Here is a 57,671-nt window from a genome sequence, read left to right as displayed (position 1 = left end):
CGCCAAGGTGCTGCTCGACGGCGTGCTGACGATGTTGCACGAATCGGCCGCCAAGCCGCGCCTGCGCGGCGTGGGCCCGTCGATCGCGCGCCTGCTGCGGCGTGACGACTGTTTCGGGCTCGACCGCCTCGGTAATGACTCGCTGGCGGCCGACGTCATGCGCCATCCGCTGATCGTCGGCATGGCGCAGCGCGGTCGCATGCCGTCCTATATCCCGGCGCCGATTTTTGCGCGCGCGTTCGTGTCCACGCTGATCGCCCGCTATGGCAAGGCCCACACCGCGCAACTGCTGCTGGCCAGCACCGGCAACGACGGCCTGGCGCGCACCCTGCTGGCGATCATGGGCGAAGGGCCTAACGACGCGACCGCGCTGGAAAACGCCGTGCGCATCTGGTACGAGACGGTGATGGAGCGCATCACCGGCTGGTACAAGCGGCGCTCGCAACTGGTGCTGTTCTGCGTGGGTTTGTTTTACGCGGGCGCGATGAATATCGACGCGCTGGTGCTGAGCCAGCGCCTGTGGCAGGACGACAGCGTGGCGGCCGAACTGGCCAAAACCAGCGCCGAGACCATCGCCGCCGGCCGCGTGAAAGCAGACCCCGCCGCCACCCCGGCACAGGCGCTGGGCCAGGCCGTCGCGGCGCAAAAGGCGATCGACAAGGTGGCAGGTTTGCCGGTCGGCTGGCCGTCGTCGCGCTTCGAAAATTCTAGCGGGCAGGGCGCAGCGGCGTGGATGCTGGCGCTGGGGTTTGCGCTGCTGGGCTGGATAGCGACCGCGTTTGCCTCGTCGCTGGGGGCGCCGTTCTGGTTCGACGGCGTAGGCTGGCTGCTGGCGCTGCGCGGCACCGGCGTCAAGCCGCCGGTGGAGTCGTTTCCGGCGACGGCGGTGACGGTGTTGCCGAGTTTGACGACAGCGGTGCGCGAAAACTAGCGCCGCCCCGATTTTCAGTCGCCGCTGCGACGCAGCGGTGTCTGGCGTGGCAGCCGCACGGTAAAAGTCACGCCGGCATCCTCGTGCGAGCTGACCGAAATTTCACCATCGTGCGCACTGACGATCTCTTTGACGACGTAGAGCCCCAAACCCAGGTTTTGCATGTGTGCTCCCACCCGTTCGCTGGCCGGGCGGATGGCGAAGCGCTTGATTGGATCGAACAGGGTGCGTAATTTGGTCTGGGAGAAAATTTCGGCCTGGTTGTTGACCTCATACACGACTTCGCCCGCAAGTCCCATGATCGATACGCTGATCGGGCTATCGGGGGTACTGTGTTGAATGGCATTGGAAATCAGGTTGGAAAATGCCTGGGCCATGCGTTGTCCATCCCATGTCCCCACCAGGTCACCGTCTGCGCTCAGTTCGAATTTGCGGTCGGGATTGAAGGTCTTTGCTTCATCGATCGTGTTCTGGCAGATTTCCAGCAAATTGACCGTGCGCGGATCGATCGGGATGCCTTCCCCCAGGTGCGTGGTCGAGAAGTCCAGCAGGTCGCGCACGATGGCGTCCATGCGTTTGGAACTGTTGAGGATGCGGAGCCCCACCTTCAATGCCTTCGATGGCAGTGTCTGGTCCATCAGCAGCACTTGCGCGCCCATGCTGACCGCGCCGAGCGGTGTGCGCACGTCATGCCCGAGGATCGCCAAAAACAGGTTTTGCGCTTCCCGCAGCATTTTTGCGTAACGCTCCATCGACTCGGTCTGCGCCTGGTCGATTGCCTCGTTAAAACGGATCATGTCCTCGATGTCGCCAGGCGATGTGATTTGCTTGTGCTGTGCCCACAGACGTAAGACGCTGGAGCGCAGCGCCCTGAATTCCGCCATGACATGTTCGCCGGAGAATCCTGCCGCAACCCGTTCTTCGGCGTGCAGCTGGGCGGCTGTATCGCCCGCGAGAGCGACCGCCAGGCCTTTGGACTTGGCAATGCCCTGGTGCTCCGACTGCGGCGTATCGAGGTCTGTTGCAATCACCCGCAACACTGCGCTTGCATGGTCGCGCAGTTCGACCCTGGTGGCGTCTTCCAGTGGCGCCAGCGATGCGGCAAACTCTTCCCATTCCTTAAGGATGGGTTCCATCTTTTCCAGGATGAAGGCAGACAGTTTCATGGCTTGCCTCCGGCTGCCTGGGTGGTTGTCGCTGGCGTTACCAGCTTGCCGACCTGCTCCATCAGGGCCTCTGCCAGGAACGGCTTGTTGATGAAGCCATCGTAGCTGTCCCCGTACGCCACGGTCCTGCGCAGGGAGCCGCTCATGAGCAGAATAGGCAGGTCATTGCGGCTATGTCCGGCTCGCACCAGCGCGCTGAGTTCCAGGCCGGAGCGGCCAGGCAGCACGCAGTCGGAGATCAACAGGTCGGGCTTGCGCTCGGCTATTTTGAGCAAGGCCTCTTCGGCGCTATGAGCTATCTCCACTTGGTGGTGATATGTTTCCAGCACCATGGAGCAGGTTTCCGCCAGGTCCACGTCGTCTTCGACCACTAAAATCATCATGTCATTCTCCGGTGATTGCCTTGTACACCGAAGAAATGATCGGACGGGGAAGCAAACCCACACGCAGTGTCGGCTTATTGAGCGGCACTCTCTGTACGCTTGCGTACATTGCCTTGGGTAGTGACTTTTCCGGTAGCTGACGTCACTGATCAGCCAGTGCGCCACTGCAGCGTCCCTTCTTTTGCACGCAGCGTTGCGGGCAGGGCAAACAGCACGATCGCCGCGCCGGCGACACAAAGGCAGCCAATCGCATATAAAGCTGGCGTGGTACTGCCCGTCGCATCCTTGATACGGCCCACGAGTACCGGGCTGACCATGCCGCCCAGTTGGCCCAGGGTATTGATCAATGCGAAACCGCCTGCCGCACCCACACCAGTGACGATTTTCGGGGGCAGTGCCCAGAAGGCGGGGACCGATGCGATCACACCTGCTCCCATGATGGCCAGGGCAGCAATCAATACCGCCGTGTTGTGTGCGAAGATGCCGGCGCTGAAAAAACCGGCGGCGGCGAGCAGCATCAGGACCATGACATATTTGCGTCGTTCGCCGGAGCGGTCGGACAGGCGGCCAACCACCACCATGGAGATTGCACCGCACAGGTACGGGACCGCCGTCAGCAGGCCGATGGTTGCCGCATTGGTCATGCCCGACGCGCGTATCAGGTGCGGCGCCCAAAAATTGAGGCCGTAGGAGCCCATCTGGATCAGGAAGTACACCAGGCACAGGGTCAGAAACCCCGGCGTCTTGAGGGCGCCGAGCAAGGAGTGGCCCTGGCCGCCGATCGAATGGTTCTGCTCGTCGATGCGGCGCGACAGCAGTGCCTGCTCGTCCCGGGTCAGCCAGGTGGCGTCCACCATGCGGTCCTTCAACACCTTCAGGACCAGGAAGCCAAGAAATACGCACGGAATGCCGCCGACCAGGAACAGCCAGTGCCAACCGCGCAAGGTCAGCAAGCCGTCCAACTGCGACAGGATCAGTCCGGCGCCCGGCGCTCCCAGCACACCGGCAAACGCCGACGCCAGGCACAGGGTCGACGTGATGCGGCCCCGGTAGGCAGAGGGAAACCAGAGCGTCAGGTAGTACAGCACGCCGGGCGCAAAGCCGGCCTCCAGGGCGCCGATCACGAAGCGTAAACCATAAAACTGCCACTCGACCTGGACGCACGCCATCAGGGCGGTGGCAATTCCCCAGGACACCATGATGCGGGCAATCCAGCGCCGGGCCCCCACCTTGTAGAGCATCAGGTTGCTCGGCACTTCGAACAGGACGTAGCCGACCACGAACAGGCTGGCGCCCAGACCATAGGCCGTATCGCTCAGGCCGAGATCGGTTTGCAGGGCAAATTTGGCGAAGCTGACGTTGATGCGATCGAAAAAGGCAAACAGGTAGCAGACCATGATGAGCGGCATGATGTGCCACGCCACCTTGCGCACGATGCGCGCTTCCTCGATTGCCGAGGCAAGAGCCGTTGTTTCGGTGTGAACAGATGATGACGTCGACATGGAGCCTCCTGATGGAATGCTTGAAAGCATTCTGCCGCTCAGAGTGTCGACGTCTTCCCGTGTTTGCTCCGTACGCTAGCGTACATTGCAACTTGCAATTAACTTCGGCGATTGACCACTTCTGCAGGTCAGACGGCGCTAGCGGCGAAATGCAGAGCCAACGCCACCACCGCGGGCAAGGTCTGGATCAGCAGGATGCTGCGCTTGACCGTCAGGCCGCCCCACACGCCGGCCACCGCCACGCAGCACAGGCCGAACACGGTGAAGGCCGAGCCCACCACGCTGTTCGGATGGGCAAAGCCGACCACCAGCGCTGCGACCAGGAAACCGTTGTAGCAACCCTGGTTGGACATGCCGGCGCGGACGATCTCCGCCTTTTCCTGCGACAGGCCGAACACCTTGCGCCCGCGCGTATCGAACAACACGGTTTCCAGCAGGACGATATAAATGTGGATCAGCGCGACAAAGCCGGTGACGATCTGGGCCAGTAACTGCATGGTTGCTCCTGTTATTGTTAAGCAATGATTATCTCCGAGATTGTTGCTGATGGTATAGTTTTATGTTGCGCGCTGATTGGCAGGGACCGCCTTGCTGCGTACTGGAGACTTTATGACCTGGATTATCCTCATCATCGCCGGCCTGCTGGAAGTGACCTGGGCCATCGGCCTGAAATACACGGCCGGCTTCACCAAGCTGATGCCCACGCTGTGGACGCTGACCGCCATGCTCGGCAGTATCGGCATGTTGGGCCTGGCGCTGCGCACGCTGCCACTGGGCACCGCCTACGCCATCTGGACCGGCATCGGTACCGTCGGCACCGTCATCTATGGCATCGTCGCGCTCGACGAACCGGCCAGCGCCATGCGCCTGGCCTGCATCGCCATGATCATAGGCGGCATCATCGGTTTGAAATTGACCAATGCTTAAAACGCGGGATTGGCGCGGGTGAGGTAATACCACTCGGCGCCGGCCGCTGCTGCGCTGTCGGGGAACAGGATGCGGCCGTCGAACCCGGCCACCACCGGCGTGCCGTCGGCCCGCGTGCCGATCTGCTCGCCCCTGGCCACAGCGTCGAAGCTGCGCCAGGGCTTTGAGAACACATCGTCGGCCGAAATTTTATCGACCACGCCCACCATGGTCAGCGCCTCCATGGCCTGGGCAGCGACTGGCGCCGGTGGCGTGCCATCGGTCATGCCCAGGAAGGCCAGCGTGTTCAGAATGGCGCGATAGGCTACTGTCCGCGCTTGGGGGGCCTGGTGCTGGCCGCATTCGAGCGTGAGCGCATAGCCGCCGGTGCTGCGCATGTATTCGGAGGTGCCCATGCCGTAGCGCAGCACGGTTTCAAGCTGCGATTCATCGCCGAGGCGGCGCCGCACGCCATCGCCATACGTTCGCAACCACCCATCGACAAACCGCCGCACGCCCAGGTGGCGCGCCAGCGCGCGCTCGGCCTGTTCGTGCTGGAACGGTTCGAGCGCGCCGGTGTTGTTACGGGGGCCGACCATCACGAACGGCTCGCCGGGCGCGTTGAAGGAATGCAGGTCGAGCAGCACATCATGCTGCGCCAACAGCGGGCACAGCCAGTTGGCGACATGGTCTTCGAAGTCCTGCGGATGCGCGGTCGGTAACAGCTTGCGGTTGAGATTGCGGTCGCCGTTGCGGGTGCGCCTGGCGTAGGCGAGGGGATTGGCGATGGGGACGAAAGTGACGCGGCCGCTGCGCAAAGCCAGCGTGCCGCTGTCGAGGTCGGCCATCACGCGGGCGATGGCCTCGGTGCCGCAGGTTTCGTTGCCGTGGATGGCGCCGGTGATGATGAGGCTGGGGCCGGGGTTGGCGCCAGTGTGCTCTGCCATTCCGAAGTTATATAGCTGAGTCACTTCAACCTCACTTCAGTTTGGATTAGATTGACGGACGCGCGATTGAAAATTTATTCGTTGGTATCGTTTTGAACCTGTGGATCATGAACGAATCGATGGCCTTCGGTTCTATTGGTGAATTCAAGATTGAGATTAAGCCAGCAGTTGCACGTATTGGCATCGCTTACTGTCAGCAATTTTCCGCTCTTCGATATGGCAGGAGAGCTGATTTGATTCATATCTTTTGGCGTTACGTCGAGGCCACTGAAGACGATATCCTGGCCATACGTATCAACAATTTGAAAATTGATAATTGTGTCGCGTTGTACAACCTTCGGTATAGCAGGTTCGCAACGAACTTCATATTTTTCTTCGGCTTCTTTTTTCTTTACCCAGACTAAGATGTTGATAAAAGATGTTGGGGAAATTGCTGTCGTCATGGTGTGGCGCTCCTTGAGGGGTGGGTTGAAATGTAGGTCAGGTAAAATGGATCGCGATAAGACATTGCAGCGAGTTTTTCTTTTTCGTTGCTGGTCGGGTTCGTTTGGCCTGCACACAGGCCGATTTTTACCCATCGAGTTAATACTTTGAAATCGGAGCTACGGTCTATGCCGGGGTGCAAAATTTGACGTGCGCGGTCACAATCGTTAGGAAAGTCACCTGGCAGGGTGGCAAGTTCCGATTTGAGCACCATCGCGTCCACTAATGCATGATTTACCAATTTGTCGGAGGTGAAATTTCTATGTTGATTTTCAAGAATTTGCATTGCATTCGCTAAATCATTAGTTGCCTCTTGAAACTTCCCCATCTTTATATATGAGCTTGCCTTACTGATTTGTACATTTGCTAAAGCAACCTGGACTCCGACTTTATTGGGTTCTTTTTTTGCCAGATTGGTTAGGTTTGAGTGCAAGCGGGTCAGTCGGGCAACGGACTGCTCTGATGTCTCTTTGAGCGCATCTATATCAATAAGCCAAAGCTCAGCGACGTACATTAGTTGTTGCCAATATCGATTGCTAGGATCTTTCTCGGCAGCAGTTCTCAGAAGCGAGTACGATTCGGACGCACTTTCACGGCTCGCTTGCATCTCTCCCTGAGCTCGCTTTAAATCCGATCTTCGACCAAGCGCCGAACCAAGTTCCTTTGTCCAAACTGTTTCATTTGGAAAATCTCGGCAGAGCTGGCGCAGTAATGAGATCTGGATTGTTTGTAAAGAATCAACTTTGGAAAATAGCCCTAATTGAAGCTGAACGCTTGCCTGCCAAGAAAGACTATCGGCGAGTGCAGATGCAATTTTTTTGTCCCCTGGTTTTTTAGCATAGGCCTGCGTCTTTAAACTGACAGAATGTGCAAAAGAAATTGCAGCTTCCTCAAGATTGCCCTCTCTCAAAGCAACGCTGCCTAAACTGTTATGAGCGAATGACTGTTCAAGCCAGCTGTCGATGTCTTTTGGCGCTAAGGCAGCTCTCCGATCGCTGATCAAACGATACTCATCAAAGTATTTTTTAGCTTCAGGCCAATTTCTATCATTAAAATATATTTGTCCGAGCCAGAAAGCATTTTCGCCAGTGCTTTTCAGAAGCTGAGCATTTTCCGGATGATTCTCTAGAAGCTCACTCAGAATATTTCTCCCAGCCAACAGTGCCGTGATTCCACCAGCGGAATCTCCCCTGGAGTTAAGAACCTCGCCCACTACTAATAAAGATCTCGCGCGTTGAGTCAGGGCAACTTCGTTGTCATTTGAATGTCGGGGCGAAGATAAATACGACAGCGCCCTGGTACTCACCGTATCGAGCAAATCGAGCTTCCCCAACGGCCGTAACTTCTCGACAAACTCCCCCAGCATAAACCCCATCAACCCCTCGGCCTCGGTCCGGTGCGCCTCGGCCTCCACCTGCGCCGAGCGCGCCTTCAGTCCCATCCCTGCGGCCAACAACGCCAGGCAGGCCATCACGATCATCACGCCCAGGCGCAGGCGCTCGGCGCGCCTGGCGCCGGCCAACGACAGGTCGATGAAGCCGCGTTCTTCGGGCGTAAAACTGAGCGCCGTGGTCGTGACCAGCTCCCGCGCCTGGTTCGCCTGCGTACCTGACGGCAGCAACATATCGCGCTTGCGGCCGCTGTCTTGCCAGCGCCGTGCCTGCGCGCTGATGCGGCTGCGGGTTTGCAGCCACTGGCGGTGTTCTTCCACCCATGCCACCACTCGCGGCCAGCGCCGCAGCAGTGCTTCGTGGGCGATGCCGAAGGCCGGGGCGCCGCCGTGCAGGTCGCTCACGAACAGGTGGGCGTCCACCAGCGCCTGCACCAGTTTTAGCTCGTCGTCGTTGGTGACATCAGACCACGGCACGCGGCGCGAGGTGACCGTGGTGTCGTCTTCGGCCACCAGCACCAGGCGCGACAGCAGTTGCGGCAGGGCGGCGATCTGCGCCGGGCCCAGGCTCGAGATGACTTGCTCGGCGCGGGCGCCGATGGCGCCTTCCAGGCCGCCCATGGCGTGGAAGGCGGCGTGGGTCAGCTCGCCGCTGTCGGTGCGCTGGCGGTAGAGTTCTTGCAGGCAGTATTGCAACAGGGGCAGGGTGTCGGGGCCGGACCGGGCGGCGCTGCACAACACGTCGTCGAGCGCTTCGCCGTGTTCGTCCACCGTGTAGCGCAGCTGGGCGGCCTGGGCCGGGTGGCGCACGATCTGGGCGATGTCGGCGCTGCCGGGCGGCGCCAGGTCGAAGTGGCCGCCGCGCAGTTTGACGTTCATCAGGACCGGATAAGCGGTCAACTGCGGGTAAAAGTCGTTGCGGCAGGCCAGGATCAGCAACAGGCAGCCCGAGCGCGCCAACTGGTCCAGCACGTCGATGAAGACTTCGCGTTCCCCGGCAGTCACGTGCGGCAGGCGGAAGATCGCTTCGAAGCGGTCGATGAACAGCGCCAGCCGCAGGCTCGGCAGCGCGGCTTGCAAGTGGGCCACCAGGCCCGGCATATCCTGCGCCATGTAGCTTGCCAGCGCGGCCGCGCTGGTGTTTTCGAATAACTGGCGGCCGTCGATTTCGGCGTCGAGCAGGGTGCTGCCCAGGGTTTCAAGCAGGCCGGACTGCCCCATGTCGGCGCAATCGATCTGCACATGGTCGGTGATCGTGATGCCTGCTTCGGCCGGGGCCGCGCCCGCTTTCAGGGCGGGAATCAGTCCGGCCTGGATCAGCGAAGTCTTGCCGGCGCCGGACGGCCCCAGCACCACGACCAGCGCGCACGCGGCCTGGACTTGCTGAACCACCACCTGCACCAGGCGGTCCACGCTGACCTTGCGGCCGTAGAAAATCGCCGCGTGTTGTTCCTCGAAAGCTTCCAGGCCACGGAACGGCGAGGCGTGGATCCAGCTGCCCTGGCTGACGTCATCCTCGTAGCTGAGCTCGGCCACCAGGCGGTAGCCGCGCTTGCGGATGGTCTCGATATAGCGCGGATCGGAGGCCGAATCGTCGAGCGCGCGGCGCAACTGGGTGATGATTTTATGCACCGCGTTGTCGCTGGCCGGAGTCTCGCCCCAGCAGGCGTCAAGCAGGGCGTCGGCCGCAATGACGGTATGCGGATGCCGCGCCAAATGTAACAAAACATCCATCGCGCGCGGCTCGATCTGCCTGCTGAGTTCACCCGAGTTGAGCGTATTGGTGGCGGGATCGACGCGCCATTGGCCAAAGCGGAAGCTCTTATGGTTCAAACTGACCTTCTACGCAAAAATTAAATCGATATTAATCAAAGACTTATGGCCAAGAAGGTTTCCAGAAGGCCGGTTTCATGCTGCGCGGGTAAAGTTCTTTCATCCCTGCATGATTTTTGAGAATATAACATTAAGCTGGAGAAACTATTAAACATTCTGCTTACCCTGTTGCATTAAGTGTGACATCAGCACGCAGCGCGCCGCTGGGCGCCAGCGATCCGCATCCCAACGATGTGCGCGCCGAACTGCATCGGATCGCGGTCAGTCGCGCCTTCGCCCACGCCGGCGCCAGCTGCCAGCTGCTCGATTACCTGGTCAGTCACCGCCACGCGCAGCTCTACAGTGCTTACTCGATCGGGGTCGAGGTATTCGGCCGTTCGCCTGCTGCCTTCGATCCCGCCGACGACCCGGTGGTCGGGCTGCAACTGGTGCGCTTGCGGAGCAAGCTCGGCCAGTACTACGCCGGCGAGGGGCGTGGCAATCCGCTGCGCATCCGCATACCGGTGCACGGCTACCGGGTGCGCATCGAGCGCGCCGAGCCGGAGCCTTTGGCTGGTCCGATGCCAAGCCTGCGGTCGGTTCCCGCGCCTTCATCCACCATTCCTGCAGGAGTACCCATGGTTGTCATGACCGGCGTCAAAGCCGCTTTCGAACTGACGCAGCACGCAATAGCAATCAAGCAACAGGGTGTCGATTTTGCCATCCGCTACTACAGCCACAGCGCGGGCAAGAATTTGTCGATGGCCGAAGCGCGGGCGCTGACCGATGCCGGCATCCACATCGGCGTGGTGTGGGAGACCATCGGCGCCCACCTGCATTCGTTCAGCCGGGCCCAGGGCATGGCCGATGGCGCCGCCGCTTATTTGATGGCGCAGTCGGGCATTACCCAGCCTTCCGGCTCGGCGATTTATTTCGAGGTCGATTGCAATCCCAACGCCGACGATATTGCCGGTCCGATCACGCGCTATTTCGAGGGCGTCAACCAGGCGTTCAAGGCGGCCCGGCCGGGCGAGCCGGTGTACCAGGTGGGGGTGTACGGTTCGGCTGCGTGTTGCGAGGCGATGGTCAGTGTTGGCCTGGCCACGCTGAGCTGGCTGGCGCCGGCGCCGGACAACACACCGTCGGCGCCGGAAGCGCCGAAGTTCGAGTCGTTCAACCTCAAGCAGCTGGCGCCGGCGGTGCTGCCGGTCGATGATGGCCGCCGCATCCATGTCGAACTGGCGCGCAGCAATGAGGGCTGGCCTACCGGCTTCTTCCAGATCCTATAAATCAGGCGCTTCAGGCTTTCATGTCGATGACGTCGAAAGGCGAGTGGGTGGAGGAGAGGAATGCCATCACGCTGCGGGCGCGTTCGGCGATGTCGTCGTGGCGGGTGCCGGCCACTTGGGCGCGCAGGCCGGGGATGACTTCGGTGATGTGGGCGCTGTCGTAGGCGTGCACCAGTTGCACGGCCAGCTCGGTGGCGCGGCCGCGGTTGTGGCGCATGCGTTCTTCCAGCACAGCCAGCAGCGCGCGCTGCATGCGCGGCGTGGGATTGTCGATCTGCCCGAACACCAGCGGCGTGTTGGCAATCGCCTCGCACAGGCGCTGTTCGATCTGGTCGGGTTTGACGTAGGACGCAATGTCGAAGTAGGCGCCGTTCCAGCGCGTGCGTTCGTACGGATGGCCGGGCGGGAAGGACGATACCGTTTCAAAGCCGAGCATGTAGCTCAGCTTGCGCAGCCATTTCAGGAATAAGGGGTTCATCGGCGTATTTTATCCGAGATTAACCCGGCAAACGGTCACGGTCATGCTTGCGCCGCCGCATGGGGTCGGACCCTGGACAGGGTCCGACCCCGGTTGGCTGCGGTTGGTCATGTAGGGTTCATGCGTGCGTTTCTTCGCCCAGCTTGCCGCTGCGGAAATCCTCCACCGCCTGGAACACCTCGGCCTGGGTGTTCATCACGAACGGGCCGTATTGCGCGATCGGTTCGTTGAGCGGCTTGCCGGCCACCAGGATGAAACGGCTGGCATCCAGCGCGTGGACGTTGATGCCGTCCGCGCCCTCGGTGTTGGCCAGGATCGCCATGCGCCCGGCCGCCACGTCCTTGTCGCCCACCCGCACCAGGCCGCGATACACGAACACGAAGGCATTGTGCCCTGGAGGCAGCACCTGGCTGAACGACGCGCCGGCCGGCACCTCGACGTCGAGGTAAATCGGTTCGGTCACCTCCCGCTGCACCGCCCCCGCCACGCCGTGGCTGCTGCCGGCGATGACCTTGACCTGGACACCGGCGGCGGTGACGAAGCGCGGCAGCTCGTCGCCGTTGAAGTCGCGGTACCACGGTTCGCGCAGCTTGTTCCTGGCCGGCAGGTTGAGCCACAATTGAAAACCTTCCATCCGGCCTTCCTGCTGCTCGGGCATCTCCGAGTGGATCACGCCGCGACCGGCGGTCATCCATTGCACGCCGCCGTTGGTCAGCAAGCCCTCGTTGCCGGCGCTGTCGCGGTGGCGCATGCGGCCCTCGAGCATATAGGTCACGGTCTCGAAGCCCCGGTGCGGATGGCTGGGGAAGCCGGCGATGTAGTCGTTGGCTTCGCCGCTGGCGAAATTGTCGAGCATCAGGAACGGGTCGAGCCGGCGTTGCAGCGGCTGGGTGACCACGCGGTTGATTTTCACGCCCGCGCCATCCATCACGGCCTGGCCGGCCAGCACGCGTTCCACGCCGCGTTCGCGGGTGACGGTATCGCTTGCTACGTTGTTCATGGCGCTGCTCCTTTTAAATTCAAACCAGTACTGCGTTGATGTCGGCGTCGGCCTGCGCTTGCGCCTTGGCCACCGCCTCCGGACCCATGCCCATGCCTTCCGCGTACACGAACTGCACATCGGTCATGCCCAGGAACGCCAGGAACATCTTCAGGTGCGGCAGCTGGGTGTCGCTCGGACCATCGCGGTGAAAACCGCCACGGGCGATTGCGACATACACTTTTTTACCGGTGACCAGGCCGACCGGCCCGGTGGCGCCGTATTTGAAGGTGACGCCGGCGCGGGCAATCGCGTCGAACCAGGCTTTCAGTTGCACCGTGATGCCGAAGTTGTACATCGGCGCGCCGATCACGATGGCGTCGGCCGCCTGCACCTGGGCGATCAGGGCGTCGTCGAGCGCCACGCGGGCCGCCTGTTCGGCGCTGCGCTGGTCGGCCGGGGTGAACAGCGCTTGCAGTGCGGCTTCGTCCAGCACCGGGTGCGGGTTGGCGGCCAGGTCGCGGCGGGTAACGACGGCGCCGGCGTTGGCGGCCTGCAGTTTGGCGACGATGGCGTCGGCCAGGCGGGTCGATTCGGAACCGGTGCTGCGGGCGCTGGAGTTGATTTGCAAGATATTCATGGTGGGGCTCCTGGTGTTGGTTAGGTGCTGCGATGGAGTGACTTTAATCGTTTCAAAACCAATGCGGAATCCCTTAAAATGGATAACATTAACTCACCAGTGGAACAATCATCATGGATATCGATCCCGCCGACCTGCTGCTGTTCGCCCGCATCGTCGAATGCGGCAGTTTCAGCCTGGCGGCCGAGCGCGTGCAGCTGCCCAAGTCCACCGTCTCGCGCCGCATCTCGCTGCTCGAGGGCCACCTGGGCGAGCGCCTGCTCCAGCGCACCACGCGCAAGCTGGTGCTGACCGAATTCGGTTCGATCCTGCTCGAGCACGCGCGCCGCGTGGCCGACGAAACCGAGGCGGCCGGCGCGCTGGCGCAGCACCGCCAGGGGGCGCCGAGCGGCTTGCTGCGGGTGTCGATGCCAGCCGATTTCTTCGACCTGGGGCTAAGTGAAATAGTGGCGGGGTTTTTAGCCAGATACCCGGCCATCTCGCTGGAGCTCGACCTGTCGCCGCGTCGGGTGGACCTGGTGGCGGAAAACTTCGACCTGGCGATCCGCATGGGCGACCTGCCTGACGACGCCACGCTGGCTGCGCGCCGCATCCTGCGCAGCGGGCTGGGACTGTACGCTGCGCCCGGCTACGCCAGCATGCGCGGCCTGCCCGAGCATCCCGATGACCTGTTCCGCCATGATTTACTGAGTCTGCCGCCGCGTATCAACGGCCTGGTGCGCTGGCCGCTCACGCGTGGCAAGGTGCTGTGGGAGCGCGAGCTGCCGGTGCGGGTGCTGGCCAATTCGCCGGAGCTGCTGATGCGCATGGCCAGCACCGGCATCGGCATCGGCGCATCCACCGAACCGATCGCGCGGCCTTACCTGGAGCAGGGCAAGCTGGTGCGGGTGCTGCCCGAGTGGTCGTTCCCGCAGGTGACGGCGTGGGCGGTGTTCCCGGGGCGGCGGCTGATGCCGGCCAAAACCCGGGTTTTCCTCGATGCGCTGGAGGAAGCGATGAAGGACTATTAGTCGGCTTCCGCAGCAAACGCCATCCGCGAGAAGCTGGCGATGCATGCCACGCCGGCAAACGCCGCGCCCAGCATCAGCGCGTAGCGGGTGCCGTTGGCAGCCGAAATGGTAAAGCACCAGGCCACCAGCGCGGCGCCGGTGGCCTGGCCGGTCAGGCGGGAGGTGGCGACGATGCCGCTGGCGCTGCCGGCGCGCGACTTGGGTGCGCTGCCCATGATGGCCTTCAAATTGGGCGCCTGGAAAAAGCCGAAGCCGATGCCGCACCACGCCATGCGCCAGCCGATGTCGAACGCGGTGGGCGCTGCCGGCAGCATCAGCATGGCCACCAGGCCGGAAGATAGCAGCGCCAGGCCGATACCGCCGAGGACACCGGGCGAATATTTATCGCTGAGGCGCCCGGCAATCGGCGCCATCACCGCCACCAGCACCGCCCACGGCGTCATCAGGAATCCCGTCTCGATCGGCGAGCGGCCCAGGGTGTGTTCGAAGAAGAACGGCAGCGACACGAACGCCAGGCCCTGCGCGGCAAAGGTGCACATGGCGGTGAGCGACGACAGCGCGAACAGCGGCCGGCGGAACAGGTCCACCGGCAGCATCGGCGCCGAGTGGCCGGCCTGGCGCCGCAGCAGCAGCACGAAAAACAGCACGGTCAGCGCAATTTCCGGCGCCAGGGTATGCCAGCTCTGCAGGTGGGCGCCTTCGCCGAAGGCCAGTATCAACAGGCCAAACGCGAGCATGTTGTACACCACGGTGAGCACGTCGATCTTGTGGCCGGCCAGCGCGGTGGCGGGCAGCGCGCGGCGCGCCATGACAATCGCCAGCAGGCCCAGCGGCACGTTGATGGCGAACAGCCAGGGCCACGAGGCCACCGACAGGATCAGCGAGGCGGCAGTGGGCCCGATGGCGAACGACGTGGCCACCACCAGCGAATTGAAACCGAAGCCACGCCCGGCCAGCTTGGCCGGATAGATCGCCCGCAGCAGCGCGGTGTTCACGCCCATCAGCGCCGCGCCCCCCACGCCCTGGAACAGCCGCGCCACCACCAGCGACGGCAGCGACCACGCCAGCGCGCACGCCAGCGACGCCAGCGTAAACATCGCCATGCCGAAGATGGCCACCTTGCGGTAGCCGATCACTTCGCCCAGTGCAGCGAAGGGGAGCAGGGTGGCGACCATCGCCAGCTGGTAGACATTGATGATCCAGACCGAGGCGGCCGGGGTGGCATTCAACTGCTCGGCAATGGCCGGCAGCGCGGTGTTGGCGATCGCCGTGTCGAGCGAGGCCATGCCCACGCCGATGGCGACCGAGAGCATGGCCCAGCGCCGGGCATCGGGCGGCAGGCCGTCGCGGTCGGCCAGCGAGGCCGGGTTGGTGGTAACACTCATGCGCATCCGATGCTTGCTGTGACTGAGGCCGTCATTGTCGCGCAAAACCGCCGCGCTTGCAGGCGACGTTTCAGTCGGCCGCAGCGACCGTGGACGACGCCTGCAAGTCGCTACAGGCCTGCTCCAGCGCCGCCTCCAGCTCCACCAGCATGGGCGCCACTTGGTCGAGGCGCCCGGCGTTCGCTGCCGCTTCGAGCTCGGTGCACAGCGCGTGCAGGTGGTTGGAGCTCAGGTAACCGGCGCTGCCCTTCAGGGCGTGGATGGCGGCGGCTGCCGCTTGCGCGTTACCGGCGCGGACGGCAGCGCGCGCGGTGCGCAGGCGGCGCGGCGCTTCGTCGAGGAAGGCGTCGGTAATGCGCTGCAAATGCTTGTGCGACAGGCCGGCCAGCGGCATGATCTGCACTCCCTTGCCTGATTCGGTGCATTCGTTCGCGCCCGCAGGCGCCACGCCGAACTGGGCGTCCAGGTCGGCCTGGCGCGCGCCCGGCAGCAGCGCCGGATCGACCGCGCGCAGCGTGCGGCCGCGCGCCAGGTGCAGCGCGATGATCTTTTCGATCTGGTCGTACAGCAGCCTTTCATCGACCGGTTTGCTGAGGAAACCGTCCATGCCCACGCCAAGATAGCGGGCGCGGTCATGGTCGCTGGCGTTGGCGGTGAGGGCGATGATGGGAATGCCGGCATCGCGCATGCGGTAGTCCTCGTTGCCGCCGGCGCGGATCAGGCGCGTGGCCTGTTCGCCGTCCATCATCGGCATGCGCCCGTCCATCAGCACCAGGTCGTAGTCCGATTCGGCCAGCGCATGCAACGCCTGCAGGCCGTTTTCCACGATATGGATGTCGTGGCCCATGTTTTCCAGCAGCGTGCCGACGATGATCTGGTTGGTGCGCACGTCTTCGGCGCACAGGATGCGCAGGCGATAGGCGTGGTATTCGCGGTGCGGTCCCGTGTCGGGCCCGGCCAGCGGCGCCGCGCCCAGCGCCAGTGGCAGGGTGAACCCGAAGGTCGAGCCCACGCCCACGCGGCTCTCGGCGGCAATGGTGCCGCCCATCAGCTCGACGAGCTCCTTGCAGATGGCCAGGCCCAGGCCGGTGCCGCCGTAGCGGCGCGTGGTGGAGTGGTCGGCCTGCTCGAACTTCTGGAACAGGCGCGGCATGGTATCGGGCGGGATGCCGGGGCCCGTGTCGATGATGTCGAAGCTGACGCTGGCAAGGGGACGGCCGGCGACGGGGGCGAGCGCGGTGGCGTGCAGCCGCACCTCGCCGCGGTCGGTGAACTTGATGGCGTTACCGAGCAAATTGAGCAGGATCTGGCGCAGGCGGGTGGGGTCGCCGCGCACGAAGCGCGGCAGATCCGGCGCCAGCTCGCAGCGCAGCAGCAGGCTCTTGGCGTCGGCCTGGCCTTGCAGGATGCCGATGGCGTCGTCGATCAGCGCGATCAGGTCGAAGTCCACGGTTTCGATCGACAGCCGGCCGGCGTCGATCTTGGAAAAGTCGAGGATGTCGTTGAGGATGGCCAGCAGCGATTCGCTGTTTTGCAGGCCGATACGCAGGTATTCCTCGGTACGGCCGCGCACCGACTGGTCGCGCATGGCGAACTTGATCATGCCGATCACGCCGGCCAGCGGGGTGCGGATATCGTGGCTCATGGCCGAGAGAAAATCGATGCGATGGCGGCTCACCACCTCGGCGTGTTCCTTGGCCTCGGTCAGTTCGGCGGTGCGTTCCTGTACCCGCTGTTCGAGCGTGTTGCGCAGCAGGCGGATCTGGTCGGCCAGCGCGAAGGCCAGCAGCACGCCGTCGAGGGTGCCCCCCAATAGTGTGAACAACTGGGCGTTGGTTACCAGCGCCGGGATCAGGCCCACGTTGGCCGGCAGGATCACCAGGCTCGGTAGCAGCAGCGCCAGGAAACCGAGCACGAAGAAGCGCGCCGGCTGGTAGCCGCGCCGCCACACCACGATGCCGGTCACCAGCGCCATCGACACCCAGATCGCGATGACGATGGTGGCGATGGTATGGGCATAGCTGAGCGCGAAAAAGCACGAGGGCAGCGTCAGCAACGGCAGCACGATATTCACGCGGCTGAGCAGGAACAGGCGCGGCGCGTTCTCGCGCAGGCGCAGAAAATTGGTGTAGAACAGGGTGCTGATCACCGGCAGCAGGAAGAACGGCACGTAGTGCCAGTGCAGGTTATGCCAACCGAACATGTCGGCCGACAGGTGGAAGGTCATGCCCCACGCCACCGCGTAGCACAGCACGTACAGCGAGTAGTACAGCGACGAGCGGTCGCGCGTGATCGAATAGATGAAGAAATTGAACACCGCCAGCGCCATCAGCGCGCCGATGGCGCCGATGATCAACACGTTCTCGCGCGCCACCAGGCGCTGATAGTCGGTGCGCGGCAGCGCGGTAAACATCGGCGTGCGCGCGTAGTAGGGGCTGGAGAAGCGGATCAGCACCGGGTAGCTCTTGCCCGGTTCGAGCTGCACGCCCTTGCCGTAGTGGAGCAGGTAGTCGTGCGGCTGGCGGTAGCCGGTTTTCAGCAGCCGCACCTTGCCGTCCGGCTGGTACAGGTAGATGTCGACCACGTCGATCAGGGTGTCGTTGGGATCGAGCACCCAGTCGGTCAGCACGCCGTCGTTGTGCAACTCCGCCACCAGCCAGTAACCGCCACCGAGCAAATCCACCTTGGCGGCCGGGCGCAGGCCGGCGACCATGGCCGGCAGCGCAGCGGCGCTGGCTGGCGCCAGTTCGCCTTCGTCCAGGTACAGCTTGCCGTCGCGGGCGATGTCGATGGCGACCTGGGTGAGCGCGATGCGCGGGAGCTGGGCAGGCGCCTGGGCGCGAACCTGGCCGGCCAGGCATAGCGCCGCGAGCAGCAGCAACATCAGCGGCAGCGAGGGCGACAGGTGGCGGAGGACTCGGCCCGCGAAGGCGCTAAGCGCGTGGTACATCGTGCAAGCTTTGGTTATTGATATGGATGGATGCCGAGCCGCCGTCGCGGAGGCAGGAATCCGGTCATTTTATACGAGAACATATTGGTTTCAGAAAATATGATGTGGTTGTAACATAACAATGCGACAGTTATCATCACCGCTTCCAGTCCTTGCCTAGCCCCTCATGTTAATTTCGCCAGAACAGTTCATCGGCTTTCTCAGCGCCGCCTTGCTCATCACGATTTCGCCGGGACCGGACAACCTGATGGTGCTCAGCGTGGGTGTCTCGCGCGGGCGCCGCCAGGGCATGGTGTTCGGTATCGGCTGCGCGCTGGGCTGTTTGAGCCACACCGTGCTGGCCGCGCTGGGCGTGAGCGCGCTGATCGCCGCTTCTCCCACCGCGTTCGGCGCACTGAAGATCATCGGCGGCGCTTACCTGGTGTGGCTCGGCATCGGTGCGCTGCGCAGCCGGGGCGGGGCGCGGGTAGCGCACACCAGCCTGCCCGACGAAAGCCTGGGACGGCTGTTCGCCAAGGGCCTGCTCGCCAATGCCATCAATCCGAAGGTCGTGCTGTTCTTCCTGTCGTTCCTGCCGCAGTTCGTGGTGGCCGAACGCGGCGATGTGAGCTGGCAGACCGCACAACTGGGCCTGCTGTTCACGGCACAGGCGGCGGTGCTGTTTTCGCTGCTCGGCTATTTTTCCGGTGCGGTGGGCGCGTGGATCAACCGCCATCCCGGCGCCGGCACGTGGATGGACCGGGTGGCGGGGGCGGTATTCGTGGGCCTGGGGCTGAAGCTGATTATTTCGCGCTGATGTTTTTTGATGCGTGCATGTCATCACGCGGTCATGTTGGGGGGAGATACTGATCTCGCTCTTTCAAGTCTCTCCCGATTTGAAATCCTTCAGCCCGCGCCGTTCGTGTCGCGGGCTTTTTTTTATCTGGCAACCAGGGTAAAACGCAGTTCCATCCGGTCTTCCACGGCCATCGCGCCGCCCATCACCGAAAACGGCACCAGCCCGAAATCGGTCTGCTTCAGATCGACCGTGCCGCTCACCGTCATGGCGCTGCCGTCGCGGCTGAATACCACGGGGATGCGATAGTCGCGGGTGACGCCGTGCAGGGTGATGGCCACGCGCAGCGGCTGGTCGTCGGTGATGCGCTCGGCGCGTACGCTGACGACAGGGTAGCGGTCGGCATCGAGCACCTTGGTCAGCATATTGGTGCGGGTGCCGGCCACCGCTTCCGGCGATGGCTGCTTTTCCAGCCCGGCGACCTGGCGCAGCGCCGGCTCGTCCACCGTCATCTGGTCGAGGCGGAACTGGAACTCGGCTCGGTTGTCCTGCGGCGCGACGCTGCCGGTGATGGTGCGCGCGGCCACCACGTGATCGTGGCCCAGGCGCGCCAGCACGCCGCCGCGCCGCACGGTCACGGCGATCAGCGAGCTGGCGCTGTCGATGGCCAGTGCGCCTGTTGCGGGCGTGGCTGGCGGCGCCGCCGTTGCCGAGGCGGCAGGGGCTGCGGCAGCTGGGACGGTAGCGGGCGGTGGCAGCGGCGCGCAGGCTGCCAGCACTAGCGTCAGCGCCAGCGTGCAAGCTGGCTGGCGCTGGCGAAATCGGCTGCGCAAGAAAATCGATAACATGGTTACTCGCTTTAGTGTGAACGTCATGGGCTCGTCATATTGCCCGATTATGATGCCAAGCGCTGGTCCCAGCATCTTCCAGTTGGTCGCCGTGTCCAGGTTGGCACGGGAATTCACGGAACATCGCTCAGCGGGCTTGCCGGTGGCCTGAAACACCGGCACCATCCTTTCTTCAATTCGCCCTTCCCATGGCAGGCTTCATGCAGTTTAATGAAGTCCTAAGCCTGTCCTTGCGATTAACTGGCAAAGTAATACCTGTAGCGCGCGGTCAAACCAGACGCCCGGCTGCCGGACCTTCATTCCGGCACAAATTCAGTCCAGGCGGCACAGGCATCCATGTTAGCCGCCGGACCACCGGCCATCCCCACGCTTTCGAGCGTTTTGCAACCAGCACCCCCGTAAAGGTGGCGCTGGTTTTTTTTGCCTGTTACTTTTGCTGCGCCAGCCAGGCGTCGATTTCCGACAGGCGCTCCTTGCGCACCTTGATGCGGTACTTGATCGAGGCAATCGCGACCTTGACGTCGCCGCGCGCATCGGCCGCCAGGTGCTGGTCGGCGTAGGCGTTCAGCTTGTCCACCATGGCCGGATCGGCCGAGTGGCGGGCCAGGCCGGGGTAGAAGCGGCTGCGCGAGGTGGCGTCGATTTTCTTTTCCACCTGCGCGCGGTGCGCCAAGGCGAAATCGAACGCCAGGTCGGGATGCTGGCTGGCGACGTGGCTGATGATGCTGGCGCTGTTGGTGGCCCCGGCTTCGTCGGTGAGCGCCAGGTCCAGCGCGCGGCGGGCCAGCGCAGGATCGTGGCTGGCGCCCAGCATGCCATATTGCTCGGCCTTGATCATGGCGGCCTGCTCGTTGCGCGCCTCGGCCAGCAGCGCATCCCAGGTGGCGGCATCGGCGTTGGCGGCGATCACGCCCAGGATCGGGCGGCGCAAGGCCACCGGCATGGCGTCCTTGTCGCTGTCGCGCAGCGCGTAGCGGCGGCGAGCTTCGGCCAGCACCGCCGGGTCGTCCATCTCGCCCAGGGCGGCGATCAGCGTGCTGCGCAGGTTGGCCACCGGCGCCGCTTCGCCGGGCGCGGCGGTCCAGCCCACGCGCGCCAGCACCGGCGCCAGGCGCGCGCGCGCAAAGCGCTCAAAAGCGGCGCGCTGCTCCGGCCGGCCCTCGTAGCTGGCGTGCAGGCCGGCCAGGGTACCGGCGATGTCTTCCCACACCTGCGGCGCGGCATCCACCGGCGTGGTGGCCACCAGTTGCAGGTAGCTGGACGCCGGCATGTGACCGGACATGCCCAGCGCACCGGCGTCGGCCAGCAAGCCCATTTGATCGATGGCCGGCAGGTCGGCGAAGCGTTTTGCCAGCGCGGCGAATCCCTTGCTCGTGTGCAGCGTGCGGTAGTAGCCGCTCTGGCCGGCGTTGACCAGTACCGCGCCGCATTCGGGCAGCGTGATGGTGGCCTTGCCGTCGGCTACCACGGTGCGCTCGGTGGCGCCGCCCACGGTCCTGGCGATGACCGGCACGCGCCAGCTCAATGGCTTCCTGGTGGCGTCGTCCTTGGAAAATTCGCCCTGGGTGAGGGCGATGGTGGCCTTGCCGTTCTTGCACACGGCGTCTGCCACGCGGATCAGCGGCACGCCCGGTTGCAGCGTGAAGTCGTGGGCGATCGCCGTCACCGGCTTGTGGGCCGCCTTTTCCACCTGGCGCCACAGGTCGTCAGATACCGTGTTGCCATACGCGTGCTGGGCGATGTACGCGCGCACGCCGCTGCGCCAGGCGTCCGCACCGACGTAGTCTTCCAGCATGCGGATCACCGCCTCGCCCTTCTGGTAGGTGATGTTGTCGAAGGCCTGGCTGGCCTGTTCGACAGTGGCGATGCGCTGCACCACCGGGTGGGTGGAGGCAAGGGCGTCGCTGGCCATGGCGCCTTCGCGCGTGTGCACCGCGTGCAGGTGCCAATCCCATTCGGGATGCAGGCGTGCGGTGGTGCGCGATTCCATCCACGATGCAAAACCTTCGTTGAGCCACAGGTCATCCCACCAGGCCATGGTAACCAGGTTGCCGAACCACTGGTGGGCAATTTCGTGGGCGGCGGTGACGAACGTCCGCTCGCGGTTTTCCTGGGTGGCGGTGCGCGGGTCGAGCAGCATTGCGTATTCGAAGGTGAAGATGGCGCCCCAGTTTTCCATGGCGCTGAAGAACTGGCTTTGGCCCGGCGCGGCGATGTTGTCGAGCTTGGGCAGCGGGTACTTGACGCCGAAGTAGTCGTTGTACTCGCGCAGCACGTCGCGCGATGCGTCGAGCGCAAACCGGGCCTGGCCCACGTTGCCCTTTTGCGTGATCACGCCGATCTCGGTGCCAGCTTCGGTGGTGGTGGCGCGCTCGAATTCGCCCAGGCCGAAGAACAGCAGGTAGGTGGACATCTTGGGCGACGTGGCAAAGCGCACCAGTTCGCGTCCGTCGGCCAGCCTGGTGGTCGCTGCCACCGGCATGTTCGATACCGCCATCTGGCCGGCGGGAATGGTAGCCTCCAGCGCGAACGTGGCCTTGTAAAACGGCTCGTCCCACGACGGGATCACGCGCCGCGCTTCGGAATTTTCGAACTGCGTGTATAGCGCGCGCTTGGTGGCGCCGCCGTTCTGGTAGTCGAGCGCGAACAGGCCGGCGGCCTGGGTGCCGATCAGGCCCGTGTAGTCGAGCTTGAGCTGGTAGCTGCCAGGCTGCAGCTGGCGGCCGAAGCGGAAGGTGGCGGTCTGCTTGTCTGCGTCAAGGTCGATGCCGGTGGCGGCTTGGGCCGGCTGACCGGCGCCGGCGCTGAGCGCGGCGCTGGAAAATGCCAGGTCGGCAGCGTTGAGCACCAGGCGGTCGGTGGCCTGTGTGACGGTGAGCGAGATGACCACGCTGGCGCTGAAGGTGCGGGTGGTGGCGTAGGGCGTGAGCGATACCGCGTAATGCGTGGGCACGGCATTGCGCGGCAACTGCGTGGTTTGCCGGACGGCCGGCTGCGCTGCTGCCGGTGCTGCATGGGAGTTTACCGGGGCCAACACCGGAGCCAGGGCCAGCGCCGCCATCACGGCGATCGACATCGAACTGCGTTGCATGTGTTTCCTTTTCTTGTTAATTGAGCCAGACCTCAGTTCAGCCACACCCTGAGCAGCGACAGCAGCTGCGCCACATCGACCGGCTTGGTGATGTAGTCGGAGGCGCCGGCGGCGATGCATTTGTCACGGTCGCCCTTCATGGCCTTGGCGGTGAGCGTAATGATGGGCAGCGAGCGAAACCTGGCGATGCGCCGGATTGCGCGCATGGTGTCGTAGCCATCCATTTCCGGCATCATGATATCCATCAGGACGATCTCGATGGACGGATCGCGCTCGAGCACTTCGATGCCGTCGCGGCCGTTCTCGGCAAATGATACCTGCATTTGCTGGCGTTCGAGCAGCGACGACAGCGCGAAGATATTGCGCACGTCGTCGTCGACGATCAGCACCGTGCGTCCGGCCAGGCCGCCCTCGGCTTCACGCACATCGTCGAGCAGCTGGCGCTGGGCTGCGGTCAGGTGCTGCGGCGACCGGTGCAGGAACAGCGCGGTCTGGTCCAGCAGGTGCGTGGGCGAGCAAGCCACGCTGATCACCATGGCGTCGGCGCCGGCGCTGGTGGTTCGCTGTTGCAGCCGCGCGCGAACGGTATCGGCGGCAGAATCGGCATCGGCAGCGACCATCACCACCACCGGCAGGTCGCGCAGCGCGCGGTTGGCGGCGATGGCGTCCAGCAGCGCGAAGGCGCCGCTGTCGGGCAGCGCCAGGTTCAGCGCCATGCAGTCGACGTGCTGCTCACGCATGGCCGCGAGCGCTGCCATGCCGCTGTCCACCGCCACGATCTCGAGGTCGTCGGCCGCGAGCAGCGCCACCGTGGCGGCGCTGGCGGCCGCGTCGTGCTCCACGAGCAGCAGGCTGCGCCTGCCACCGGCGGCAAAGCGGCGGATGTGCGCAAACAGGTCGCGCAGCGCCGCGCGGTCCGCCGGCTGGTACTGGTAGAGATCGAGGTACAGGCACACGTACGACAGGGCGCCCAGGCGCAGCGCCTGCTGGCGGTCACGCACCTGTTCGCGCCGGTTCGACAGCGCGTGGACCGGAATGTGGCGGGTTCCGGGATCGCGTTTCAGGCGCGCCAGCACTGTCAGGCCGTCGATATCGGGCAGGTCGAGGTCGAGCAGGATGGCCGAGGGCAGGTAGTCGCGCGCCAGGCTCAGGGCCGAGTCGCCGCTGGCCGTCACTACGCCTTTGAAATGCTGGGTGCGCGCCAGGTCCAGCAACATCGTGGCCAGGCGTTCATCGTCGGCGATGATCAGCAGGGACGGATCGCCGGGCGCGAGCAGCGCGCGGTCGTCGTGGTGGTCATGGTAGTCGATGTCGTCTGGCGTCTGCTCGTGCGGCAGGAATGGCGGTTCCACGGGCTGGGCTGCCACTGCGTTGACCACCGCTTTCGGCGCCGGCGCCGTATCCGCAGCGACGAAGCCGGCGCGGTGCCAGGGCAGAAAGAGGGTAAAGGTGGACCCCCCGCCCAGCACCGATTGCACCCGGATCTCGCCGCCCAGCAGGCGCGCCAGTTCGCGCGAGATCGACAGCCCCAGGCCGGTGCCGCCGTACTTGCGGGCGGTGGAGCCGTCGGCCTGCTGGAACGCCTCGAAGATCAGTTGCAGCTTGTCGGCCACGATCCCCACGCCGGTGTCGGTGACGGCGAACGCCAGCACCGCGTCGGCGTGGCACAGGGCGGGGTGGTCGCTGGAATAGCCGGCGTCGGCCAGGCCGATGGTGAGCGCCACGCGCCCATGCGGAGTAAACTTGAAGGCGTTCGACAGCAGGTTTTTCACGACCTGCTGCAGGCGCGTGGTGTCGGTCACCAGGCTGGCGGGAAGGTCGTCGTCCAGTGCGATCGAAAAGTCCAGGTGCCTGGCTTCGGCCATGTGGCGGAAGGTCCGCTCGACGTAATGGCGCAGGTGTTCGAAACGGTATTCCGAGAACTCCAGCGTGACGGTGCCCGATTCGATCTTGGACAGGTCGAGGATGTCGTTGATCAGCGTGAGCAGGTCGGAGCCGGAGCCATGGATGGTGCGGGCAAATTCCACCTGTTTGCCGGAGAGGTTGCCGTCCGGGTTGTCGGCCAGCTGCTGCGCCAGGATCAGGAGGGAGTTGAGCGGCGTGCGCAGCTCGTGCGACATATTGGCCAGGAACTCGGACTTGTACCGCGACGACAGCGCCAGCTGGGTGGCTTTTTCTTCCAAAGCCAGCTTGGCCTGCTCCACCTCGACATTCTGCTCCGACAGCAGGCGGGCCTTGTCCGCCAGTTCCTGGTTGGTCTGGCGCAGCTCCTGCGCCAGCGATTGCGACTGCGTGAGCAGCGACCCGGTGCTGCTGCCGGCGCCCGGGGGCGCGCCGTTGGCCATGATCTGGTTGAGCGTCGCGGCCACCTGGCCGGCCACCCCGGCCAGGCCGGACGGCATGCGCGCGCTGAAGTCGCCGTCTTGCAGGGCGCGCAGCGTTGCGAGCACCAGCTTGGCGTCGATCTGGTCGCCCGGTTCGGTCATGGGATTCATCGGTGGTCATCCTCGCGCAGCGCGGTACAAACGCATATTGTAGCAATCCTGCCAATAACCGCCGCTTCAGCGCCCCGGATCGTAGGCCTTCCACGGCTCGGTGCCGAGCTTGAGCATGTACTTGCCGTGGTATTCGAGCATGGTGGAACCCTCGTTTTCGGCAACGTAGGGCGTCAGCGGCAGGCCGGCCAGGTAATCGGACGGCGCGAAGCCGGCGGCGTCGAATGGCGGCTTGTCCAGCATGGCCGAGACAATGTGCGACAGCGCCAGGTAGCTGGTGGCGTCGTTGACGTGCACGGTGCCACCCAGCGCATGCGCGCCCGGACCGATGACCTTGATCGCGACCGGCACGTTGGTCAGCGCGGGCGTCGGGATATCGCGCAGGCCGGCCACCTGCATCTTGTCGCCGCGCACGGCGGCGCCGTGCTCGGGCACCACCACCACCACCGCGCGCCGGCCGCTGCGTTCGAGCTGGGTCATGAATTGCCCGATGTCGTCGAGCAGTTTCGCCGCGCGGATGCGGTAGGTGCCGCTGCTGTCCTTGCCGGCGTTGGGGCCGTTGACGAAGTGGTTGCCGTCATGCAGACTGATGGTGTTGTAATACAGCGCCACCCGCGCCGCGCCGTCGCTGGCGCGCGCCGTGGCCCAGCGGTTCAGCATGGCGCCGTCGTCGTACACGGCCGAATCGTCGAACGCGCGCAGCGGCGCCGGCACGCCGGCCAGCGGCGTGGCTGCCGCCGACAGGCCCTGCTTGCGCAGCAGGCCGATGAAGTCGTCGAAGTGGCCGTCGTGGTTCATGGCCATCTGCTGCGTGAAGCCGGCTTTTTCCAGGCCGGGCATCAGCGCGCAACGGTCGCCGGGGGGATCGTAGATGCCGGTGTGCGACTGCTGCCCGCACGGGCCGCGCATCAGGCGGATCGCCGCCGGGCCACTGTACGAGGCGGCCGAATTAAAGTGGTGGAACAGCACGTCAGCCTGCTTGAGCACCGGGTGCTGGTCCAGTCCCACGGTCTGCAGATCGTCCCACGACAGCGAGCAGATATGGATGAAGATCAGGTCGAACGGCGTGCTGTTCGCTGCCGGCGGCTTGAAGGTGGCGCTGCGTTTGCCTTCGCGTTCGAAGAATTGTTGCAGCGCCAGTTGCGGCGTCTCGCCCGCAACTGCGCCCGGCGTCTGCACCGCCACCGCAGCCAGCGCCGGGGCCTGCTCGGCCTGATTGGCGCGCAACTGCTGCAATCCCACCGCGCACAACATGGCCGCCGTCAGCACGCCCAGGCGCAGATAGCTGGCGGCAACGCGGCAGACTACCCAGATCAGCACCAGCAGTGCAACAAGTTCCCATTGGATGAAGCGCCCGGCCAGCTCGACCAGGTAGCCCGGACTGAAGCTGCCTACCAGGTGCGCTTGCGACCACAGCCGGTTGAACGGCGGCAGGAAAGAATCGTAGTAAAGCAGGCTGACCGCAGCCGGAACGGCCACGATGTTACGCAAGGCGCGCAGCCGCGCGCTGCGCAACGGCAGGCTCAGCAGCGCAAGGAGGGCCAGGTTCGCCAGCGGGTGCAGCCCGATCAGGCCGCGCCAGAACAGCAATAGCTTGGCGATGAAATAAAAGCTCCAGCCACCCAGGGCCAGGCGTGGCGGCGGCGAAGGCACTTCTTCCTCGGCGGCGCGTCCGGACAGGGGATCGGTCAAAGCGCACGCCCCTCGCTGTCGGATTGGGTGGGCGGCGTGTAGCGCTTGATCAGCTGCGGCTTGAAATGACGGCGCTGATAGCGTTCGCGCCATTGTGCCAGCGGGGTGCGCAGCCGGTGGCCGCAAACCAGGCCGATGGCGAAGATGGCAAGCATGATGATCAGGTTCATGGTGTATTCAGTATTCTGTCAGATGGCAGGTGGTGATCAAGGCGCCGTCCAGGCGACGGTCAGCCTGGAAGCCAGCGGCAGGGGGCGGCGCGAAGCGGGCGCGACGGCGACATGGCGCTGCGGCGCCGGGCCGTTGTTGGTCGTACCCGCAACCGCAACCGCAGCCGAAGCCAGCGCCTTGCCCGGTTGCTGAATGGTGGTGGCGGCCAGGGCCGCGCCCAGGTCGGCAACGCCACGCGCCCGCCGGGCCAGTGCGGCGCAGGCATCGGCAATGTCGCGCGCGGTGGGGTAGCGGCTTTCGACGCTGAACAGCTCGCTCAGCGGCAGGCGCAGCAGCGACTTCATTGCAGCGGCCAGGTCGGCCTCGCGGCAGGCGTACAGGAACAGGTAGACGGCGTCGGCGTCGGCCGTGACGAGGTCGCCGGCACGGCGGGTCTGGCAGTAGCGCAGGGCGTCGAGCGGCGTCAGGCCCCTGACCAGGGTCAGCCTGACCATGCAGCTTTCGATGCGGTATTCCTGGCAGCGCTGCATGCTGGACTGCACTGCCGCCAGGAAGGCATCCGGCGCCAGGTAGCCTTGCTGCTGGTCCGGCATGGCGGCGGCCACTGCCATCTCGTACGAGGCCGGCAATTCATGCTGGAAGACCTGGTCGCGTACTGCCACCCACAGGCTGCTCACGCGCGACAGGCTGATGCCAGCCGGCATCACCAGGTTCGCGCCCAGGTGCATCAGCAGCGCTTCCTGGCTTTGCCGCATGTGCTGGTGCAATTCCCGCACCACGATCTTGACCCGGCAGCCGCAGCTGCGGCGCAGGTCCAGCACGGTGCGCGCCAGCCCATCGAAGCTGGCGCCGCCGTCGAACGGCAGCATCAGCGTGGCGCTGGGGTGGATCGCCGCCTCGGCCTGCAAAGTGGCGGCGTCGTCCAGCAACTGCCATCCGGCCCCGGCGGTTTCGCCGGCCAGCAGCGCGCCGCGCAGCGCCAGCATGTGCAGGGCTTCGTCGTCTGCTGGCGCGGCGTTGCGGCTCGCTTGCGCCGGCGCCAGCCGGCAGGCGCCGGCGTCATCGACCAGCAGTGGCTGGATCATGTCGCTGCTGACACCGTCGGCATGGTGCCAATGAAACGTTTGCCAGGTTTGCTGGCCCTGCCGTCCGCACAAGCGGGCAATGCCGCCAAACAGCGTGGCGCACGGGCGCAGCACGCGCATCGGGTCAAGCGCGTCGGCCTGCGCGCTGCGCAGCACCAGCACCAGGATCTTGTTGTCGCGCTCGGCCCAATCGCGCAGTTGGCGGGCCAGCACCAGGTTGTGCTGTACGTCCTCGCCGAACAGCACGTCGGCATGGTCGAGCAGCACGGTGGTTGAATGTTGGTGAGCTTGTCGGCCAACCTGGGCCAGCTCTTCGGCCAGCCGCGCAACCTGGCCGGCGCCGCCGGGGAAGGCCGATTCGAACATGGTCAGGTGGCCGCTTGCCAGTTGCGCGGCGAGCGCGCCCGCCGGGCCGCAGGCCACGATCTCGCCCAGTTGCCGGCGCGGTGCGACCAGGCAGACGCCGTGCGCGTCCGCCTGGCGCAGCGTGGCGTAGATCAGGTGGTCGAGCCGGGCCAGGCCGTCTTCCGCGAGCGCATACACCAGGCCGCGACGCAGGCTGGTGTTGGCGGCGGTAATGCCGGCGACATAGCGGGGATGATCCGAATAAGACATATTTTTAGCGACGCTCCTATCATGAATGACGATATCGGCGAGCGTAACTTGGGGAGCGCCTGGCAGGACACGCGAAGTGTGTCGGCCAGACCAGGGTTGGGGGTCCGAACTGCCATGGCTTTAATTGTAATCGAGGAATTTCTTTTTGGGAATATACAAGTTTTCAAAGAAATGATTCCGTACAACATGAAACAAAAATTTCATAGCCATACTAATGGTTTCTGTGGTTCAATTTAGTCTTGTACTGCAAGATTGCTGCCCAACACATGCGGAATCTGCTTCCCTCTCTTTATATTTTGGAAGGCATTCACGCTATGATGGACTACAGCCAGGCACGACCCCTCGTGGACGATGCCCCCAGCGACATTGCAACGCTCTACACCCGCTTCGGCCAGGCCGGCGCCGCCGGAAACTACCAGGAAATCGTGCGCGACCAGTCGGCGATGAATGCCGCTCTGCGTTGGCCGCTCCTGGCCGAAATGCAAGGCGTCGCCAGGCCGTTCCACGTCACCGAAGATACTGCCAGCGCCGATCGTCAGTCGTGAAAACAGTTGCAATTATCGGCGCCAATGGCGGCGCCGGCGTGACCACGGTCGCTGCCCACCTGGCGGCCGGACTGTTTGCTGCGGGACGCTCCGTGCTGGCGGTCGATGTCAACCCGGACAACCTGATGCGCCTGCACCTCGGCATGGCCTGGGATGACCCGCGCGGGTTTGGCCAGGCCCTCGCCGCCGGCACCGACTGGCATGAGGCCGCCTATCGCAGCGCCGCCGGCGTCGACTTCCTGCCCTTCGGCGATCTCGCCAGCGATGCCGAGCTGACCCGTCTTGGTGATTACATGACCAGCCACCCGCAATGGCTGCGCGCCGCCTTGGCGTCACTGACGCTGCCCGGCGAGACCATCGTGGTATGCGATTGCCCGCGCCTGCCGTCGCCGTTTGCGGCGCAAGTGCTGGCGACCGCCGACCTGGTGCTGGTGGTCATGGAACCGGACCCGATTTCCTATGCCGTGGCAACCCGCATGGTCGCGCGCGCCAACGCGCCGGGCAGGCCGCCTGCGTTGTTGCTGCTGAACCAGTTCGAGCCGGCCCGCGCGCTGCATCGCGACATCACGGTGCTGCTGCGCAGCGCTTTCCGCGCCAGCATGTCGCCGGTCGCCATTCACCGCGACGCCTACGTGGGCGAAGCGCTCGGCTGCAAGCAGACCGTGTTCGAGTTCGCGCCGCGCAGCCAGGCAGCGCACGAGTTCGCGGCGCTGTCCACCTGGGTGCTGACCCGCCTGGCACTCGCAGGAGGACAGTGACATGGCCGCATCCTTTGGCGTCCGGCTCGGTGCGCTGCTGGGCGTGAGCGCGGGTGCCCGCTGGCCGCGCATGCTGGCCGAGCTGCTGCTGCGCGACCCGGCCCATGCGCCATGGAGCGCGGCGGCCCGCCAGCGCATCGGCGCCAGCTTTCCCCACATCGACCTGTCGCGCCCGCGCTGGGCCGACCCGTTGCGCGTGCTGTTGCAATGCCTCTGGCTGTTGCTGGTGCGCACCCAGCCGGTCAAGCCGCCGGTCTGGCAGATGCCGCCAGTGCTGTTGCGCCTGCACGTGCTGGCCTTGCGCGGCTGGCGCCGGGTACAGGGCTGGCTGCCGCAGTTCGACCGCGACCGCGCGGAAACGTTGATCGAGGGCGCCGCCGACCACAGCAGGTGGGACCATCCGCTGCTGCGCACCAGCGCCTACGTGGTAGCGGCCGCGCTGGCCATCCTGTGCATCACCACGCCGTTTTCTCTGGCCGCGCAAGCCGTGTTCGTGGTGATGCTGTGGGTGATTGCGCTGATCATGCGCCAGATCCCGGGGCCGGTCGCCACGCTGCTGCTGATCGTGCTGTCGGTGACCGCGTCGTCGCGCTACATGTGGTGGCGCCTGACATCCACGCTGAACTGGGACGAGCCGCTCGATTTCTTCTGGGGCATGCTGCTGCTGGGCGCGGAAACCTATACCTGGCTGATCCTGCTGCTGGGCTACCTGCAGAGCGCCTGGCCGCTGCGGCGTCAGCCGATGGCCATGCCGACGGCGCTGCACGAGTGGCCGACGGTGGACGTCTACATCCCGACCTACAACGAGCCGCTCAAGGTCGTGATGCCGACCGTGTACGCCGCCGTCGGCATCGACTGGCCGCGCGACAAGATCAATGTGTACCTGCTCGACGACGGCCGGCGCGACGAGTTCCGTCGCTTTGCCGCCGAGGCGGGCGTCGGCTACATCGTCCGTCCCGATAACAACCACGCCAAGGCCGGCAACCTCAATCACGCCATGAAGCTGACCAATGGCGAATACATCGCCATCTTCGATTGCGACCATATTCCCACGCGCACCTTCCTGCAAACGACGATGGGCTGGTTCCTGCGCGACGACAAGCTGGCGCTGATGCAGACGCCGCACCACTTCTTCTCGCCCGATCCGTTCGAGCGCAACCTCGGCATGTTCCGCCGCACGCCCAACGAGGGTGAGCTGTTCTACGGCGTGATCCAGGACGGCAACGACCTGTGGGACGCCACCTTCTTCTGCGGTTCGTGCGCGGTGCTCAAACGCGGTCCGCTCGAGGAAGTGGGTGGCATCGCGGTCGAAACCGTGACCGAGGACGCCCACACTGCGCTCAAGATGCAGCGCCTCGGCTACCATTCGGCCTACATCAACATGCCGCTGGCGGCCGGCCTGGCCACCGAGAGCCTGTCGGCTCACATCGGCCAGCGCATCCGCTGGGCGCGCGGCATGGCGCAGATTTTCAGGCTCGACAACCCGTTCCTCGGCAAGGGGCTGAGCTGGGCCCAGCGCATCTGCTATGGCAACGCCATGCTGCACTTCCTCAACGGCGGGCCGCGCCTGCTGTTCCTGACCGCGCCGCTGGCCTTCCTGTTCTTCCATGCCTACGTGATCTATGCTCCGGCCATCGCGGTGATGCTGTTCGTGCTGCCGCACATGGCGCACGCCAACCTGACCAACTCGCGCATCCAGGGCAGCCACCGGCACTCGTTCTGGGCCGAGGTGTACGAGACGGTGCTGGCGTGGTACACCGTGCGTCCCACCATGGTTGCGCTGATCAATCCGGGCAAGGGCAAGTTCAACGTCACCGCCAAGGGCGGGCTGGTCGAGCGCGACTACTTCGACTGGACCATCTCGCTGCCTTACCTGGTCATCGTCGGCCTCAATATTGCCGGCCTGCTGGCCGGAGTGGGGCGCCTGATCTGGGGGCCATCCACCGAAATCGCCACCACGGTCCTGAACCTGTTCTGGACCGTGTACAACATCCTGCTGCTGGGCGGCGCCATTTCGGTCGCCTCCGAAACGCGCCAGGTGCGCCTGTCGCACCGCGTGGCGATCCGTTTGCCGGCGGTGCTGCACCAGCCCGATGGCCGCCTGCTGCGGTGCGAGACGATCGACTTTTCCGATAGCGGCTGCGCGCTTGCCGTGGCGCTGGCCACCGGCCTGCAGCGCGACGACCGCGTGATGGTGTCGTTGTGGCGCGGCGAAGAAGAGCACGCGTTCAGCGCCAGCGTGATCTCGTCCGACGCCACCCAGGTGCGCCTGCAATGGGTGCTGGCCACCCAGGAGGAACGCATGATGCTGATTCAATGTACCTTTGCCCGCGCCGATGCCTGGGTGTCGTGGACCGATGGTCGCAAGGACGACAGGCCGCTCGATGGCCTGCACGCCGTACTGCGGGTGGGCGTGCTGGGCATCGTCCGCCTGTTCCAGCACGCCACGCCGGCCGGCGGCGCCGCATCCCGGCGCCTGCGCAACAGCGGCGCTTGGCTGCGCGGCGTGCTGCCGCGCCAGCCGCGCGCACCGCAGTAAGCCTCCCTTTCAATACCAGACAACGACCTTGACGACAGTGACTACCATGCGCCGACTTTTACTGATTATCCTGAGCCTGACCAGCTGCGTGCTGACTGCCGCGCCAGGCCCGACCAAGCCGGCCAACGGACCGACGGCCATGCCCGCCGCTGGCCCGATGTCTGCGCCGCTGTCTGCGCCGATCGTTGCGCCGGCCACTGCACCGACCACCACGCCGGTGACGACCGCCGCCGCCGACGGCGCCGGCCCGGCCGTCACGCGCACGTATCCGCTGTCGGGCATGGGCGGCGGCACGGTGCTGCGGCTGCGCACCACCAACGGCATCGAGGTCGTGCGTTTCGGCGCCCGTGCCGACGAACTGGTCACGCGCGCCGTGCTGCGGCTGCGTTACAGCTACTCGCCGGCCCTGATACCGGGCCAGTCCCACATCAAGGTGCTGCTCAACGACGAGGTGCTGACGGTGCTGCCGGTCACGCCGGAAAACGCCGGCAAAACCCTCACCAGCGACATCGAGATCGACCCGCGCGTGCTCACCGACTACAACGCGCTGGCGCTGCAGTTCATCGGCCATTACACCGACAAGTGCGAAGACGCACTGCACTCGAGCCTGTGGGCCGAAGTGAGCGGCGCCAGTACGCTGCAACTGACGGTGCGTCCGCTGGCGGTAGCCACCGACCTGGCGCGGCTGCCCGAACCGTTCTTCGACCTGCGCGACAGCCGCCGCCTGACGCTGCCGTTCGTCTTTGCCGCCAGGCCTACGCACGCCACCTTGCGCGCCGCGGCGGTCAGCTTGCCGAACCACGAGGCGCTGACCGCCTGGCGCGGCAGCCGTTTCCCGGTGACGCTGAACCAGCTGCCGCACGGCCACGCGGTGGTGTTTGCGACCAATACCGAACGGCCGGCGGCACTGGCGACGCTGGCGCCATTTGCCGGCCCGTCGATTTCGGTGATCCGCAATCCGGCCGATCCGTTCGGTTTGCTGCTGCTCGTTGGCGGGCGTGATGCCGCCGACTTGAAGGCTGCCGCCGACGCCCTGGCGCGCGGCAGCGCCGCGATGAGCGGCAGCCAGATCGCGGTGGCCGCCTCGCGCACCGAGCGTCCGCGCGCCGCCTACGATGCGCCCAACTGGGTGCGCATGGACCGCCCGGTCAAATTCGGCGAACTGGTGGAAGACAAGCAGCAGTTGCAGGTCTTCGGCCACGCGCCGGCGCCGGTGCGCATCAACCTGCGCATTCCGCCCGACCTGTTTACCTGGCATAGCCGCGGCGTGCCGGTATCGCTCAAGTTCCGCTATACGCCGCCGATCCGCGCCAGCGAATCGCGCATGAGCATGAGCATCAACGATGAACTGCTGGCGTCGCTCAACCTGCGCTCGTCCGGCCAGGGCGGCGACTCGGCCCACCTGGTGCTGCCGCTGCTGGAAAACGGCCTGCTCGGCGAGGGCAAGGAAGTGCTGGTGCCCGCGTTCAAACTGGGCAGCCGCAACCAGATGCAGTATTCGTTCTCGTTCAGCTACCAGAAGGAAGGGCCGTGCGAAACCCAGATCGACAACGTGCGCGCCATGATCGATGCCGATTCGACCATCGACTTCTCCGGCTACCCGCACTATGCCGAGATGCCGAACCTCGGCTACTTCGCCAGCGCCGGCTTCCCGTTTTCCAAGTTTGCCGACCTGGCGCAGACCACGGTGGTGCTGCCCGACGCGCCTGCCGCGCAGGATATCGAAGTGATGCTGGGGTTGCTGGGCCGGGTGGGCGAATCGACCGGTTATCCGGCCACGCTGGTGGAAGTGACCACCGCCGGCAACGACACCCTGCTCAAGGACCGCGACCTGCTGGTCATCGGCGCCGCCGGCCAGCAAAAGCTGTTGCAGCGCTGGTCGGCCAAGCTGCCCGCAGCGCTGGACGGCCGCACCCGCAAGATCAGCCAGCCGGTATCGACCGCCAGCAGCCTGTTCGACTGGCTGGGCTTTGGCACCAACCCCGATCCGCAGGTGGCCAGCTCGGAGTCGCTGAGCGGCAGCGGACCGATGGCGCTGATGACCGGCTTCGAATCGCCGATCACGGCCGGCCGCAGCGTGGTGGCGGTCACCGCCGGCACGCCGCAGGACATGCTGCAGGTGCTCGATGCGCTGGCCGACGAGGTGACCGTGCGCAGCTTGCAAGGCAGCGCTGCGTTCGTCAGCGGCAAGCGCGTCGAGAGCATGCTGGTGGGCGACACCTACAAGCTCGGCGAGCTGCCGTGGTGGACCCTGATCTGGTTCCACATGTCCGGCCACCCGGTCCTGCTGGGCCTGATGGGCGTGCTGGCGGTGCTGGTGATCGCCTTTGCGCTGTGGCGCTCCCTGCGCGCGATCGCCGCGCGCCGCCTGAAAGTGGACCAGCGCTGATGGCCCGTCTGCGTCCAGCGGCCTTGTGGCTGGCGGCGGCATGCCTAGCTGCGGCGACTAGCGCCGCATCTGCACCCGCGCCTGCCAGCGCCGCAACTGCACCTGCAGCCACGCCGACGCTGGTCCAGCGCGCCGGTGCGGACACCGGCGCCGTCGATGCCTTGCTCAGGCGCGCCAGCTTCTGGGAATGGCGCGGCAACGACGAGCTGGCGCTGGTGGCGCTCGACAAGGTACTGCGCCTGGCGCCCGACCACCAGGACGCGCTGGGACGCCAGGCCATGATCGAGCTGCGTCTGCAGCGCGCTCCCGCAGCGGCGGCCACCATCGCCCGCCTGCAGCGGCTCAACCCCCGTCATCCGGCGCTGGCGCTGTACCAGGCGCAGCAGAAGCAGCAGCAGGGCGACGGCGCCCATCGCTGGCGCAGCGCGCGCGCGCTGGCCCGCTCGGGCCGCGTGGACGAAGCATTGCGCATCATGGACGCGATGAAGGCCAGCCAGCCGCTCGACAGCACCATGCAGATGGATTACTACCAGGTGCTGGCCCGCACCAAGGACGGGCGCGACAAGGCGCACCTGGGCCTGCGCGAACTGCTGCGCCAGCAGCCCGACAATATTGCGCTGCAATTGGCCGTGGCCAAGCTCGATCTGAACCAGCGGCCCAACAACGGCGCCGCGCTCACCGCAGTGATGCGCATCAGCGCCATGCCCCGGTTCGGGGCGGCGGCGCGCGATATCTGGCGCAGCGCCATGCTGGCGCTTGACCCCGAACCCGCCAGCCTGGTCCTGATCGACCGCTACATGCAGGACGAAAGCGGCGAGGATAGCGCGGTGCGCGAGCAGCGTGCCGCCCTGGTGCGCGGCATCGAGCAGCGCCGCCAGCTGCTGGCCGACCCCGGCTACCGCGCCCGTCTTGACGGCCTGGCGCTGCTCGAGGCCGCCCAGCTCGAACAGGCCGAACAAAAATTCAACCAGGCCCTGTTGACGCGGCCGAACGATGGTGACGTGCTGGGTGGACTGGGCACGGTTTATTTGCGCCAGGGGTTGCACGACCAGGCGCAGCAGCAGTTCCAGCGCGCCCAGCGTGCCGATCCCGAGCAGCTGCGGCGCTGGAAATCGATGGAGCGCACCGCCCGATTCTGGGGCCTGATGCGGGCCGCGCGCGATGCTACCGAAGGCGCTGCCGGTGCCGTCGATTATGCGCTGGCCGCGCGCCTGCTCGGCCAGGCGCGTGAGCTCGATCCGGGCGAACCTGCGGTGCTGCTGGCACAGGCCCGCTTGGCCGAGCTGCGTGGCAATCACGCCGAGGCCGAAAAGCTGTTGCGGCAGGCACTGGCCGTGGTGCCTGAACCGTCGGGCGCGCGCGCGGACACGGTTGAATTCTTCCAGCGCCAGGGCCGCGACGCCGAAGCGGAACAACTCGCCGCGCAGGCGCCGCCCGCACAACGGCAGGCGTTGCAGCGCGATATCGCGCTCAGCCGCGCCACGCGCCTGCAACAGCAGGGCGACGCGCTGGTGGCGGCAGGCGATGCGCGCGGCGCCCTGGAACTCTACGAACAGGCAGCGGCGCTGGACGACGCCGACCCCTGGCTGCGCTACGCGATGGCGCGCGCCTATGCCGCCCAAGGCGAACCGCAGCGCGGCTTTGCCGCGTTCGACCAATTGCTGGCGGCCCATCCCGACGATCCAACCGCACGCTACGCCTATGCGCTATTCCAGGGCAACCAGGCGCGCGAGGCCGAGGCACTGGCGATGCTGGCCACGATCAAGCCCGAGCAGCGCACGCCGGAGATGCAGCGCCAGGCGGGCCGCTTCGAAGTCGACCTGGCCACGCAGCGCGCACGCGCGCAGGCGCAGAGCGGCGCGCGCACCGCCGCGCTGGCCGGCTTGCAGGCCGCAGCCCAGCGCTACGCGGCCGAACCGGACCGCTTGCTCGACCTCGCCGATGCCATGGCCGATGTCGAGGCGCCCGCTGCGGCGCTGGTGGTGTTGCAGGGCCTGCCGGCGGGCTTGAATCCCGACCAGGCGATCCGCAGCGCCCGCATCCTGTCGGACGCGGGGGCGAGCGCCGAGGCGCTGGCCGTCCTCAACGGTTTGCAGCCGCCCACCTTGTCGGCGCAGGACGCCACCGCGTGGGATGCTGCGGCAGACGCCATCGCGCTGGCCACCGCACGACGCCTGCGTGGCGCCAGACAATACCCGGACGCCTTGCAGGCGTTGGCGCCGCGCCTGGCCGCGCATGACGATCGGGCGCCGCTCCGGGCCGAACAAGCGCGCATCGAAAGGGCGATGGGGCAGCCGGCAGCGGCGCTGGCAAGCTACCGCAAGCTGCAGGCGCTGGAACCGGATAACGCCAGCCATGGCGCTGCGCTGGTGGAGCTGCTGGTGGAGACAGGACAGCGCACCGAGGCGCGCGCGGAGATCGACCGCTTGCTCGCTGGCGGCGCGCCGCAGGATCCGCAGGTGGCCGCCGACCTGGCCAGTGCGCTGATCGACCTGGGTGACCAGGCCGGCGCTGCCCGCCTGGTGTGGCCGGCGTTGGCCGCCCATCCCGGCAACCTGTCGCTGCTCGACCGCGCGGGCGGGCTGGCCGTGCGCGCGGGGCAGGTGGACCAGGCCATTGGCTACTACCAGCAAGGCAATGCCCTGGCCGGCCCGGTGCTGGAATCGTACCGGGTCAACCGCCTGGCGGAACTGCTGGACAAGCGCGAGGCCTGGGTATCGAGTGCGCTCAACCACGAGGCGCGCAGCGGCACGCCCGGCCTGTCGCAACTGGGCATGGATACCCTGGCGCTGGAATACAAGTTGCGCCAGCTGGGGCCGGACCGGGTGGCGCTGCGCGCAGACATCGTCGACATCCGCGGCGGCCTGCTCGATCCGGCCTTGCCGGACGCGCGCAACGCCGGCACGGTGCTGCTGTGCTTCCCGCTGTGCACGGCGCCAGCGGCCAGCCAGAACGCGCACGGCATCGCCTTGAACGCGGGCTGGGAGCGCGGTCCATGGAAGGCCGACGTGGGCACCACGCCGCTGGGCTTCCCCTTGACCACGCTGGTTGGCGGGGTCACGTACCAGGGCGACCTGGGAGCGGTCGGCTACGCGGTCGAAGCATCACGCCGGGCGCTGACGTCGAGCCTGCTGTCTTACGCCGGCATGACCGACCCGGCCACCGGCAAGGTATGGGGCGGTGTCACGCAGAACGGCATGACGCTGTCCGCCAGCCGCGACGACGGCGGCGCCCTGGGCCTGTGGACCAACGCCGGCGTCCACAGTTTTACCGGCAAGGACGTGCAGACCAACCGCCGCCTGCAATGGATGGGGGGCCTGATCGGCCGCGTGATCAATACCGACAACCGGCTGTTGTCGGTGGGCGTGACGGCGATGGTCTGGCGCTTCAGCAAGAACGTGGGCGAATACACTTTCGGGCACGGCGGCTATTACAGCCCGGCCTCGTATAAATCGGTGTCGCTGCCGGTCACTTACGGCGAGCGCATCGGTCGCCTGTCGTTCACGGTGCGCGGCGCCGTCTCGCGGTCGCTGTCACAGACCAGGGCGGCCGATTATTTTCCGACCGACAGTGCATTGCAAAGCCAGGCCGACGCCCTGGTCGCCACCAATTTCTTCGAGCCGCGCTACGGCGCCGGCGCCGGCACCAGCAAGAGCGTCGGCCGTTCGCTGGCGACCACGCTGGAATACCAGGTGCGCAAGAATATGTTTATCGGCGGCAGTTTCAGCCTGGACCGTTCGATCGACTACGCACCGAACCGCTTCATGTTGTACCTGCGCTTTGCGCCCGACGGCGTGGCTGCCAGGCCGGTGGCGTTCCCGCCGGTGCCGGCGCCGGTGCGCTGATAGCCAGTTTCAACCTAACTTGAGCAATTCTCACCAATTCTTCCACTGGTTTCATTCTGGCATTAATAGTATGCTTCCGTTGCAAATTTTTGCATTCGTGAAACCATCTCATGCTCACATCGGGTACCAGTACCAGTAGATTCAACGCCGCGCGGCTGCTGCTGTGGGGCGCCGGGTGGGCGTTGGCCGTGGCCGTGGGCGTGGCCGCGTATTTCGTGGGCGAACGCATTGTCGATGCCGATGCGCGCCAGCGGTTCGACCACGTGGCGCGCAGCACCCAGTACGCTATTTCCGTGCGCATCAAGGCGTACGCCGGTGTCACGCGCGGGCTGGCGGCGCTGGTGCGGGCCAGCGACGATGCCGACCGGCGCCAGATCCTGCGATACGTCGATGGCCTGGACCTGCCACGCCAGTTTCCGGCCGTGGTGTCGATGACCTGGGAGCCCGACCCCGGTGCGGCGGTCGTCGTCCATCCGGGCACCGCCCCGGCTGGGGCCGAGGGGGTGCTCGGCATGCGCCTGCCAGTCTACCGTCCCGGCCTGGCGCAGGCTGATGCAGCGCAGCGGCGGGCTGCGTATCGCGGCATGGTGGGTCTGAACTTTTCGGTCGCCAGGCTGATGCAGGTGGTGCTGGACGAGACCATGGTGCGCGGCGTGCAGCTGGACCTGTACGCGGACGGCAGCGTCGATGCCGACCGCCGCCGGCTGGTGATCGAGCCGCGCGACCGGCTGCTGTTCAGCGAGCGTGGCGCCGAACCTGTTGCGGCCATGGCGACCGCCGATTATTTCGAATCGGTGCTGCCTGTCGATTTCAACGGGGCGTTATGGAAGGCGCGCTTCCGGGTGCGCAAGCAGGCATTGCGCAATGGTTTCGACGTGTACTTCCCGCTGGCGGCCGGGGTGGCGGGCGGCGCCGGCACGCTGCTGCTGTACAGCTACCTGGCCGTGCTGTACCGGTCGCAGCGGCGCGCGGTCAAGCACCGGGTGCTGCTCGACACGGTGCTCAACAACCTCGACGCCCACGTCTACATGAAGGATCAGTACCGCCGCTACCTCTACGTCAACCCGAAGATGGCCGAGCACCTGGGCCTGCCGGCGGCGCAGATCGTCGGACGGCGCGATCGCGAGCTGATGCCGGAAGAGAAGGCCGATGCCGCGTGGGCGCTGGAGCAGCCGGTGTTTGCCGACGGCCTCAAGCGCGCCAGTGAAACGCAGCATGCCGGTCACGGCGGCGTGACGCAGTACCATTGGAGCGTGCGGGTGCCGGTCACGCTGGGGCGTTCGGTGGCGGCGGTGATCGGCGTCTCGACCGACGTCACGGAGATGCACCGGTTGAAGCAGCGCGCCGACACTGCCAACCGTGCCAAGAGCGACTTTTTGTCGAACATGAGCCACGAGATACGTACGCCGATGAACAGCATCATCGGCATGGCACACCTGGCGCTGAAGAGCGTTACCCATCCCAAGCAGCGCGACTACCTGCAAAAGATTTACCATTCGGGCCAGCACCTGCTGGGCATCATCAACGACATTCTCGATTTTTCCAAGATCGAGGCGGGCAAGATGGACCTCGAAGTACTCGATTTTTCGATCGACCGGCTGCTCACCAATCTGACCAGCCAGCTGGGCGACCTGGCCACCGCGCGCGGGCTGGAACTGGTCTACGACATTCATCCCGACCTGCCGCGCCAGCTGCGCGGCGACCCGCTGCGGCTCGAGCAGGTGCTGATCAATTTCACCAGCAACGCCATCAAGTTTTCCGAGCGGGGCCGGGTGCATGTGCGCGCGTGCCTGCTGGAACAGCATGACCAGCACCTGCTGGTGCGCTTCGAGGTGCAGGACCGCGGCATCGGCATGAGCGAGAACCAGGTGGCGCAGCTGTTCCAGTCGTTCCAGCAGGCCGACAATTCCACCACCCGCCGCTACGGCGGCACCGGCCTGGGACTGGCCATCAGCCAGCAACTCGCGGAGCTGATGGGTGGCCGGGTGGGCGTGGAGAGCCGGCCCGGCGCAGGCAGCACTTTCTGGTTCACGGCGCGCCTGGACCTCCCGTTTGATGCCCTGGCCGTGGCCGACGATCCTGGCGCGGACGGCGGTGCTGGCGCGAATGCGGCCGATCCGCTGCAGGCCGGCCTGTTCGAGAGCCTGCGCGGCGCCTCGATCCTGCTGGTGGAGGACAATATCTTCAGCCAGCAGGTGGGGCAGGAACTGCTGGAAGACGGCGGCGCCACCGTGTGCGTGGCCAACAACGGCAAGGAAGCGATCGACTTGCTGCTCAAGGAGCGCTTCGATTGCGTGCTGATGGACGTGCAGATGCCGGTCATGGACGGCTTCGAGGCCACCCGCCTGATCCGCGCCCACCCGAAGCTGTCCGGCACCCTGGTGATCGCCATGACCGCCAACGCTGGCCGCGAAGACCAGCAGCGCTGCATGGACGCCGGCATGGACGAATTCGTCACCAAGCCGGTGGCGCCACGACTGCTGTTCGCCACCCTGGCCAAGTGGCTGGCCCAGCGCGCCGCCGCGCCGTCCGCGGCGCCGCGGCCGCTGGCGCCGCCGCCCTCGTTCTTCACCATGGCCGACGGCAGCGCCACGGCGGCCGGTGCTGCGGTGTTGCAGGCCGCCCTGGCCGACCTGCGGCCGGATGCGCCTCATCCGCAACCAGCGCAGCCGCAGGCGCTGCCACCGTCGCCGCCAGCGGCGCCGGCAGAGGGCGACCTGTTCGACATCGCCGCGCTGGCGCAAACCTTTGCCGGCAAGCCGGACAAGATGCGCAAGTACACGCTGCTGTTCCTCGAATCGGCGCGCGAGACCATGGTGGAAATCGACGCCGCACTGGCTGCCGCCGACCTGGCGCGGTTGTCGGAACTGGGCCACCGCCTGAAGTCGTCGGCGCGCGCGGTGGGCGCCATGCGCTTCGGCAACCTGTGCCTGGCGCTGGAACAGGGACGCCGGGACGCCGATATCGCCAGGGCTTGCGCGCTGGTGGCGCAGATGCACGCGCTGTTGCTGCTGCTGGGCCCGCAAATGGAGCAGGAACTGCTGGCTTACGACCCCGGCTAGGGCGATAATACGGTTTTCATACGCGTTTCGCCACGCAGCCAAGAACCCCATGTCCAGTATCACCCCCGGCCTGTTGATTTTGCACGGCAACCAGATGGAGCAGCTGCGCGCGGCCGTGTTCCAGTGGCTGCACAACCATCCGCTGGGGCCGCTGGAGCCCGAGACCTTCCTGGTGCAGTCGAACGGCGTGGCCGAGTGGCTCAAGATCGCGCTGGCCGAGGAAATGCGCGTGTGCGCCGCCACCCGGGTGGCGCTGCCGGCCCGCTTCCTGTGGGAGACCTATCGCGGCATGCTGGGCCGCGAGCGGGTGCCGCGCCGCTCCGCGTTCGACAAGGGCCCGCTCACCTGGCGCCTGATGCGCCTGCTGCCAACCTTGCTGGCCGACCCGGTGTTTGCGCCGTTGCGCCATTTTCTGGCCGACGGCGAGCCCGAACGGCGGCTGCAACTGGCCGAACGGCTGGCCGACCTGTATGACCAGTACCAGGTGTACCGCGCCGACTGGCTCGACGACTGGGCCGCCGGCCGCGACCAGCTGCGCTGCGCCCGTGGCCAAGTCATGCCACTGCCGCAGGCGCAGTGCTGGCAGGGCCAGTTGTGGCGCGCCGTGATAGGCGACGTCGAACCGCACGAGCGCGCGCTGGGCCGCGCCACCGTCCACACCGAATTCGTGCGCGCCAGCGCCACCGGCGAACTGCCGCTGGGCCGCCTGCCGCGCCGCATCGTCATCTTCGGCGTCTCGGCGCTGCCGTACCAGACACTGGAGGCGCTGGCCACGCTGGCGCGCCACACCCAGGTGGTGCTGGCCGTGCCCAATCCGTGCCGCTACTACTGGGGCGACATCATTGAGGGCCGCGACCTGCTGCGCTCCGCGTACCGGCGCCAGCAGCTGCGCAACGGCCAGGACCTGGGCGCGCTGCCGCTCGAGGAACTGCACGCGCACAGCCACCCGCTGCTGGCCAGCTGGGGGCGCCAGGGCCGCGACTTCATCCGCATGCTCGACGAGTTCGACGAGGCAGCATCGGCTGCTGCTGCCGCCGACGACGATGCAGGCGGTGGTAACACCGTGCCGCTGCGCGTGGACCTGTTCGGCGACGACGCGGGCGAGACCTTGCTGGCCCAGGTGCAGGCCGCCGTGCGCGATTTGCTGCCGCTGTCCGAGCATCCGCACGTGCCGCCCGCTGCGACCGACCGCTCGATCGAATTCCACGTCACCCACAGCGTGCAGCGCGAAGTTGAGGTATTGCACGACCAGCTGTTGCAAATGTTCGCCGACCACGCCAGGGACGGCGCGCCGCTGCGCCCGCGCGACGTGGTGGTGATGGTGCCCGACATCGACACCTTTACCGCCGCCATCCACGCGGTGTTCGGCCAGCACCGGCGCAGCGACGCGCGCTACATCCCGTTCGAGATCGGCGACGTCAACGACCGCAGCGTCAATCCGCTGCTGGTCGCGCTGGAGTGGCTGCTGCGGTTGCCGCAGCAGCGCTGCCGCCAGAGCGAAATTCGCGACCTGCTCGACGTGCCGGCGCTGGCTGCGCGCTTCGGCCTCGGTGACGACGACCTGGCCACGCTGGGCCAGTGGATCGAAGGCTCGGGCGTGCGCTGGGGGCTGGACCTCGAGCACCGCAGCGGACTCGGTCTCGGCTCGGCCGGCGAACAGAATGCCTGGATCTTTGGCGTGCGCCGCATGTTGCTCGGCTATGCCAGCGGCGGCGGCCGCGAAGAGGGCGGCCGCACCGCCAGCTTTGCCGGCATCGAACCGTATGGCGAAGTGGGCGGGCTCGATGCCGCGCTGGCCGGCTCGCTGGCGCAACTGGTCGAGTCGCTGCTGTACTGGCGCGCCGCGCTGGCGCAGGCGCGCACGCCGGCCGACTGGGGCGTGCAGGCGCGCGCGCTGATGGCCGCGTTCTTCAAGGCCGGCGACGAGGGCGACCGCCTGACCCTGGCGCAGCTCGACGATGCGCTCAACAACTGGCTCGAAACCTGCGAAGGCGCCCAGTTCGAGGAAGTGGTGCCGCTGGCCGTGCTGCGCGAAGCGTGGCTGGGCCTGATGGACGAACCCACGCTGAACCACCAGTTCGTCTCCGGCGGCGTCACCTTCTGCACCCTGATGCCGATGCGCGCGGTGCCGTTCCGCGTGGTGTGCCTGCTGGGCATGAACGACGGCGACTTCCCGCGCCGCGCGCCCAAGGCCGACTTCGACCTGCTGGCCTGGCCCGGCATGGCGCGCCCCGGCGACCGCTCGCGCCGCGACGATGACCGCTACCTGATGCTCGAAGCGGTGCTGGCTGCCCGTGAAAAGCTGTATATCAGCTGGGTGGGCCGCAATGTGCGTGACAACAGCGAGCAGCCGCCATCGGTGCTGGTGTCGCAGCTGTGCGATTACCTGCAAGCCGGCTGGCAACTGAAACTAGAGGAACGCACTACCGAGCATGCGCTGCAACCGTTCAGCCGCCGCTATTTCGAGCACAATGGCTTGCTGACCTATGCGCGCGAGTGGCGCGCAGCGCACGACGGTACCGACACTGGCGCTGGTGTCGATGGCGCCGAAGATGCGGCGCCGGCAGACGTGCTGCCGCCGTTCGCGCTGGACGACAAGTACCGCCTCAAGCTCGGCGCGCTGGCCGGCTTTTTGCGCCAGCCGGTGCGCTACTTCTTCCGCGAGCGGCTGGCCGTGGTGTTCGGCGAGGCCGCGCAACTGGGCGACGACGAGGAACCGTTTTCGTTCAATGCGCTCGAGCGCTACCTGCTCGAAGACACCATGCTCGACGACGACGCCGATACCGAACAATTGGAAGACATCGCCGACAAGCTCACCGAACGCGCCGGACAGCTGGCGCGCCAGGGCGCGCTGCCGATCGGCCTGGTCGGACGCCAGTACCAGCGCCAGCTGGTCACGTCGCTGGCGCCGGTGCGTCATGCCTGGCTCACGCTGCGCCAGCGCTACAGCCAGCCGGCGCCCAAGCTGGCATTGAGCCTGGACCTGGGCCCGGTGCAGCTCGACGACTGGCTCGATCAATTGCGCAGCGACGGCGCCAGTACCGTGTGGCTGATGCAGATGTCGTCGCGCGTGGCCGACAAGCAGGGCCGCGCGCGCGGAGACAAGCTGATCGCCATGTGGATACGCCAGCTGGCCGCCGCCGCTGCCGGCCTGCCCGTGACCGGCTACCTGGTGGCGCGCGACATGATCGTCACCATGGCGCCTCTGGCCGGCGACGAAGCCATGCAGGCGCTGCGCGTGCTGGCCGCGCTGTGGCGCGACGGCATGGACCGTCCCTTGCCCACTGCCTGCAAGACGGCGCTGGCGCTGGTCGGGGAGGGTGAAAGTAAAGCCGACCCGCGCACGGTGTACGACGGCGGCTTCGAGCTGCAAGGCGAAAACCAGGACCTGTGCCTGGCGCGCCTGTGGCCCGATTACAGCGCCTTGTCGGCGCAGCCGGATTTCGAACGGGCATCGCAGGACCTGTACGGGCCGCTGGCGCGCTGGCTCGAACAATGTATCACCATGACGCCGATCGACGGCGGGGACGCAGCATGAGCAACACCATAAACAAGCTGGAACCGTTGACCTTTCCGCTGCACGGCTCGCGCCTGATTGAAGCGAGCGCCGGCACCGGCAAGACCTGGACCATTGCCGCGCTGTACGTGCGGCTGGTGCTGGGCCACGGCGGCGACGACGGTTTCATCCGCCCGCTGCTGCCGGCCGACATCCTGGTGATGACCTTTACCCGCGCCGCCACGCGCGAGCTGTCCAACCGCGTGCGCGAACGGCTGGTGGCTGCAGCCGCGTACTTTCGTAGCGTCGATAATGACGATCTCGACGCCGTCACACCGGACGCTTATCTTGACGCCATCCTCGAATCGTACCCCGATCGCAGCGAGCGCCAGCGCGCCGCTCACCGCCTGATGCTGGCGGCGGAAACCATGGACGAAGCGGCGATTTTCACCATCGACGCCTGGTGCCAGCGCATGCTGCGCGAGCACGCGTTCGACAGCGGCAGCCTGTTCGACGAAGAACTGGTCAGCGACGAGCAGGCGCTGTTCGAAGACGCCGCCAACGATTACTGGCGCCAGCAGGTCTACCCGCTGGCCGCTCCCCAACTCGAAGCGCTGTTGCAATGCTGGGGCGACGTCGAGGTACTCAAGCGCTCGATCCGCGACCTGGTGCGGCGCGCCGACATCATCGGCGACCAGGATCTTGCATTGTCTCTCGGCGCCCTGATCGCCACCGTGCAGCGCGAACAGCAGGCCGCACTGGCGGGCCTCAAAGCCGGCTGGGTGGACCGCGCCAATCGCATGGAGCAGTGGATCGCCCAGCTCACCGCCACCACGCCGAAGTTCTTCAATGGCGTCAAGATGCGTGCCGCCTCGGTGGCCGCGTGGTTCGAGGCGCTGCGGACGTGGGCCCTCGACCCCGCTGCCGTCATGCCGGACCTGACCGCCACCGCCTGGAATCGGCTCACGCCGGACGGCATCGCCGACGCGTTTTCCAAGGACAGCCACGCGGCCGTGCCCGACGACTTCGACGCCATCGCCACCCTGAAAGAGGCGCTCGAGCAGTTCGAGCCGCTGGCCCATGCCCTGTACCGCCACGCCGCCGGCGCGGTGGCGCTGCGCATGGCGGAACTGAAAAAACGCAACCGCCAGTTCGGCTTTGCCGACATGCTCGACCGCCTGAACGCCGCGCTGCAAGGCGAGAACGCGGCGGCGCTGCGCCAGCGCATCGTCGAACAATACCCGGTGGCGCTGGTGGACGAGTTCCAGGACACGGCGCCCAACCAGTACCAGATTTTCAACCTGCTGTACCGGGTGGCTGACAACGACCGCAACACCGGCCTGTTTTTGATCGGCGACCCCAAGCAGTCGATCTACGGCTTCCGCGGCGCCGACATCCACAGCTACCTGGCCGCGCGCAGCGCCACCGAGGGCCGCCATTACCAGCTGGGCACCAACTATCGTTCCACCGGCCCGGTGGTGGCGGCAGTCAACCACCTGTTCCTCAACGCCGAAGGGACGCTGGACGCCGGCGGCTTCGGTCGCGGCGCCTTCCGCTTCCGCGATCCCGGCACCCGCAACAATCCGCTGCCGTTCGAGGCGGTGGCGGCGCAAGGCCGTGCCGACCGACTGGTGGACAGCGCCGGGGAAGCGCCTGCGCTGGTGGTGGCCTGCACCGACCGGGAACTCAAAAGTGACCAGTACCGTGAATTTTTCGCCAACCACTGCGCCGAAGACATCGTCGCCCGCCTCAACGACGCGCGAGTCGGCTTCGACGGCCCCAAGGGGCGCGAACGCCTGAAGCCTGCCGATATCGCCATCCTGGTGCGCGACCGTAACGAGGCCGCCGCCATCCGCCGCGCGCTGCAACGGCGCAAAGTGGCCAGCGTGTACCTGTCCGACAAGGATTCGGTCACCAACAGCGAGGAGGCCGGCGACGTGCTGCGCTGGCTGTCGGCGGTGGCCAATCCGCTCGACGGCGGCCTGGCGCGGGCCGCCTACGCCACCCGCACCGCCGGCCTGCCGCTGGCCGAACTGGCCGCGCTGTCGTCCGACGAACTGGCGTGGGAAGCGCGAGTGGAGCAGCTCAAGACGCTGCACATCGTGTGGCAGCGCCAGGGCGTTCTGGCCATGCTGCGTCGCTTCATCCACGAGCTGCAACTGCCCGCTGCCTTGCTGCTGCAGGCGGGCGGCGAGCGGCGCCTGACCAATCTGCTGCACCTGGCCGAACTGCTGCAATCGGCCAGCCGCCAGCTCGACGGCGAACAGGCGCTGATCCGCTGGCTGGCCGAGCAGATCGAAACGGGGGAGGGCGCCGGCGACGAACGGGTGCTGCGCCTGGAGAGCGACGCCGAACTGGTAAAAGTGGTAACGGTCCACAAATCCAAGGGCCTGGAATACCCGCTGGTGTACCTGCCGTTCGCGGTCACCGCGCGCAAGGTGGACCGGCGCAACCGCAGTTTCTTCGAATTCAGCGATGATGACGGCACGCGCCGCATCGACATGGCGCTGACCGAGACCGCGCTGGCGCTGGTGGAAAACGCCCGCCTGCAGGAGGACCTGCGCCTGTTGTACGTGGCGCTCACCCGCGCGCGCCACTTCCTGTGGCTGGGTGTGGCCGCGCTGGGCGCGCGCAAGGGCGGCGCCAACAGCCTGCACGACTCGGCGCTCGGCTACCTGCTCACCGGCGGCGCACCGCTACCGACTGACGCCATGATCGCGCGCTGGACCGACACCTGCAAGGACTGCCCGGCGATCGCCATCACCCCTTTGGATGGCGACAGTACGCCGGCGACCATGCTGCACCGGGTGGACGACCGCCCGCAACTGGTCGATGCCCCTCATTACACGGGCCGCTTCGAGCGCGACTGGTCGGTAGGCAGTTTCAGCTCGCTGGCGCGGCGCACCGGTCCCACCGCCACCATCGGCGGCGATGCGTTGACTGCGCTGCCGCCGCTGCCGGTGCCGCGCGACGCCGCCCAGGAAAAGCTGCTCGAAGAAGCCGACCTGCCGGCCACGGCGCCGGCCGTGAAGGTGGAAGACGCGCCGTGGCACCGCTTCCCGCGCGGCTCCGTGCCCGGCAACTTCCTGCACGAGCAGCTCGAATGGCTGGGTCAGGAGGGGTTTTATACGGTCAATGACGAGCACTTCGCTGCGCGCTTGACGCGCCGGGTGGAGCGCGCCGGCTGGGGCAACCGCCTCGACGACACCCTGGCCTGGGTGGGCGAAATCGCCCGCACGCCGCTGCCGTACATCGACACTGCGCTGTCTGGCATCGATACCCCGCTGGCCGAAATGGAGTTCTGGTTCCCCAGCGAGCGCCTGTCCACCGGCGCGCTCGACCGCCTGTGCGTGGCGCGGCTGCTGGACGGCATGGCGCGTCCATCGCTGCCCGAGCGCCAGCTGCACGGCATGCTCAAGGGTTTTGCCGACCTGGTGTTCGAACATGAAGGCCGCTACTGGGTGCTGGACTACAAATCGAACGCGCTGGGCGCCGGCGACGCCGCCTACCAGAAGCCGGCGCTGATGGCAGCCATGGCCGAACACCGCTACGACATCCAGGGCGCGATCTACATGCTGGCGCTGCACCGGCTGTTGCAGAGCCGCCTGGGTGACGCTTACGACCCGGCCGAGCACCTGGGCGGTGCGGTCTTCCTGTTCCTGCGCGGGATCGCCAACACGGCCACGCGCGGCTGCTACTGGATCGCACCCGACCCGGAACTGTTACAGCAACTGGACGCATTATTCGACGCCGGGGACCACCATGACGCCTGACTCTTTTGCGCAATCTTCCGTGCCACTGCTGGCCGCAGTCGATGCGCTGACCGAAAACGGCCGGCTGCGGCGCCTGAGCGGCGCTTTCGCCCGCTTCATCGCCTCCCTCGGCGGCGCTTCGCCGCAACTGATGCTTGCCTGCGTGCTGCTGTCCGAACTGGAAGGGCGCGGCCACAGCTGCCTGCTGCTGGCCGAACTGGCCGGCGACCCGGCGCCGTTGCTGGGGCTCGATGGCGAGGAATGGACCGCGTTGCGTGCGGCCGTGGCGGCGGTGGCGCCGTGGCCGCGCAATGTCGCCGCCTGGCGCAAGCTGCTGGCCGAGTGCGAGCAAGTCTGGCCGGTGGGCGACCTCGATTTCCAGCAACCGCTGATCCTCGACGGCGAACGCCTGTATTTGCGCCGCTACTGGCGCGATGAAACCCAGGTGGCGCACGCCGTGCGCGCCCGCGCGCTGGGCGGCCTGCTGGCCAGCGACGCCGACGACCAGACCGGCGCCGTGCGCCACTGGCTCGACCTCCTGTTCCCGGCCGGGCAGCAGGCCGATGGCGTGGACTGGCAAAAGACCGCCTGCGCGGTGGCCATGCGCGGCAAGCTCGGCATTATTACCGGCGGTCCCGGCACCGGCAAGACCTACGCGGTGGCGCGCCTGCTGGCGCTGCTGTTCGCCACCAGCGGCGGCCAGCAGTCCGGCTTGCGGGTGGCGCTGGCCGCGCCGACCGGCAAGGCGGCGGCACGCCTGAAACAATCGATCGACGTGGCGCTGGCCGGCCTGGACCAGCGCGTGCTGGCGGTGATGCCGCAGCGCGAACTGGGCGCCGCCCGCACCCTGCACAGCCTGCTTGGCGCGCGACCGGACACGCGCGCTTTCCGCCACCACGCCGGCAACCAGCTCGAGGTCGACGTGCTGATCGTCGACGAGGCGTCGATGATCCACCTGGAAATGATGGCTGCGCTGCTGGCCGCGTTGCCGTCCAGCGCCAGGCTGATCCTGCTCGGCGACAAGGACCAGCTGGCGTCGGTGGAGGCGGGCGCCGTGCTCGGCGACCTGTGCCATCACGCCGAGGCTGGCGGCTACGATGCGGAAACCTTATCGTATGTGCAAGCGAGTACGGGCCAGCAGTTGCCGCAGCACTACGCCGGTCGTGCCGGCCCGATTGCCCAGCAAACCGTGATGCTGCGCAAAAGCATGCGCTTCGGCGGCCCGATCGGCCAGCTGGCGCTGGCAGTCAACGGCGGCGATGCGGCCAGCGCGGTGCGCATCCTGCGCGCGGGCAGCGGTGGCGAAGACGGCGCCAAGGTGGCCTGGACCGACCCGGCGGCGCCCAGGGATTTGCTGCAACTGGCGCTGGCCGGGCGCGAGGGCGCCCCCGGCGGCTACCGCGATTACCTGCGCCTGGTCGCCCAAGGGCAGGGCGACGGCGAGCACCTGGCCTGGGTGCAAACTGTACTGAAAGCATTCGAAACCTTCCGCATCCTGTGCGCGGTGCGCGATGGCGAATGGGGCGTTTCCGGCTTGAACGACGCCATTGAAAAGCAGCTGCAGGCAGCCGGGCTGTTGCGTCGCAGCGGCGAATGGTATGTCGGCCGGCCGGTCATGGTCACCCGCAACGATTACGGCACCGGCGTGTTCAACGGCGACATCGGCCTGACCTTGCCCGATCCGGCGCGCCCCGGCGCCTTGCGCGTGTACTTCTCGGAAGGCGACACCGTGCGCAGCGTACTGGCCACGCGCCTGCGCAACGTCGATACGGCGTTTGCCATGACCGTGCATAAATCGCAAGGTTCCGAGTTCCGCCACACGGTGCTGGTGTTGCCGAAAGAGGGCGGCGGCGTGCTGGCGCGCGAGCTTATCTACACCGGCATCACCCGGGCGCGCGAGTTCTTCACCCTGCTCACGCCGAACGGCCAGGTGTTGCTCGAGGCGATAGCCCAGCGCACGCAGCGAGCCAGTGGTTTGCGCGAATTGCTCGAATCTTCCCAACTCCGATCCTGATGCAATTAATTATTATTCTCGATTTTTTCTCAAGCGCCTCCCGAGCGACTGGCACCGTTATAACTAATCACACATAACGAATACGCATAAATACTCACAAAATGTAACGAACTCCCGGCTTTGTGTTCGAAATGTTGCGATTGGCGACGTTTCTGTGTCACAAATTGCGAGCAGATATTGCCCAATCGCTGGCTTTTAAATTATTATTTAAAGGATTGCCAGTAGGAATTAATTTCCTATTGGAGATTATTTAAATATTAATAACATGGTTTTTACTAGAACCTAGGGGGGTATGATGGCATTCGCAGTGAGAAATCGTTGTGCACGGGTCGCTCTGGTCGCCGGTATGGTCGCGGCGGCCTGGAGTCCCGCCAGCTTTGCCTGCTCAGATACGCCAGTGCTTGCAAGTATGTGCGTGATGGCCGTGCCATATACGTTCGGCAACTTTAATAACCAATTTACGCTCGCTGCCGGCCAGGATCTGTCGATCAACAGCTATGCAGCGCTGTACTCGCTGATCGGCACCATTTATGGCAGCAGCAACACGTCGAGCTTCAAGTTGCCCGACCTGCGCGGCAGGTTTGTAATTGCTGCCGACGGCGTCAACTACGCAGCCGGCGCCAAAGGCGGCAACAATGCCATCACCCTGACGACAAGCCAGTTGCCGCCGCATCTGTTCACCGTGACCGGGCTTCCGGTCGCCATCTCCGGGTTGACCGTCTCCTCCACGCTGCCGACCTTGAACGCCACGGTGAATATCGCCAGCGCGACGGCAACCGGTACGGTGACCGGACTGAAATTGAACGTGGTCGGTGGTTCGGGTGGTGTCACTTCGCCATCGGGTAACTATCTCGGCAAGAGCACCAGCAATCTCGTCAACGTCTATTCCAGCGCCACGCCCGATGCCACGCTCAATGCCGGCGCCATCAGCGGCGGCGCGGTGTCGGTGACGGTGCCTGCCAGTTCCGCAACCGCTACCGTGGCGGGCGGCGCAGTCATGGCCGGCGTCGTCGGCGGCGCCGCCACCGTCAGCGGCAACACGAATATCGTCGGCACGGGCGCGGCGATCGACATCCGGCCGTCGTATATCGCCATGACGTATTACATCGCGACCAACGGCATTTATCCGAGCCGCGACTAACCGTCAAGCGCTTCGACCGATCCGAAACGCGGTGCAGCCGTATCGCGTTGTCGTCGACGCCCGTTTTGCCGCCAGCCACCGGCCTAGTCGATGGCTGGTGGGGCGTCATGTTACCTATAACAACTTTGCCGGGAATTTGCTGTGCTTATTGCCCATATGATGATGGCTGCGGCCCTGCTGACGGCGACGATGAGCGCCGGCGCCGCCGAGCGCGACCTCGTCACTGAATTGACTGTTGCGAACAAGGCGTTGGCCGCGCAAGACTATGCGCTTGCCTACAAGGAAAATGTGCGCGTTGCCGCCGCCAATCCCCTGGCCCGGTTCAACCTGGGATTGATTGAACGGGAGGGATGGGGGCGTGCGCGCAATCCGGTCGCTGCCTGTGCCTGGTTCGAAAAGGCGGCACACGGCAATATCCCGGCGGCGCAACAGTTTATCGGCGATTGCCTGGCAAGCGGTACCGGGCGCGCGGCAGACGGCAAGGCTGCGCTGGTGTGGTACCAGAAGGCCGTGCAATCAGGGATCGCGTACGCGAACTGCTCCGCCGGTGAACTGTATATTCGCGGCCAGCTGGTCGGCCAGGATGTTGTGCGCGGACTGACGCTGTGCGCGCAGGCAGCGCAGGCCGGCTCGGCGCCGGCCATGTTGCGCCTGGGCGATTACTACAAGAACGATCCTGATGTCCGGCAAGACCTGGCGGCTGCGCGCTACTGGTATCAGCAGGCGGCGGAACACCGCATGGTGGTGGCCCAATACCGCCTCGGCGTGATGCTGGGACAGGGTGAGGGCGGCGCTGCCGACCCGGGCCTGGCCCTGTCCTGGCTCGAACACGCGGCCTCCGAGGGGTATGCTCCCGCTTATTTGCCAGTTGCCATCTTGTATGGCAACAGCGCGCCTGACCCTGCCACCGGCGCGCTGACGCCGGTTAGCCTGGCCAAGATTTACATGTGGAGCCGCGCGGCCAAAGCCACCACCAGCGACCCGGCGGACCTCGCGCAAATCGAAGGTATTGAACAACTGCTGCAGCAAGTGATGCCACTGCAGTGGAAGCCCGAACTCGACCGCCGCGTGGCCGAGCATCTCGGTAAATCGACAGTCAACTAGCATAAACACAGGCGCCGCCGTCGCTCGCGCAGCGCTGATCACGAGGGAACACCACCATGCATGCTTCCATGAACCGCATTTACCGACTCGTCTGGAGTCATGTTCAACAGACTTGGGTGGTGGTCCACGAACGCGCCAGGGGCAAGGGCAAGTCGGCCAATCGCCGCCTGGTCGCCAGCGTGTTGCTGGCGGCTTCGCACGCGGCCATGGCGGGGCCGACCGGCGGCCAGGTTATAGCCGGCAACGGCACCATCAACCAGAACGGCGCCACCACCACGGTGACGCAGGCCAGCCAGAACCTGTCGCTGAACTGGCAGTCGTTCAATACCAGCAGTGGCGAAACCGTCAATTTCGTCCAGCCCTCGGCCAGCGCGATAGCCGTCAACCGTATCAGCGGCAATAGCGCCACCGAGTTCTACGGCGCGCTCAACGCCAACGGCCAAGTCTACCTGATCAATCCGAACGGCGTGCTGTTTGGTGCCGGATCGCAAGTCAATGTCGGCGGCCTGGTGGCGTCGACGCTCGATATCGGCGATGCCAGCCTGAATAGTGCCACGCGCAATTTCCGCGGCGCCGGCAGCGGCAGCATCATCAACCAGGGCGCCATCAATACCGGCAACGGCGGCTACGTTGCCTTCATCGGCAACCAGGTCACCAACTCCGGGACGATCAACGCCAGGGCGGGGACGGTGGCGCTGGGCGCGGGCAGCGACGTCACGCTGTCGTTTGCTGGCGATAGCCTGGTTCAACTGCAAGTGAACCAGGGCACGCTGAACAACCTGGCTGAAAATGGCGGTCTGATCAATGCCGATGGCGGCGCGGTCTGGCTGTCCGCCGGCGCCAGGGATGCCGTGCTGGCCAGCGTGGTCAACAACACGGGTATCATCCAGGCGCGCAGCGTGCAGAATGTCAACGGCGTGATTGTGCTGGAGGCCGGCAGCGCTGGCGCCGCCGGCAATAGCGGCACGCTCGATGCTTCCGGCCTCGGGCACGGCGAAACGGGCGGCGCCGTGAAGGTGCTGGGCGGCGCCGTCACCCTGGCGGCAGGCGGCCTGGCCGATGTGTCAGGCGACGCCGGCGGCGGCACCGCACTCGTCGGCGGAAATTTCCTCGGCGCCGGCGCCGAGCAAAATGCGCACACCACGACAGTTGCAGCAGGCGCCTCGATCAAGGCCGATGCTCTGACCACTGGCAACGGCGGCAGTGTGGCGGTCTGGTCGGATGGCACCACGCAGTTCAACGGCAGCATCACGGCACGCGGCGGCAGCACCGCCGGCAACGGCGGCCAGGTGGAAACCTCCGGCAAGAACCTGGGCATCAATGCCGGCGCCACCGTCAATACAGCGGCGCCCCATGGCGTGGCAGGCGACTGGCTGCTCGATCCCGATGATATTACGATAGGCAATAACAGTATTTTTAACAGTGGGTTGAACAGTGTTTCCTACCCCATCAATGTCGACACACGTGTTTTGACGGCTGCGCTCAATCATGGCAACGTGACCATCAAGACCACCGGGTCGTCGGCCAGTTGCACGGGCGTGTCGTGTACCGGAGCGCCCGGCAATGGCGATATCATCGTGCTCGATTACATTGGTTCCGCGACGGATTATGATGCGTCCAACAATCCAGGTATTAATTGGGAAATGGGTAACAACACGCTCACGCTGAGCGCCTATCGCAACGTTGATTTCAAAGTAACCACCAACGTGAAGTATACAGGCGACCCCGCCGGCGGGACGATTGGCGGGAGCATCCTGGCTTACGGCGCCGGGAAAGTCGTACTGAAGGCAGATAATGCTGCCACGGGTACAGGCACGGTCAAATTTGCCGATCCGGGTCAAAATTTTGTCCTGTTGGCCGATAGTGGAAGCACCCTTTCCATCTTTTACAATCCGACCAGCTATAGCTCGCCGACCGACTTTACCACCAACCTGCAAGCTGACCCCAGTCAACTGACGGCCTACATGGCTATCAATGTGACCGGCATGGCTGCCTCGAAGACTTACGATGGCTCCTTGACAACGTCCGTGTCGGGATTGACTTCCGCATCGACCCTGCCGGCCGGATTGACGCTCAATACCGCCAGTGCGCAGGGCATGTTTGCCAACAAGAATGTCGGCGCCAACAAAGCCGTCACTATCACTGGCGTTACCGCTACGGGCACCGGCGCCGTCACCAGCACCGCCAGCGATGGCGCCACCGTCATCAGCTACAACGGCAACAAGTACTTCATCGGTGGCCTCGACACCAAGACTGCCTCGATCTCGGCCAAAACCATCAACCTCTCTGGTGTGACTGCCAACAGCAAAACCTATGATGGCACCACGTCGGCCACCCTGTCCGGCAGCGCCAGTGTCGCCGCCAGTATCGTCAGCGGCGACAGCGTTACGCTCGGTTCCGGCACCGCCTCCTTTGCCGATGCCAATGCCGGCGCTGGCAAGGCCGTTACCGTCAGCGGTTTTACGCTGAGCGGCGCCGATGCCGGCAACTACGTGGTCAACCAACCGACCGGCCTGGCCGCCACCATCAACAAGGCCGATCTGACCCTGGCGGGAACAAGGACCTATGACGGCACCACATCGGTGGCGGGCAGCACCCTGACGGCAACCGGCGTGGCGGGCCAGAGCTTCAGCGTTACCGGCGCCGGGAATGCCGCCAATCTCGCCAGCAAGAATGTGCAAAGCGGTGCGGCGCTCGCCAGCACCGCGGGTCTGAGCCTGGGCAGCAGCAGCAACGGCGGCCTGGCCAGCAATTACAATGCGCTCGGCACCGCTGGCAGCAGCTATGCCGTGACTGCCAAAGGCCTCACGCTGAGCGGCATCAGCGCCGTCGATAAAGTGTACGACGCCACGACCACGGCTGCGCTCAACACTGCCAGTGTTGCCTATTCGGGCCTGGTTGCGGGCGACGCGGTGTCGCTGGCCGGCAGCGGCACGGGCAGTTTTGCGACCAAGAACGCCGGTGTCAACAAGGCTGTGACGGTGAGCGGCTACACGCTGTCGGGCGCCGATGCAGGAAACTACGTGGTTGCGCAACCGACAGGCCTGACCGCCAGCATCAGCAAGGCCAACATGGTCGTGTCGGGAATCGCGGCCGCGGATAAAACCTATGATGCCACCACCAGCGTTACGCTGATCGGCACGGCCGGCGTGACCGCCCTCGGCAGGGATGTCGTGGCGGTCACCGGCAGCGGCAGCGGCATCTTCGTCGACCCCAATGCCGGCACCAGGTCGGTGCTGGTGACCGGCTATGGACTGGCCGGCACCGATGCCGGCAATTACAACCTGGTGCAGCCGGTTGGCGTCACTGCCAGCATCGACAAGGCCAATCTCACGCTGACCGGCACCAGGACCTATGACGGCACGACCGCCGTGGCGGGCAGTACGCTGACGGCCACCGGCGTGGCCGGCCAGTCGTTTGCCGTGTCCGGCGCCGGCGATGCGTCGAATTTATCGAGCAAGAATGTGCAAACCGGTTCAATGTTGACCAGCGTCACCGGCCTGAGCCTGGGCAGCAGCAACGGCGGCCTGGCCAGCAACTACAACGTGCTCGGTACGGCGGGCAGCAGCTATACCGTGACCGCCAAAGGCATCGCGCTGGCCGGCATTACCGCTGTCGACAAGACCTACGATGGCACCACGGCGGCCACCCTGAACACGTCGAACGTGGCATATTCCGGCATGATCGCGGGCGACAGCGTGACGCTGGCCGGAAGCGGTTCGGGCAGCTTTGCGACCAAGAATGCCGGCGCCGGTAAAACGGTGACCGTGTCCGGTTACGTGCTGGGCGGCACGGATGCCGGCAACTACGTGGTTGCGCAACCGAGCGGTCTGACGGCCACCATCGGCAAGGCCAGCCTGGCGGTGTCGGGCATTGCTGCGTCCAACAAGACTTACGACGCCACCACCGGCGCCACCCTGAGCGGCACGGCTGCGGTCAGCGCCCTAAGCAGCGACATCGTCGCGGTCACGGGTACGGGCGTGGGCAGCTTTGCCGACGCCAA

At 65.8% G+C, this 57,671-nt stretch carries 34 protein-coding genes and 1 pseudogene (1 of these 35 running past the window's edge); 17 read left to right on the top strand and 18 right to left on the bottom strand.

Going from position 1 to position 57,671, the window contains the following annotated elements:
• Positions 1-931 carry the 3' portion of a hypothetical protein gene (locus DUPY_RS03460; RefSeq protein WP_070246407.1) on the top strand. 110 nt of this gene lie to the left of the window's left edge, so the window shows 931 of its 1,041 coding nt (coding positions 111-1,041); its start codon lies beyond the left edge, outside the window; its stop codon occupies positions 929-931.
• Between the two features lie 14 nt (positions 932-945).
• Here DUPY_RS03460 and DUPY_RS03455 read toward each other — a convergent pair whose 3' ends face one another.
• The 4 genes from DUPY_RS03455 to DUPY_RS03440 all read right to left on the bottom strand — a co-directional run bounded on the left by DUPY_RS03455 (position 946) and on the right by DUPY_RS03440 (position 4,479).
• The gene (locus DUPY_RS03455) at positions 946-2,097 is read right to left on the bottom strand and encodes a sensor histidine kinase (protein ID WP_070246405.1); all 1,152 of its coding nucleotides are present in this window, start codon (positions 2,095-2,097) and stop codon (positions 946-948) included.
• On the bottom strand, positions 2,094-2,480 hold the full coding sequence (locus DUPY_RS03450; protein WP_070246403.1) for a response regulator: 387 nt from the start codon (positions 2,478-2,480) through the stop codon (positions 2,094-2,096). Before DUPY_RS03450 ends, DUPY_RS03455 begins: the two co-directional genes overlap by 4 nt.
• A 149-nt stretch (positions 2,481-2,629) precedes the next feature.
• A complete protein-coding gene (locus DUPY_RS03445; protein ID WP_070246402.1) occupies positions 2,630-3,982 on the bottom strand; it encodes an MFS transporter in 1,353 nt (450 codons plus the stop codon).
• Positions 3,983-4,110: 128 nt separating this feature from the next.
• Positions 4,111-4,479 carry a DUF1304 domain-containing protein gene (locus tag DUPY_RS03440; RefSeq protein WP_070246400.1) on the bottom strand — a complete coding sequence of 123 codons (369 nt, stop codon included), beginning with the start codon at positions 4,477-4,479 and terminating at the stop codon, positions 4,111-4,113.
• A 112-nt stretch (positions 4,480-4,591) separates the two neighbouring features.
• Between DUPY_RS03440 and sugE the strand changes: the two genes are divergently transcribed.
• On the top strand, positions 4,592-4,909 hold the full coding sequence (gene sugE / locus DUPY_RS03435) for a quaternary ammonium compound efflux SMR transporter SugE (protein WP_070246399.1): 318 nt from the start codon (positions 4,592-4,594) through the stop codon (positions 4,907-4,909).
• On the opposite strand, the gene DUPY_RS03430 is transcribed toward sugE, so the two are convergent.
• The 3 genes from DUPY_RS03430 to DUPY_RS03420 form a co-directional block, all read right to left on the bottom strand.
• Entirely contained in the window at positions 4,906-5,835 is a 930-nt protein-coding gene (locus tag DUPY_RS03430; protein ID WP_070246398.1) for a M14 family metallopeptidase, read from the bottom strand. The two genes, sugE and DUPY_RS03430, sit on opposite strands and share 4 nt — an antisense overlap.
• Before the next feature lie 74 nt (positions 5,836-5,909).
• Entirely contained in the window at positions 5,910-6,278 is a 369-nt protein-coding gene (locus tag DUPY_RS27725; protein WP_141749413.1) for a DP-EP family protein, read from the bottom strand.
• Complete coding sequence (locus DUPY_RS03420) at positions 6,275-9,541, bottom strand: nSTAND1 domain-containing NTPase (protein WP_070246396.1); 3,267 nt, start codon at positions 9,539-9,541, stop codon at positions 6,275-6,277. Before DUPY_RS03420 ends, DUPY_RS27725 begins: the two co-directional genes overlap by 4 nt.
• Before the next feature lie 179 nt (positions 9,542-9,720).
• Here DUPY_RS03420 and DUPY_RS28790 point away from each other — a divergent pair, with 179 nt between their 5' ends.
• Entirely contained in the window at positions 9,721-10,809 is a 1,089-nt protein-coding gene (locus tag DUPY_RS28790; RefSeq protein WP_229255223.1) for a DUF1906 domain-containing protein, read from the top strand.
• A 10-nt stretch (positions 10,810-10,819) separates the two neighbouring features.
• On the opposite strand, the gene DUPY_RS03410 is transcribed toward DUPY_RS28790, so the two are convergent.
• From DUPY_RS03410 to DUPY_RS03400, 3 genes are all read right to left on the bottom strand, one after another.
• Complete coding sequence (locus DUPY_RS03410; RefSeq protein WP_070246395.1) at positions 10,820-11,287, bottom strand: hypothetical protein; 468 nt, start codon at positions 11,285-11,287, stop codon at positions 10,820-10,822.
• Between the two features lie 118 nt (positions 11,288-11,405).
• Positions 11,406-12,287, bottom strand: coding sequence for a pirin family protein (locus DUPY_RS03405; RefSeq protein ID WP_070246394.1), 882 nt, complete (start codon positions 12,285-12,287; stop codon positions 11,406-11,408).
• Between the two features lie 19 nt (positions 12,288-12,306).
• Positions 12,307-12,906 carry an FMN-dependent NADH-azoreductase gene (locus DUPY_RS03400; RefSeq protein WP_070246393.1) on the bottom strand — a complete coding sequence of 200 codons (600 nt, stop codon included), beginning with the start codon at positions 12,904-12,906 and terminating at the stop codon, positions 12,307-12,309.
• Between the two features lie 113 nt (positions 12,907-13,019).
• Between DUPY_RS03400 and DUPY_RS03395 the strand changes: the two genes are divergently transcribed.
• Complete coding sequence (locus tag DUPY_RS03395; RefSeq protein WP_070246391.1) at positions 13,020-13,916, top strand: LysR family transcriptional regulator; 897 nt, start codon at positions 13,020-13,022, stop codon at positions 13,914-13,916.
• On the opposite strand, the gene DUPY_RS03390 is transcribed toward DUPY_RS03395, so the two are convergent.
• Both DUPY_RS03390 and DUPY_RS03385 read right to left on the bottom strand, forming a co-directional pair.
• On the bottom strand, positions 13,913-15,301 hold the full coding sequence (locus DUPY_RS03390; protein WP_070246429.1) for an MFS transporter: 1,389 nt from the start codon (positions 15,299-15,301) through the stop codon (positions 13,913-13,915). The genes DUPY_RS03395 and DUPY_RS03390 overlap by 4 nt on opposite strands.
• Positions 15,302-15,371: 70 nt before the next feature.
• Positions 15,372-18,251: a hybrid sensor histidine kinase/response regulator gene (locus DUPY_RS03385; RefSeq protein WP_070246389.1), complete on the bottom strand. Its 2,880-nt coding sequence runs from the start codon at positions 18,249-18,251 to the stop codon at positions 15,372-15,374.
• A gap of 166 nt (positions 18,252-18,417) precedes the next feature.
• On the opposite strand from DUPY_RS03385, the gene DUPY_RS03380 reads away from it, so the two are divergent.
• On the top strand, positions 18,418-19,047 hold the full coding sequence (locus DUPY_RS03380) for a LysE family translocator (protein ID WP_070246387.1): 630 nt from the start codon (positions 18,418-18,420) through the stop codon (positions 19,045-19,047).
• 122 nt (positions 19,048-19,169) lie between these two features.
• Here DUPY_RS03380 and DUPY_RS03375 read toward each other — a convergent pair whose 3' ends face one another.
• The 6 genes and pseudogenes from DUPY_RS03375 to bcsE form a co-directional block, all read right to left on the bottom strand.
• Positions 19,170-19,874 carry a YceI family protein gene (locus tag DUPY_RS03375; protein ID WP_070246427.1) on the bottom strand — a complete coding sequence of 235 codons (705 nt, stop codon included), beginning with the start codon at positions 19,872-19,874 and terminating at the stop codon, positions 19,170-19,172.
• 427 nt (positions 19,875-20,301) lie between these two features.
• Positions 20,302-22,965, bottom strand: coding sequence for a M1 family metallopeptidase (locus tag DUPY_RS03370; protein ID WP_070246385.1), 2,664 nt, complete (start codon positions 22,963-22,965; stop codon positions 20,302-20,304).
• A gap of 32 nt (positions 22,966-22,997) precedes the next feature.
• Positions 22,998-25,466: pseudogene (locus DUPY_RS03365) on the bottom strand (hybrid sensor histidine kinase/response regulator); the annotation flags it as partial.
• A 60-nt stretch (positions 25,467-25,526) separates the two neighbouring features.
• The gene (bcsG, locus tag DUPY_RS03360; RefSeq protein WP_167359023.1) at positions 25,527-27,152 is read right to left on the bottom strand and encodes a cellulose biosynthesis protein BcsG; all 1,626 of its coding nucleotides are present in this window, start codon (positions 27,150-27,152) and stop codon (positions 25,527-25,529) included.
• A complete protein-coding gene (locus DUPY_RS28295; protein WP_167359022.1) occupies positions 27,149-27,322 on the bottom strand; it encodes a hypothetical protein in 174 nt (57 codons plus the stop codon). Before DUPY_RS28295 ends, bcsG begins: the two co-directional genes overlap by 4 nt.
• 36 nt (positions 27,323-27,358) lie before the next feature.
• Complete coding sequence (gene bcsE / locus DUPY_RS03355; RefSeq protein ID WP_070246378.1) at positions 27,359-29,023, bottom strand: cellulose biosynthesis protein BcsE; 1,665 nt, start codon at positions 29,021-29,023, stop codon at positions 27,359-27,361.
• Positions 29,024-29,367: 344 nt separating this feature from the next.
• Here bcsE and bcsR point away from each other — a divergent pair, with 344 nt between their 5' ends.
• The 12 genes from bcsR to DUPY_RS03295 form a co-directional block, all read left to right on the top strand.
• Positions 29,368-29,568, top strand: coding sequence for a BcsR/BcsP family cellulose biosynthesis protein (gene bcsR, locus DUPY_RS28290; RefSeq protein ID WP_167359021.1), 201 nt, complete (start codon positions 29,368-29,370; stop codon positions 29,566-29,568).
• Complete coding sequence (bcsQ, locus tag DUPY_RS03345) at positions 29,565-30,326, top strand: cellulose biosynthesis protein BcsQ (protein WP_070246374.1); 762 nt, start codon at positions 29,565-29,567, stop codon at positions 30,324-30,326. The genes bcsR and bcsQ overlap by 4 nt, the downstream gene beginning before the upstream one ends.
• 1 nt (position 30,327) lies before the next feature.
• A complete protein-coding gene (gene bcsA / locus DUPY_RS03340) occupies positions 30,328-32,865 on the top strand; it encodes a UDP-forming cellulose synthase catalytic subunit (RefSeq protein WP_070246372.1) in 2,538 nt (845 codons plus the stop codon).
• A gap of 46 nt (positions 32,866-32,911) precedes the next feature.
• Positions 32,912-35,254: a cellulose biosynthesis cyclic di-GMP-binding regulatory protein BcsB gene (gene bcsB / locus DUPY_RS03335; RefSeq protein ID WP_084640520.1), complete on the top strand. Its 2,343-nt coding sequence runs from the start codon at positions 32,912-32,914 to the stop codon at positions 35,252-35,254.
• The gene (locus DUPY_RS03330; protein ID WP_070246370.1) at positions 35,254-39,099 is read left to right on the top strand and encodes a cellulose synthase subunit BcsC-related outer membrane protein; all 3,846 of its coding nucleotides are present in this window, start codon (positions 35,254-35,256) and stop codon (positions 39,097-39,099) included. The genes bcsB and DUPY_RS03330 overlap by 1 nt, the downstream gene beginning before the upstream one ends.
• Positions 39,100-39,209: 110 nt before the next feature.
• On the top strand, positions 39,210-42,161 hold the full coding sequence (locus DUPY_RS03325; RefSeq protein ID WP_070246368.1) for a hybrid sensor histidine kinase/response regulator: 2,952 nt from the start codon (positions 39,210-39,212) through the stop codon (positions 42,159-42,161).
• A gap of 49 nt (positions 42,162-42,210) precedes the next feature.
• Complete coding sequence (recC, locus tag DUPY_RS03320; RefSeq protein ID WP_070246366.1) at positions 42,211-45,699, top strand: exodeoxyribonuclease V subunit gamma; 3,489 nt, start codon at positions 42,211-42,213, stop codon at positions 45,697-45,699.
• Positions 45,696-49,430, top strand: coding sequence for an exodeoxyribonuclease V subunit beta (recB, locus tag DUPY_RS03315; RefSeq protein ID WP_070246364.1), 3,735 nt, complete (start codon positions 45,696-45,698; stop codon positions 49,428-49,430). Before recC ends, recB begins: the two co-directional genes overlap by 4 nt.
• Positions 49,420-51,423: an exodeoxyribonuclease V subunit alpha gene (recD, locus tag DUPY_RS03310; RefSeq protein ID WP_070246362.1), complete on the top strand. Its 2,004-nt coding sequence runs from the start codon at positions 49,420-49,422 to the stop codon at positions 51,421-51,423. Before recB ends, recD begins: the two co-directional genes overlap by 11 nt.
• Positions 51,424-51,841: 418 nt before the next feature.
• Positions 51,842-52,564: a phage tail protein gene (locus tag DUPY_RS03305; RefSeq protein WP_084640525.1), complete on the top strand. Its 723-nt coding sequence runs from the start codon at positions 51,842-51,844 to the stop codon at positions 52,562-52,564.
• Positions 52,565-52,705: 141 nt separating this feature from the next.
• Positions 52,706-53,668, top strand: coding sequence for a tetratricopeptide repeat protein (locus tag DUPY_RS03300; RefSeq protein ID WP_229255222.1), 963 nt, complete (start codon positions 52,706-52,708; stop codon positions 53,666-53,668).
• 68 nt (positions 53,669-53,736) lie between these two features.
• Positions 53,737-57,671: YDG domain-containing protein (locus DUPY_RS03295; protein WP_229255221.1), on the top strand; the 3,935-nt coding region annotated here is incomplete at its 3' end.

Origin of the sequence: Duganella phyllosphaerae (assembly GCF_001758785.1) — a bacterium.
Classification (GTDB): Bacteria; Pseudomonadota; Gammaproteobacteria; order Burkholderiales; family Burkholderiaceae_D; genus Rugamonas; species Rugamonas phyllosphaerae.
This window is presented reverse-complemented; position numbering and strand designations above follow the sequence as displayed.

Bases quoted from the DNA above. Each gene is read 5' to 3' on its own strand.
- DUPY_RS03455 (WP_070246405.1), bottom strand. From the start codon at position 2,097: ATGAAACTGTCTGCCTTCATCCTGGAAAAGATGGAACCCATCCTTAAG.
- DUPY_RS03450 (WP_070246403.1), bottom strand. From the start codon at position 2,480: ATGATGATTTTAGTGGTCGAAGACGACGTGGACCTGGCGGAAACCTGC.
- DUPY_RS03445 (WP_070246402.1), bottom strand. From the start codon at position 3,982: ATGTCGACGTCATCATCTGTTCACACCGAAACAACGGCTCTTGCCTCG.
- DUPY_RS03440 (WP_070246400.1), bottom strand. From the start codon at position 4,479: ATGCAGTTACTGGCCCAGATCGTCACCGGCTTTGTCGCGCTGATCCAC.
- sugE (WP_070246399.1), top strand. From the start codon at position 4,592: ATGACCTGGATTATCCTCATCATCGCCGGCCTGCTGGAAGTGACCTGG.
- DUPY_RS03430 (WP_070246398.1), bottom strand. From the start codon at position 5,835: ATGGCAGAGCACACTGGCGCCAACCCCGGCCCCAGCCTCATCATCACC.
- DUPY_RS27725 (WP_141749413.1), bottom strand. From the start codon at position 6,278: ATGACGACAGCAATTTCCCCAACATCTTTTATCAACATCTTAGTCTGG.
- DUPY_RS03410 (WP_070246395.1), bottom strand. From the start codon at position 11,287: ATGAACCCCTTATTCCTGAAATGGCTGCGCAAGCTGAGCTACATGCTC.
- DUPY_RS03405 (WP_070246394.1), bottom strand. From the start codon at position 12,287: ATGAACAACGTAGCAAGCGATACCGTCACCCGCGAACGCGGCGTGGAA.
- DUPY_RS03400 (WP_070246393.1), bottom strand. From the start codon at position 12,906: ATGAATATCTTGCAAATCAACTCCAGCGCCCGCAGCACCGGTTCCGAA.
- DUPY_RS03395 (WP_070246391.1), top strand. From the start codon at position 13,020: ATGGATATCGATCCCGCCGACCTGCTGCTGTTCGCCCGCATCGTCGAA.
- DUPY_RS03390 (WP_070246429.1), bottom strand. From the start codon at position 15,301: ATGAGTGTTACCACCAACCCGGCCTCGCTGGCCGACCGCGACGGCCTG.
- DUPY_RS03385 (WP_070246389.1), bottom strand. From the start codon at position 18,251: ATGTACCACGCGCTTAGCGCCTTCGCGGGCCGAGTCCTCCGCCACCTG.
- DUPY_RS03380 (WP_070246387.1), top strand. From the start codon at position 18,418: ATGTTAATTTCGCCAGAACAGTTCATCGGCTTTCTCAGCGCCGCCTTG.
- DUPY_RS03375 (WP_070246427.1), bottom strand. From the start codon at position 19,874: ATGTTATCGATTTTCTTGCGCAGCCGATTTCGCCAGCGCCAGCCAGCT.
- DUPY_RS03370 (WP_070246385.1), bottom strand. From the start codon at position 22,965: ATGCAACGCAGTTCGATGTCGATCGCCGTGATGGCGGCGCTGGCCCTG.
- DUPY_RS28295 (WP_167359022.1), bottom strand. From the start codon at position 27,322: ATGAACCTGATCATCATGCTTGCCATCTTCGCCATCGGCCTGGTTTGC.
- bcsE (WP_070246378.1), bottom strand. From the start codon at position 29,023: ATGTCTTATTCGGATCATCCCCGCTATGTCGCCGGCATTACCGCCGCC.
- bcsA (WP_070246372.1), top strand. From the start codon at position 30,328: ATGGCCGCATCCTTTGGCGTCCGGCTCGGTGCGCTGCTGGGCGTGAGC.
- bcsB (WP_084640520.1), top strand. From the start codon at position 32,912: ATGCGCCGACTTTTACTGATTATCCTGAGCCTGACCAGCTGCGTGCTG.
- DUPY_RS03330 (WP_070246370.1), top strand. From the start codon at position 35,254: ATGGCCCGTCTGCGTCCAGCGGCCTTGTGGCTGGCGGCGGCATGCCTA.
- DUPY_RS03325 (WP_070246368.1), top strand. From the start codon at position 39,210: ATGCTCACATCGGGTACCAGTACCAGTAGATTCAACGCCGCGCGGCTG.
- recC (WP_070246366.1), top strand. From the start codon at position 42,211: ATGTCCAGTATCACCCCCGGCCTGTTGATTTTGCACGGCAACCAGATG.
- recB (WP_070246364.1), top strand. From the start codon at position 45,696: ATGAGCAACACCATAAACAAGCTGGAACCGTTGACCTTTCCGCTGCAC.
- recD (WP_070246362.1), top strand. From the start codon at position 49,420: ATGACGCCTGACTCTTTTGCGCAATCTTCCGTGCCACTGCTGGCCGCA.
- DUPY_RS03305 (WP_084640525.1), top strand. From the start codon at position 51,842: ATGGCCGTGCCATATACGTTCGGCAACTTTAATAACCAATTTACGCTC.